The sequence below is a fragment of the Flavobacterium sp. YJ01 genome, assembly GCF_029320955.1.
Classification (GTDB): Bacteria; Bacteroidota; Bacteroidia; order Flavobacteriales; family Flavobacteriaceae; genus Flavobacterium.
Genome location: NZ_CP119757.1, coordinates 4,383,033 through 4,440,703, shown reverse-complemented (window position 1 = coordinate 4,440,703; position 57,671 = coordinate 4,383,033). Strand labels below are relative to the sequence as shown.

Annotated in this window: 51 protein-coding genes (2 of these 51 cut by a window edge); 28 read left to right on the top strand and 23 right to left on the bottom strand. The window is 32.3% G+C overall.

The window, feature by feature from the left end; genetic code table 11:
• On the top strand, nucleotides 1–441 hold the 3' end of the coding sequence (locus tag P0R33_RS19405) for a long-chain fatty acid--CoA ligase (RefSeq protein WP_276172815.1). The gene continues 1,338 nt to the left of window position 1, outside the view; only the last 441 of its 1,779 coding nucleotides appear in the window; the start codon falls outside the window, past its left edge; its stop codon occupies nucleotides 439–441.
• Between the two features lie 114 nt (nucleotides 442–555).
• Here the strand turns inward: P0R33_RS19405 and P0R33_RS19400 are convergent, their stop codons facing one another.
• The 7 genes from P0R33_RS19400 to P0R33_RS19370 all read right to left on the bottom strand — a co-directional run bounded on the left by P0R33_RS19400 (nucleotide 556) and on the right by P0R33_RS19370 (nucleotide 12,021).
• On the bottom strand, nucleotides 556–1,044 hold the full coding sequence (locus P0R33_RS19400; RefSeq protein WP_276172814.1) for a hypothetical protein: 489 nt from the start codon (nucleotides 1,042–1,044) through the stop codon (nucleotides 556–558).
• A gap of 1,195 nt (nucleotides 1,045–2,239) precedes the next feature.
• Nucleotides 2,240–2,509: a hypothetical protein gene (locus P0R33_RS19395; RefSeq protein WP_276172813.1), complete on the bottom strand. Its 270-nt coding sequence runs from the start codon at nucleotides 2,507–2,509 to the stop codon at nucleotides 2,240–2,242.
• Between the two features lie 280 nt (nucleotides 2,510–2,789).
• A complete protein-coding gene (locus P0R33_RS19390; RefSeq protein ID WP_276172812.1) occupies nucleotides 2,790–4,787 on the bottom strand; it encodes a UvrD-helicase domain-containing protein in 1,998 nt (665 codons plus the stop codon).
• Complete coding sequence (locus P0R33_RS19385) at nucleotides 4,772–6,850, bottom strand: AAA family ATPase (RefSeq protein WP_276172811.1); 2,079 nt, start codon at nucleotides 6,848–6,850, stop codon at nucleotides 4,772–4,774. The genes P0R33_RS19390 and P0R33_RS19385 overlap by 16 nt, the downstream gene beginning before the upstream one ends.
• Nucleotides 6,851–7,088: 238 nt before the next feature.
• Nucleotides 7,089–7,886: a TatD family hydrolase gene (locus tag P0R33_RS19380; RefSeq protein WP_276172810.1), complete on the bottom strand. Its 798-nt coding sequence runs from the start codon at nucleotides 7,884–7,886 to the stop codon at nucleotides 7,089–7,091.
• A 303-nt stretch (nucleotides 7,887–8,189) separates the two neighbouring features.
• Entirely contained in the window at nucleotides 8,190–9,611 is a 1,422-nt protein-coding gene (locus P0R33_RS19375; protein WP_276172809.1) for an RtcB family protein, read from the bottom strand.
• A gap of 892 nt (nucleotides 9,612–10,503) precedes the next feature.
• Nucleotides 10,504–12,021 carry a TROVE domain-containing protein gene (locus P0R33_RS19370; RefSeq protein WP_276172808.1) on the bottom strand — a complete coding sequence of 506 codons (1,518 nt, stop codon included), beginning with the start codon at nucleotides 12,019–12,021 and terminating at the stop codon, nucleotides 10,504–10,506.
• Nucleotides 12,022–12,143: 122 nt separating this feature from the next.
• On the opposite strand from P0R33_RS19370, the gene P0R33_RS19365 reads away from it, so the two are divergent.
• The 8 genes from P0R33_RS19365 to P0R33_RS19330 all read left to right on the top strand — a co-directional run bounded on the left by P0R33_RS19365 (nucleotide 12,144) and on the right by P0R33_RS19330 (nucleotide 22,199).
• Nucleotides 12,144–12,758, top strand: coding sequence for a hypothetical protein (locus tag P0R33_RS19365; RefSeq protein WP_276172807.1), 615 nt, complete (start codon nucleotides 12,144–12,146; stop codon nucleotides 12,756–12,758).
• A 315-nt stretch (nucleotides 12,759–13,073) separates the two neighbouring features.
• On the top strand, nucleotides 13,074–14,111 hold the full coding sequence (locus P0R33_RS19360; protein ID WP_276172806.1) for a WYL domain-containing protein: 1,038 nt from the start codon (nucleotides 13,074–13,076) through the stop codon (nucleotides 14,109–14,111).
• Between the two features lie 221 nt (nucleotides 14,112–14,332).
• Nucleotides 14,333–14,791, top strand: a complete 459-nt coding sequence (locus P0R33_RS19355) for a MarR family transcriptional regulator (RefSeq protein ID WP_274253820.1) — start codon at nucleotides 14,333–14,335, stop codon at nucleotides 14,789–14,791.
• 46 nt (nucleotides 14,792–14,837) lie between these two features.
• Nucleotides 14,838–17,228, top strand: coding sequence for a 3-hydroxyacyl-CoA dehydrogenase/enoyl-CoA hydratase family protein (locus tag P0R33_RS19350; protein WP_276172805.1), 2,391 nt, complete (start codon nucleotides 14,838–14,840; stop codon nucleotides 17,226–17,228).
• A gap of 92 nt (nucleotides 17,229–17,320) precedes the next feature.
• Complete coding sequence (locus P0R33_RS19345) at nucleotides 17,321–18,502, top strand: acetyl-CoA C-acyltransferase (RefSeq protein WP_198856475.1); 1,182 nt, start codon at nucleotides 17,321–17,323, stop codon at nucleotides 18,500–18,502.
• Between the two features lie 158 nt (nucleotides 18,503–18,660).
• Nucleotides 18,661–19,011, top strand: a complete 351-nt coding sequence (locus tag P0R33_RS19340; RefSeq protein WP_276172804.1) for a four helix bundle protein — start codon at nucleotides 18,661–18,663, stop codon at nucleotides 19,009–19,011.
• 56 nt (nucleotides 19,012–19,067) lie between these two features.
• Complete coding sequence (locus P0R33_RS19335; protein ID WP_276172803.1) at nucleotides 19,068–20,873, top strand: acyl-CoA dehydrogenase family protein; 1,806 nt, start codon at nucleotides 19,068–19,070, stop codon at nucleotides 20,871–20,873.
• Between the two features lie 231 nt (nucleotides 20,874–21,104).
• Nucleotides 21,105–22,199, top strand: coding sequence for a glycoside hydrolase family 18 protein (locus tag P0R33_RS19330; protein WP_276172802.1), 1,095 nt, complete (start codon nucleotides 21,105–21,107; stop codon nucleotides 22,197–22,199).
• A 74-nt stretch (nucleotides 22,200–22,273) separates the two neighbouring features.
• Here P0R33_RS19330 and P0R33_RS19325 read toward each other — a convergent pair whose 3' ends face one another.
• The 3 genes from P0R33_RS19325 to P0R33_RS19315 form a co-directional block, all read right to left on the bottom strand.
• Nucleotides 22,274–22,759: a hypothetical protein gene (locus P0R33_RS19325; protein ID WP_276172801.1), complete on the bottom strand. Its 486-nt coding sequence runs from the start codon at nucleotides 22,757–22,759 to the stop codon at nucleotides 22,274–22,276.
• A 106-nt stretch (nucleotides 22,760–22,865) separates the two neighbouring features.
• Nucleotides 22,866–23,381 carry a DUF4251 domain-containing protein gene (locus tag P0R33_RS19320; protein WP_276172800.1) on the bottom strand — a complete coding sequence of 172 codons (516 nt, stop codon included), beginning with the start codon at nucleotides 23,379–23,381 and terminating at the stop codon, nucleotides 22,866–22,868.
• Between the two features lie 23 nt (nucleotides 23,382–23,404).
• On the bottom strand, nucleotides 23,405–23,845 hold the full coding sequence (locus P0R33_RS19315) for an META domain-containing protein (RefSeq protein WP_276172799.1): 441 nt from the start codon (nucleotides 23,843–23,845) through the stop codon (nucleotides 23,405–23,407).
• A 214-nt stretch (nucleotides 23,846–24,059) separates the two neighbouring features.
• On the opposite strand from P0R33_RS19315, the gene P0R33_RS19310 reads away from it, so the two are divergent.
• Nucleotides 24,060–24,587, top strand: coding sequence for a superoxide dismutase family protein (locus P0R33_RS19310; protein WP_276172798.1), 528 nt, complete (start codon nucleotides 24,060–24,062; stop codon nucleotides 24,585–24,587).
• A gap of 109 nt (nucleotides 24,588–24,696) precedes the next feature.
• On the top strand, nucleotides 24,697–25,899 hold the full coding sequence (locus tag P0R33_RS19305; protein ID WP_276172797.1) for an LETM1-related biofilm-associated protein: 1,203 nt from the start codon (nucleotides 24,697–24,699) through the stop codon (nucleotides 25,897–25,899).
• Between the two features lie 43 nt (nucleotides 25,900–25,942).
• Here the strand turns inward: P0R33_RS19305 and can are convergent, their stop codons facing one another.
• From can to P0R33_RS19285, 4 genes are all read right to left on the bottom strand, one after another.
• A complete protein-coding gene (gene can / locus P0R33_RS19300; protein ID WP_184160776.1) occupies nucleotides 25,943–26,578 on the bottom strand; it encodes a carbonate dehydratase in 636 nt (211 codons plus the stop codon).
• Between the two features lie 112 nt (nucleotides 26,579–26,690).
• On the bottom strand, nucleotides 26,691–28,337 hold the full coding sequence (locus tag P0R33_RS19295; RefSeq protein WP_276172796.1) for a SulP family inorganic anion transporter: 1,647 nt from the start codon (nucleotides 28,335–28,337) through the stop codon (nucleotides 26,691–26,693).
• 84 nt (nucleotides 28,338–28,421) lie between these two features.
• Nucleotides 28,422–28,703 (bottom strand): hypothetical protein, encoded by a 282-nt coding sequence (locus P0R33_RS19290; RefSeq protein ID WP_276172795.1) that lies wholly within the window; start codon nucleotides 28,701–28,703, stop codon nucleotides 28,422–28,424.
• A 122-nt stretch (nucleotides 28,704–28,825) separates the two neighbouring features.
• Entirely contained in the window at nucleotides 28,826–29,305 is a 480-nt protein-coding gene (locus P0R33_RS19285; RefSeq protein WP_276172794.1) for a Dps family protein, read from the bottom strand.
• 106 nt (nucleotides 29,306–29,411) lie between these two features.
• On the opposite strand from P0R33_RS19285, the gene P0R33_RS19280 reads away from it, so the two are divergent.
• Nucleotides 29,412–30,356, top strand: a complete 945-nt coding sequence (locus P0R33_RS19280) for a LysR substrate-binding domain-containing protein (protein ID WP_276172793.1) — start codon at nucleotides 29,412–29,414, stop codon at nucleotides 30,354–30,356.
• Nucleotides 30,357–30,385: 29 nt separating this feature from the next.
• Here P0R33_RS19280 and P0R33_RS19275 read toward each other — a convergent pair whose 3' ends face one another.
• On the bottom strand, nucleotides 30,386–30,583 hold the full coding sequence (locus P0R33_RS19275; protein ID WP_276172792.1) for a hypothetical protein: 198 nt from the start codon (nucleotides 30,581–30,583) through the stop codon (nucleotides 30,386–30,388).
• A gap of 168 nt (nucleotides 30,584–30,751) precedes the next feature.
• Nucleotides 30,752–31,414, bottom strand: a complete 663-nt coding sequence (gene mnmD / locus P0R33_RS19270; RefSeq protein WP_276172791.1) for a tRNA (5-methylaminomethyl-2-thiouridine)(34)-methyltransferase MnmD — start codon at nucleotides 31,412–31,414, stop codon at nucleotides 30,752–30,754.
• Between the two features lie 307 nt (nucleotides 31,415–31,721).
• On the opposite strand from mnmD, the gene P0R33_RS19265 reads away from it, so the two are divergent.
• On the top strand, nucleotides 31,722–32,792 hold the full coding sequence (locus tag P0R33_RS19265) for a branched-chain amino acid aminotransferase (RefSeq protein WP_276172790.1): 1,071 nt from the start codon (nucleotides 31,722–31,724) through the stop codon (nucleotides 32,790–32,792).
• A gap of 317 nt (nucleotides 32,793–33,109) precedes the next feature.
• Here P0R33_RS19265 and P0R33_RS19260 read toward each other — a convergent pair whose 3' ends face one another.
• Nucleotides 33,110–33,490, bottom strand: coding sequence for a nucleoside triphosphate pyrophosphohydrolase family protein (locus P0R33_RS19260; protein WP_276172789.1), 381 nt, complete (start codon nucleotides 33,488–33,490; stop codon nucleotides 33,110–33,112).
• A gap of 135 nt (nucleotides 33,491–33,625) precedes the next feature.
• On the opposite strand from P0R33_RS19260, the gene P0R33_RS19255 reads away from it, so the two are divergent.
• The 5 genes from P0R33_RS19255 to P0R33_RS19235 all read left to right on the top strand — a co-directional run bounded on the left by P0R33_RS19255 (nucleotide 33,626) and on the right by P0R33_RS19235 (nucleotide 36,695).
• Complete coding sequence (locus P0R33_RS19255) at nucleotides 33,626–33,814, top strand: hypothetical protein (RefSeq protein ID WP_109194411.1); 189 nt, start codon at nucleotides 33,626–33,628, stop codon at nucleotides 33,812–33,814.
• Between the two features lie 128 nt (nucleotides 33,815–33,942).
• Nucleotides 33,943–35,133, top strand: coding sequence for a transcriptional regulator (locus tag P0R33_RS19250; protein ID WP_276172788.1), 1,191 nt, complete (start codon nucleotides 33,943–33,945; stop codon nucleotides 35,131–35,133).
• Between the two features lie 75 nt (nucleotides 35,134–35,208).
• Nucleotides 35,209–35,751: a sigma-70 family RNA polymerase sigma factor gene (locus P0R33_RS19245; RefSeq protein ID WP_276172787.1), complete on the top strand. Its 543-nt coding sequence runs from the start codon at nucleotides 35,209–35,211 to the stop codon at nucleotides 35,749–35,751.
• Between the two features lie 33 nt (nucleotides 35,752–35,784).
• Nucleotides 35,785–36,204 (top strand): hypothetical protein, encoded by a 420-nt coding sequence (locus P0R33_RS19240; protein ID WP_276172786.1) that lies wholly within the window; start codon nucleotides 35,785–35,787, stop codon nucleotides 36,202–36,204.
• Between the two features lie 32 nt (nucleotides 36,205–36,236).
• Nucleotides 36,237–36,695, top strand: a complete 459-nt coding sequence (locus P0R33_RS19235; RefSeq protein ID WP_276172784.1) for a sensor of ECF-type sigma factor — start codon at nucleotides 36,237–36,239, stop codon at nucleotides 36,693–36,695.
• A 75-nt stretch (nucleotides 36,696–36,770) separates the two neighbouring features.
• Here the strand turns inward: P0R33_RS19235 and P0R33_RS19230 are convergent, their stop codons facing one another.
• Nucleotides 36,771–37,832: an oxidoreductase gene (locus tag P0R33_RS19230; protein ID WP_276172783.1), complete on the bottom strand. Its 1,062-nt coding sequence runs from the start codon at nucleotides 37,830–37,832 to the stop codon at nucleotides 36,771–36,773.
• 242 nt (nucleotides 37,833–38,074) lie between these two features.
• Between P0R33_RS19230 and P0R33_RS19225 the strand changes: the two genes are divergently transcribed.
• The 3 genes from P0R33_RS19225 (at nucleotide 38,075) to P0R33_RS19215 (ending at nucleotide 42,870) form a co-directional block, all read left to right on the top strand.
• Entirely contained in the window at nucleotides 38,075–39,412 is a 1,338-nt protein-coding gene (locus P0R33_RS19225; protein ID WP_276172782.1) for a hypothetical protein, read from the top strand.
• A 128-nt stretch (nucleotides 39,413–39,540) separates the two neighbouring features.
• Nucleotides 39,541–41,520 carry a KUP/HAK/KT family potassium transporter gene (locus P0R33_RS19220; protein ID WP_229349711.1) on the top strand — a complete coding sequence of 660 codons (1,980 nt, stop codon included), beginning with the start codon at nucleotides 39,541–39,543 and terminating at the stop codon, nucleotides 41,518–41,520.
• A 135-nt stretch (nucleotides 41,521–41,655) separates the two neighbouring features.
• Nucleotides 41,656–42,870: a methyltransferase domain-containing protein gene (locus tag P0R33_RS19215; protein ID WP_276172781.1), complete on the top strand. Its 1,215-nt coding sequence runs from the start codon at nucleotides 41,656–41,658 to the stop codon at nucleotides 42,868–42,870.
• Nucleotides 42,871–43,060: 190 nt separating this feature from the next.
• On the opposite strand, the gene P0R33_RS19210 is transcribed toward P0R33_RS19215, so the two are convergent.
• On the bottom strand, nucleotides 43,061–44,104 hold the full coding sequence (locus P0R33_RS19210; protein WP_276172780.1) for an AMP-binding protein: 1,044 nt from the start codon (nucleotides 44,102–44,104) through the stop codon (nucleotides 43,061–43,063).
• Entirely contained in the window at nucleotides 44,085–45,041 is a 957-nt protein-coding gene (locus P0R33_RS19205; RefSeq protein WP_276172779.1) for a CPBP family intramembrane glutamic endopeptidase, read from the bottom strand. Before P0R33_RS19205 ends, P0R33_RS19210 begins: the two co-directional genes overlap by 20 nt.
• 115 nt (nucleotides 45,042–45,156) lie before the next feature.
• On the opposite strand from P0R33_RS19205, the gene arsC reads away from it, so the two are divergent.
• Nucleotides 45,157–45,501 (top strand): arsenate reductase (glutaredoxin), encoded by a 345-nt coding sequence (arsC, locus tag P0R33_RS19200; RefSeq protein ID WP_276172778.1) that lies wholly within the window; start codon nucleotides 45,157–45,159, stop codon nucleotides 45,499–45,501.
• 90 nt (nucleotides 45,502–45,591) lie between these two features.
• On the top strand, nucleotides 45,592–48,093 hold the full coding sequence (locus P0R33_RS19195) for a TonB-dependent receptor (protein WP_276172777.1): 2,502 nt from the start codon (nucleotides 45,592–45,594) through the stop codon (nucleotides 48,091–48,093).
• A gap of 168 nt (nucleotides 48,094–48,261) precedes the next feature.
• Here the strand turns inward: P0R33_RS19195 and P0R33_RS19190 are convergent, their stop codons facing one another.
• From P0R33_RS19190 to P0R33_RS19180, 3 genes are all read right to left on the bottom strand, one after another.
• Nucleotides 48,262–49,737, bottom strand: a complete 1,476-nt coding sequence (locus P0R33_RS19190; RefSeq protein WP_276172776.1) for a PepSY-associated TM helix domain-containing protein — start codon at nucleotides 49,735–49,737, stop codon at nucleotides 48,262–48,264.
• A 74-nt stretch (nucleotides 49,738–49,811) separates the two neighbouring features.
• Nucleotides 49,812–51,044 (bottom strand): DUF4374 domain-containing protein, encoded by a 1,233-nt coding sequence (locus tag P0R33_RS19185; protein WP_276172774.1) that lies wholly within the window; start codon nucleotides 51,042–51,044, stop codon nucleotides 49,812–49,814.
• Nucleotides 51,045–51,069: 25 nt separating this feature from the next.
• On the bottom strand, nucleotides 51,070–53,460 hold the full coding sequence (locus P0R33_RS19180) for a TonB-dependent receptor (RefSeq protein WP_276172773.1): 2,391 nt from the start codon (nucleotides 53,458–53,460) through the stop codon (nucleotides 51,070–51,072).
• Nucleotides 53,461–53,567: 107 nt separating this feature from the next.
• Here P0R33_RS19180 and P0R33_RS19175 point away from each other — a divergent pair, with 107 nt between their 5' ends.
• The 5 genes from P0R33_RS19175 to P0R33_RS19155 form a co-directional block, all read left to right on the top strand.
• Nucleotides 53,568–54,599, top strand: coding sequence for an AraC family transcriptional regulator (locus tag P0R33_RS19175; RefSeq protein WP_276172772.1), 1,032 nt, complete (start codon nucleotides 53,568–53,570; stop codon nucleotides 54,597–54,599).
• A 498-nt stretch (nucleotides 54,600–55,097) separates the two neighbouring features.
• Nucleotides 55,098–55,412 carry a hypothetical protein gene (locus P0R33_RS19170; protein ID WP_276172771.1) on the top strand — a complete coding sequence of 105 codons (315 nt, stop codon included), beginning with the start codon at nucleotides 55,098–55,100 and terminating at the stop codon, nucleotides 55,410–55,412.
• A 23-nt stretch (nucleotides 55,413–55,435) separates the two neighbouring features.
• Nucleotides 55,436–55,996 (top strand): 2'-5' RNA ligase family protein, encoded by a 561-nt coding sequence (locus tag P0R33_RS19165; protein WP_276172770.1) that lies wholly within the window; start codon nucleotides 55,436–55,438, stop codon nucleotides 55,994–55,996.
• Between the two features lie 164 nt (nucleotides 55,997–56,160).
• Nucleotides 56,161–57,084, top strand: coding sequence for an AraC family transcriptional regulator (locus tag P0R33_RS19160; RefSeq protein WP_276172769.1), 924 nt, complete (start codon nucleotides 56,161–56,163; stop codon nucleotides 57,082–57,084).
• A 286-nt stretch (nucleotides 57,085–57,370) separates the two neighbouring features.
• Nucleotides 57,371–57,671, top strand: partial view of an SDR family NAD(P)-dependent oxidoreductase gene (locus P0R33_RS19155; protein ID WP_276172768.1) — the 5' portion only. It continues 425 nt past the right edge of the window; only the first 301 of its 726 coding nucleotides appear in the window; it begins with the start codon at nucleotides 57,371–57,373; its stop codon lies off the right edge, out of view.

Below are 57,671 nucleotides of genomic sequence, written 5' to 3'. Positions count from 1 at the left end.
TTGAAAATTACAGATCGTAAGAAAGAAATGTTCAAAACTTCTGGAGGTAAATATATCGCGCCTCAAATGATCGAAAATGCGATGAAACAATCTCGTTTTATCGAGCAGATTATGGTAATTGGTGAAGGAGAAAAAATGCCAGCAGCTTTTATTCAACCCAATTTTGAATTTGTAAAAGAATGGGCTAAAATCCATAGAATTACTTTAGGCAGTACAGATAAAGAAATCAGTGAAAATAAAGACGTTATCAAACGTATTGATGAAGAAGTAGAAAGCATCAACAAGAAATTTGGACATTGGGAACAAATCAAACGTTTTGAGCTTACGCCAGATGTTTGGTCTATCGATGGCGGACAGCTTACTCCTACCTTGAAATTAAAGCGTAAAATTATTAAAGAGATTTACAAAGATCTTTACGCAAAAATCTACGGGAACAATTAATAAATCAAAATAATATAACCAAAAGAAAGCGGCTGTCAATAGACAGCCGTTTTTAATTTACGAGTATATCACTCAATGACAAATGTCATTCTCACTATTTTAATGTTTTGTTTTCTAGAAGAAAAAGTTTTTAAAATCTCGAAAGAAACTTCTTTTCTTAGACTTTTTTTCAGCCTTTTTCTTTTTCTCAAAAACAGCTTTAGTTTTCTCAATCCGTTTAAACGGTTTTATTTCTTCCGTTTTAGAGATTTCGTAAAACTTTTTGAAAGGTCTCGGATGAAAGTCAACCAAAATTGCTGCCATGTTAATAGCGTCAATGTTTGACGGATCTGTTTCACCTTTAAGGAATGTTTCGATAGGTCTAAACTTATCTTTTTTCTCCTTAAACTTATTTTTTTTATTATGATCAAAATCTAAGCCCAAAAGGTTACTGAAAACATACAGATCCTCTTTTGTTGGGTTATTTTCGAAAATCAACCAGCACAAATCACGAAGTTTTCCACGAGAAGGTTTGTACAAATAATCAAAGTATTTCCCTTCTTTTTCGATTTCGTATTTTTTTCTAATTGCGGTTTTATATTGTTGTAATGTATTGTTTTGCATGGTGTTTTTGGTTTTGTAATTCTTGGGATCTCAGGAAATCGAAGGCTTTTCTAAGAAATCCAATATCACATCAATTCAAAAGCACCATTGCTTTACCAGAGAAATATCTCTAAATGATATATATAATTTTCCTAAAATTCACCTTTCCATTCCATAGGTTAATAAGCTCCAAATCCATCTCGCTACTCGAGGCAAATGGCGGCTCACTAAATTCCACTTTATCTGTTTGACCACTATCGTCTGACCTAAGTCCTATTTTTTGATTCATCCTTAAATTTTTATTGTTTTTATTAAGCTTCTGAGGTACTAAGATGCTGAGACACTAAGTTTTTTTAACCTCTGTCCCTTTGCTCCTTTGAACCTTTGTCCCTAAGACAAAAAAAAGCACCCGATCAAAGGTGCTTCATTACAAATACGATATCACTATCCTATTGCCTATATTGATGCACCGACATGTAAAAGCATTCACGGTCCGAAGCCGCGGCTACTAATCCTGGGTTGTGTATGTATAATTTAAAACTCATTTTATTTATTTTTTATATTGTTATTGCAATTGTCATTGCGATTGTTATTGTAATTGTTTCAATTTTGTCTGGCAAAGATATGATAGAAAAATTCATATTTCCAAATATTTTTTAAGATTAATTTTCTGACTATCAATTAGTTAATTCTAAAATAAAGACAAAGAAATTCCTGTCCGCAAACTGGTGCAGATCTCGTTTTGTATCAAATGACTGTTACTCATTAGATTACTTTCCAAGACTATATTTCTCTATTTTTATTAATCATTAAACTTTTTGGTTAAATATTTTTTTAGTTTTTTTCGATTAGTATGTCATTTCGACGAAGGAGAAATCTTCGCAAGTAACTCCGCAACGAAAATCCAATCTTTGTCGAGCTTCTCGTGGAGATTTCTCCTTCGTCGAAATGACAAACAAAAACAAAAAAAAGCGTCCCGAAATTAGGACGCTTTTATATTTTATGTTGAGTTGAACTCTAAAATCTACATTTCAATTTCATAAAAATACATATTGCATCCAAACATCTCAACTGGAGAATCTCCTGCCGATTGTTCAAAATTTTTGCTTACTGAAAGTATCATATGTATTTTTCTGTTTATTAATTACAGATACAAATGTAGTATATTTTATATTAATTTAACAAAATATACTCAAAATATATTTTTTATAACAAATTAACTGTTATTGAGACAAGCCTTCTGAATCTGCTTCTCTGAAAATGGCGATAACGTTTCTGCCAGATTTCGGCTGGTTCTTAAACAGCTCAGTATTTTTTGCCTTAAATTGATATCGTCGCCAAACTCTGTATGCATTAAAAGCTCGAAGATTTCCTGCAAATACAGGGGCTGTTCTTTGTAATCTCCCTCAAACAATTCGTCTGAAAGGAAATTAATTACGGATGGCACTACATCACGATGTGTTGGTTTTTGATTTTCTTTTGTCATTTTTCTGAAAATATTAAACGCACGAAACCCTCATCTTCGGTTGTGACAAAACATTCTTATCGAATGAGATTAGGGCTATCACTAGCACCTTCAACGTGAATGAGGGATTCGCTTATTATTAACTTATATTAAGTTTTCAGGATATAATCCTAGATTTATTTTGACAGAACAAATATAAGTCTTTATTTCAAAAAGAAAGAAATAACTTACTTTTTAATTTTTTAAAATTTTATTTTGATTTTAGGTTGAAAACAAAGATAGAAATTATTAATTCTGATATTTAAGATACCAAATCATCAATGTTAAATATATTCTTTTCTCCAAACCAAATTTTAGCCTGCTCTATTACTTCTTCACTATATTCATCATTATAAAAAACAATTAAATCATCCATCGCTCTAGTACAGCAAACATAAAATAGCTTTTGCGTTCTCTCAATTATAGATTCTTTATCAACCGTTTTTTCAAAAAGTGCTTTATAATTTAATTTTGTATTGGCACTTTTATCAAGAAAAACTAAAACATTATTAAATTCTGCACCTTTTATACCGTGCTGAGTAGAATAAACTGTTTCATTTTCAACATATTTATATAAACATTCGACTTCTTTAAAATTAACTTTTTTTACACGTTCAAATAGAAACTTATTTTTATCTAAAAAATGTTTAGTCCTCTCATCAATCTGACATAACATAAGCTCATCTGCTTTTCTTATCACTGTTTCTATACTTTCTTCTTTAACTAAATGAAGATCTCTTAATTTTTTATTTAATTCAGCTTTGTCTATCCCTCTATTAATTTTAAAATCACTTTTATTTATTAAGGCATAATAATTTTTACTTTCATATAGTGATATTATTTCCTGTATTCTTATTAAATATCTTATCAAATAATCTCTTTCATCATTTCTTTTGTTTGATTCTTCATTCTTACTTTTCTTTTTTCCAATTAATTTATCTTTACTTAAATAAATACTTTTTAATTCTTCAAAATTCATGCTTTTTGCAAAATTAAATATTGCTACATTAGCAGATAAAAAATCATAAATTCCTTCCGTAGGTAATATCTCTTTAATTTCAGAATATTTTCTGTTAAGTATGTTAATAGCCTTAAGATAGCTTAAAGTAGATTCGTTATTTAGAATATTTTTTAATTCATCTAGGCCTTTTTCAAACTCTAATCCTTCGTCTATTCTTTTTAGTAAAGTATTAATAACTTCAATAAATGACATATCTGTTAAATCATCTTTTATTGAATTCTTTGCAACATATTTTTTTATTCTTTCGACATACCCTCCACTTCCTACAATTTTGTCTTTATCGTATATATCAATTAAACTAGCAAAACCAGCCTCACTTGCAATAAGTGAGTGAGACAAAAAAAGAAGTTTGGTGTTTTTTGAATCTTTAAAATTCCAATTTTTACAGAACTTTGCTTTTATAATATTATAAGCATCTTTATTTGCTTTTTTAGTGAATACAAATTTTGTATTCCCTTGTTTGATAGCTCCATCTTTATTATTTGGCGCATATGGATTTATTTCTGCATTTTGCTCTAATGGATCTAATCTAATATTGTTAGCTAAATCAATTACACTTTGTGGATTTCTACGATTAACTTTTTTTGGTACTTCAATAATTAGAGGAATATCAACTCTCTTATCTTCAATATATTCTGACAAATTATCCCCATCTTGATAAATTGATTGCATCCTATCTCCAAAAAGTCCAATCACATTCCTTTTACTTGTTTTATTTAAATGGTTAAAGAATATCTCAATTACAGGCTTATAAGTATCTTGATACTCATCGATAAAAATATAATCGTATTTATCTTTTATAATTTTAGACAATAGAGGATATGTTATAAATAAATGTTCTGCTATAACAAGTACATCTTCATGTTTGATAATACCTTTTTTAAAGTTCCGATATTCACGATAATCTATTCTTTCAATTTCATCAAAATTTAAACCATCATCTGGATTTAATTCTATAAGCGATTTTTTCAAGTTAATTTGATATGGACTAATATTCATCCACAAAAAATCATGAATTGTTGAGATCACTAAATTATCATAATTCGTACGTTCCTGAATTTCGTCAGCAGCAACATTCGTAAATGTTATACATGCTATACTAACTTTAGGATTGTCTTTATATAGTTTATTTAATAATTCAATTAAGGTATGAGTTTTTCCACTACCTGCACCACCACTTAAAAGAAAATGATTTCCTGATTCGATAGCATTAAATATATCATCTATTTCTGTAGCCATAATAATCCTTCTTTTATATATAATGGAATTTCCCAAGTAGTATAATTCTCAGCAGAACTATAATAAATAATATCCAATGCAAAATGCGTTTTTTTATCAATACAATGTTCAGCTAAATCGTATGCATCTTTAATCGCATCGCCTTTTAAATCGAAATGTTTAATATTTTTCAATCCCTTAAAAACAGATTTATTATCCGAAATAAATTTTCTGTTTAAATTTATGAATGCATCTTCAAAACTTTTTGCATGATAACTGTTTTCACGGTGTTGAAAAGCAATACATAATGAATTCTTTTTTAAATAAAAATTCTCTTCAGATGTTTTCAATTCACTAAATGAGTTTCCTTTTAAAAAATGTTTGATTGCATTATTTAAACTACCACTAGCCTCTGGATCATCAACCCTACATAATTTATTTTCAAATATGGGCTCATTTTTTTTATTGAACTCACCTGTTTTTACTTTCTTGCATGTATCAAAATCCGTAATAATCAAATATTTAACACCTATAAAGTCAATGAATTTTTCAAAAATATGAGAATAAGCTCCAACTTCAATAATTGAAATATTTTGCGATAATAATGGTAAATCAAATTTGTTTTCGTTGTCCAATTTTACCATCATAACGGGCAATAACAATCTTTCTGTATCTCCTTCAATTAAAACCGCTTTATCAGCAAAGAATAATTCTGCTCTATTTAAAGTCAAATAATGCTTTAAAAATTCATATTGGTTTGTTTCTTTTGAGTACTCGTTCTTTAAATCTTTTAAATTTTTGCATATAACTTTATTTTCGCTTGCAATTTTATAGAAGTATTTTACCGTATCAAAATCGCTTTCTGCTGTAATGTGTGAAGAATGAGTAGTTACTATTCCTTGAAGGTTAAATTGTGATCTATCCGAAACTCTACTGCCATCTGAATCAAGACCTTTCTTTTCATTCTCTAAAATTTTTGATATATTTTTTATAAAAATGTGTTGCATTTGAGGATGCATATGTGCTTCTGGTTCCTCTATGAATAATAAATTTATATCTGCTGGAATTTGATTATCCAATTTTTCATTTTCTCTTCTAAACTTTTTACACTTGAGTTCTATCTCAAAAATCATCGCAAATAGATTCATGTATCCTAAGCCGTGATAATCTTCGGGCAATTGAAAATTTGATTGGTCATAAAAAACAGACGTGTTTTCTTTTAAAATGTTTTTACTCTGTAATGATGATAATATTTTAATTGAAGATTCTCCAGGCATTTTTCCTCCGAAAAGTTCTACCTTTTTAATGACATCTTTAAAGACAGATGGATATATTTTATTTAATTTCTCATCAGTACTTCCTAATTCTTTATTAAGTCTATTTATAGTTTCTTGTTCTTGTTGACTATTTTCGATACTTTCATAATAATCTGAAGATAGTTTTGATAATGTCTTATCTGGTCTATTACTATCAGAATTATTGACATCTCGTTTTGCCTTTATACTTTGAAAATTTATAATTTTTGAAATTATATTCTTATCTTTAATTACTTGAGAACTTATAACTTCATCTCCATCAAATATGAAGGATTTAATCTCCATTTTGAAAAATCTTTTATTATCTGTTTTTCTTAGAAAATCAGTAATATTTTTTTTAGTGTTTTCTGATTTATAAAGTCCATATTCTCGAATTAGATTGCTGTAGCTATCTGGATTTAAATAATATTCAAAACCTAGAATGACCTTGTTTTCATCTTCAAGATTTAAAATAAGAGATGATATATTTTTCAGACTATCTTCTTTGTCGTAAAAAATTTCAAAAAATAATTGAATTTTAAAATCAAAATCATTACCAATATTAATTACATTTCTTTTTTCAAGTTTTTCAAGTTTTTTTATTTGATCTATATGAAAATCGTTAATAGAAAAAGTACTCTTGTCTGTTAAGAACTTTTCTAAAACTGACAAAAGAGAAGTTTTCCCTGTGTTATTTTTTCCAATTATTAATGAAAGATTATTTTCGAGATCTAATTTAAAATCTTTTAATAATCTGAAATTCTTAATGCGTATTTTCCTTATTTCCATAATTTTTTATTTTGTGGTCATCTTAACTTGCCAATTTACATTTCCTTATTAATTGTATTATTTCAGATAAAAAGTTAATTTTCAAAATTGGCTATTATTTCATTGAATTCTTTACGGTTTTCCATAATCATTATAATTTAAAATATTCTTTGCCTCCAAATATATATAAACAAAAAGCCCTCAAACCAAGTACAAACCCCTGATTTAAAAGCCAACAAATGATCTTTATAATTAAGACCTAAATCCCAAAAAAGTTTTTAGAATTCCTAGTCGTTTCCTCCACCACTTTAGCCAAAGTAATTCCTTTAAACTGTGCAATAGTTCCGGCAACATACGGCAGAAAAGCAGGTTCGCAACGGCGTTCGTGGTATTTCTTCAAAAGGCTGTTCGGGACATTTTTAGGAAGCATAAACGGCGCATCGGTTTCAATCATCATTCGGTCGAGCGGTACGTACTCAATGACTTCTTTTAAATGACTGAAACGTTTGGCATCTGAAATCGCTCCCGTAAAACCCAGATAAAATCCGTTATCGAGATAGGTTTTGGCTTCTTGCAACGTTCCCGTAAAACAATGCACAACGGCTTTGGGCAATTGCGGTAAATAGTCTTTGGTAATATTCATAAAAGAATTAAAAGCGCTTCTTTCGTGCAAAAACAAAGGTTTCTGTACTTCAATCGCCAATTCTAATTGGGCTTTGTAACATTCTTCCTGTTTGTTTCGGGGCGAAAAGTCACGATCAAAATCGAGTCCGCATTCGCCAACCGAAACGACATGTTTCTGCTTTAATAAATTTCGCAGTTTTAAAATGCTTTTTTCATCAAAACTCTTCGCATCATGCGGATGTATTCCCGCCGTCGAATATAATATTTCCGGATATTGTTTGGCGATTTCTAATGAAGTTTCGCTGTTTCTTACGCTAGTTCCCGTAAGTATCATTTGCGATACATCGGCGTCGAGCGCGTCTTGTACGACATCGTCTATGTCGTTTTGGAATTGTTTGTTGGTTAGATTGATTCCTATGTCTATGTAATTCATATTTTGTAAAGTTGCTAAGGTTCTGAGAGGCTAAGATGCTAAGTTTTTTTTCTCTTTGGAACCTTTAATTTTTTTTTAAGTTGCTAAATTTTTCTTTTTAATCTCGCAAAGTCGCTGAGTCGCAAAGTTTTTTCGTACTGTTTGTCATTTCGACCGAAGGGAGAAATCGCACTAGAAACTCTGCAAAGAATGTCGCCAATCTTTGTCGAATCCCGCGTGTGATTTCTCCTCCGTCGAAATGACATAAAATGCGGAAAAACCTTTGCACCTTTGTTTCTCTGTCACTTTGAACCTCTAAAAAAACTAATCTTCTCGACTCCCATCATCCGCCATTCTCACTAATTTTGGCGTAAACTTCGCTATAACATCTACTAAATCCTGTTGCGCTTCCATCACCTGATTGATATCTTTATACGCCATTGGAGCTTCGTCTAGACCTGCACCGATAAGCGTAACGCCATGATCTCTCAGGATCGATTTCATTTCGGTTTGTGTGATGTTTTTTATGGCTTGGGTTCTGCTCATTTGTCTTCCTGCTCCATGCGAAGCCGAATTGATGGCGTTCTCCTCGCCTTTTCCTCTCACCAAAAATCCAGGTGCGGTCATACTTCCCGGAATGATTCCCATAACGCCTTTTCCGGCTGGAGTTGCTCCTTTTCTATGTACGATCACTTCTTCGCCGTTCCAGATTTCTTTCCAGGCAAAATTATGGTGGTTTTCGACTTTGGCTAAAATCGTCGCACCCAAAGCGCGTTCCATTTTGTTATGGATAATCTCGTGACAAGCCGAAGCGTAGTCTCCCGCCAAATTCATCGCCAACCAATATTCTTGTCCTAATTGCGAATTCATATCCAAATACGCTAAGTTTTTTGCCACTTCTGGAAGTTTACATTCGTCTTTGGCGATTTTAGTATAATGTCCAGCGATTGTGGCACCCATTCCGCGTGAACCCGAATGCGTTAACAAAGCGACGTATTTTCCTTTTGGAATATTTAAAACCACATCGTCTTTGGCAAATTCCATGATTCCGAATTCCACAAAGTGATTTCCACCACCCGAAGATCCTAATTGCGACCAAGCTTTATCTTTCAAATTCTTCACAAACGGATTCATATTAAATGTATCGTTCTCCAAAACCGCATGATCTGATTTGTACTGACCGTGAAATCCGTGACCTGCTCCAAAAATGGAATTGGCAATTAATTCTCTTTTGAATTTAGCTTCGTTTTCAAAGTAAAAATCTTCTGGAATATCATAAACTGACAACGCCATTCTACACCCAATATCAACCCCAACTCCATACGGAATAATGGCATTTTTTGTGGCTAAAACTCCTCCAATTGGTAATCCGTAACCTTGGTGCGCGTCTGGCATTAAAGCTCCCGCAACCGTAACCGGCAATTTCATGGCAACTTCCATTTGTTTTCTGGCTCCGTCTTCGATATGATCTAATCCGTAAGCCGAATATGCATTTGGATTCTGATTTAAAGCAATGAAATCTTCTGGTTTTTCATTCGATTTTTCGATTAAAGCCACAGCCAGTTTGCTGAAGATTTTATCGTCTATATAATTTTCCGGAGTTTCTAGGACGTTTTTGAAATTTGTAATCATTTCGTCTCTTGTAAATCCGTTTCTTTTGCTATTTATTTTTAAGGCAATCCCAATTATTTTTCCTTCTGGAAATCCTAATTCTAATATATCTGTTCCGCTTATTTGTGTTTTCATTTTTTTGTTTTTTAAGGGACAAAGGTTCAAAGTGACAAAGTCGCAAAGGTTTTTTGCCAAGCGAAGACATATTTCTCGCAAAGTCGCTAAGACGCAAAGTTTTTATTTAAAAGGATCAACATACAGTTTGTCATTTCGACGTAAGGAGAAATCTTCACAAGTAACTCCGCAATCAAAATCACTAATCTTTGTAGAGCCTCTCGTGGAGATTTCTCCTTCGTCGAAATGACAAATAATACGTTTTTTCAACATCCTTTTTTTAATTCATAATTTTAAAAGAGGTAACATTTAGGAATGGTTTAAATTTCTTTGGAACGAAGGAACCATTTCCTGACGACACTCTTTTTTTTTAAGAGCAATAATTGATAAGTGACTTTAGGATTCGAACCTAATAAATCAACCGACGAAGTAACACTTATACACGGCATCTTATTTTTTGAAAAAGTAATAATTGATGAGAGTATTTTGAAACCTTTACGAAGTAGCTCTCACACACGACATTTTTCAGTTTTTAAAAAGAAGTAAAAAGCAATAAGAGAAACGGGGCTTGTCTTGCCAGAGTCGAACTGGATAACCTTGCTGATTTTACAACTTCGCTATTCCTCCCCAAATTTGAGACGAAGTAACTCTTATTTACGACATTCTTTTTTTTATTTTTTAAACAAGGCAACAAACGATAAGTGAAATTTACGTGCTCTACCACTGAGCTACACTTCCTTTTATATTTTTTTTCTTGCGGAAGTGACGGGACTCGAACCCGTGACAACGTCGTTAACAGCGAAGTAACACTTATCTACGACACTTGTTTTTTATTCTTATTTTCAATGAACTTATTTCTTTTACAAATTTTCAAATCATACTGCGCAATTATTTTGCGCAGTAGATTTAAAATTTACAATTCTATTCGATTGATGTAATTTAATGCGCTGTTTTTATCGTCTAAAGCATTCAAAACATCAAACACTTTATCTGACCAACCGGCTATTAAATATACATCGTTTTTTTCGATGTTAATTGGCGCCTGACCGTAACCAGCCAAATCAAACAAATACAATTTTGCATTTGGAGCGATCTTTTTGTATCGGCTCCAGGAGTTTGCAAATGAGTCTTTTGCGTACGCATTATTCCACATTTGAACATCTGTAAACAACATTACTTTGTCTACAATTTCTTTTCGGCCAATTAAATCTTCCAAAACCAAATGACCGTTTGTAGCGTAACCCACTTCACCTTCGCGTTTGTAATATTCATTAACGTTGGCCAATATGCTTCGCTTTGGCATATTGATTATTTTCCAACGATCACCAAACATACCGCTAACCACATTTTTACAACGCCTTTGCATTAACATACCCAACATCAAACCAATATCGTAAAGCAATACTTTACTTTTTGCTGAAATTGGCTGTTGCATCGAACCCGAAACGTCACACGCAATTACAATAGATGTATTCAAATCAAAACCTTTTATGTTTTGTGAACTTGCCGTAACAGCATCTTCCAAAGCATCTAAAACCATTGAAGTATATTTGAAATTCAAATCTTTCACTTCACGATACGCTGCTAAAAATCGGAATGGCAATTGTTTTGAGTTTGCGACTGCTTTTTCGTTAGAAAGGTAATCGCATACTTTTTGCATATGAAAACCCGAAACATTCGCTTCTAAGATATTTCGTAAGTTACGCAACAAAGCCATGTAACCTACTTTACCGCTATCAATCAATTCTTCCCATTTTTGGGTGAATGCTTTTTGTTTTTCAAATTCGTTATAAAACTTTATTTGACCTAATTGCGACAACTCAGTTTCCCAAGTATATGGCGTTTGCAAAGTGTTACTCACAACTTTATTAAAAATGGTTTGTTGCGCTTCGTCTTTTGCTTTTGGATGAACCAAAAACAACGCATCTTTTAATTTTACAGCACCATCACGATTGTATTTTGCGAATTGGTATTCGTCAAATTTATTGAATGAAACCGCTAAACCTTTTTGGATTTGCTTTGATAAACGATTTAATTTCTTAACGCCATTTCGTTCGTTTGCCATTTGGTAATACGCTAACAATTCTGTTATTTCGTCTGCACGTTGTATAACATTAATTATCATTTTACTGATTAAAGAATCGCCAGAATAAATCTTAGCCAATTCTACAACCAAAACTAATGGCACAGAACGCATATGCATTTCGTTACGGGCATAAACTGCCAATTTTGCAACAAATACCGGATTGCATTTTTTAATCAAGTTTTTGATTCGCTCTAAACGAGTTGTATCTTTTTCATAAAATGAAGCACTCAAACTTGTTGTTACGACTGCTGTGTACAATTCGTATTCTGATGTTAAAGAAAAAGCTGGTGCGTTTTCGTGATTAACTATATTGTTTTTCTCTTTTGCTAAAAAATTGAATTTCATAATTTCTGGTTTTTAAAATTAGACAATGATTATTGTTTTATTTCTTGAACAAAGATTTCAAAACCACTACGCAATTATTTTGCGCAGTAAAAAAAGAATTTTAAATTTGAGTAAAAAACAACATGAATTTAGAGAAAATCTATTCTGATTTGCTTTCGAATATTGGCTTTTCAGCGAATGAAATTCAGCAAAACTGGAAGGATCTAGAAAATACATATTCAACAAAATCAAGGCATTATCATAATCTCATGCATTTAGAAGAAATGATTGACAGTTTTGAAACGTATCGTGATCAACTTCAAAACTCGAATGAAATATTATTTTCTATTTTTTATCATGATTTTGTTTATTCGGCTTCTAAAAAAGATAACGAACTCAAAAGTGCTGAGTTTGCTTTGGCTATTTTACCTGAAAATGTCAATCTAAATAAACAATTAGTGTTTGATACAATCTGCGCCACACAGCAACATCACCAAAATGAAATTGAAGATATTAATTGGTTAATCGATTTTGATTTGAAAATTCTCGGTAAAGATTGGAACGATTATAAAATCTATTTTGAACAAATTAGAAAAGAATATAGCATCTATCCCGATTTTCTATACAAACCTGGACGTGCAAAAGCTTTGAAACATTTTCTGGAGAATGAGTTTATTTTTCAGACTGAGGAATTTCGGAATTTATATGAGGAGAAAGGGAGAATTAATATTGAAAAGGAAATTTCAATATTAACATAAAGTATGTCTGTAGAGACGCACTGCAGTGCGTCTACGCAAAGTAATTCGACACCAATATAACGAAATAATTAAACATGTCGGGTTTTGCTATGCGTTGTGGCTAATCGTTGCGGAGACGCACTGCTGTGCGCCTCTACGGTGCGTCTCTACGGAAAATTGGAACGAAAATAAAATCATTGAAAACGAGATTTCATTATTAACGTAAATGCGTGAGGGATTGAAGTGGAGCTCTTTTTTAAGGCGATTTTTCTTCGCCTTAAAAAAAGCGGGAACGTAAAGCCCGGCCCGGAGGGACACGCCCAAAATCATAAAAACATGTCACAAAACAAAAACGCCTTAATCCGATACAAAACCATCGATAAATGCCTTCAGAACAAATATAGACAATGGACATTAGAAGATTTAATCGAAGAATGTTCTGGAGCTTTATCTGAATACGAAGGACGCCAAAACCCAATTAGCAAGCGAACTATTCAAATGGATATTCAGTTGATGCGAAGTGAGAAATTGGGTTATAATGCGCCAATCGTGGTTTACGATAAAAAGTATTATAAATATGAAGACGAAGATTTTTCGATAACCGATATTCCGCTAACGGAAACAGATATGAATGTTTTGACTGAAACCGTTTCGATGTTGAAGCAATTTAAAGATTTCTCTTTATTTAATGATGTTTCGGATATTCTACAACGTTTGGAAGATAAAATCTACGCCGAAAAATCACATACCAAACCAGTTATTTATCTGGACAAAAATGAAAACTTAAAAGGACTTCATTATTTAGATGAAATATATCAGGCGATTATCAAGAAAATGGTTCTAATTATTACTTATAAATCTTTTAAATCCAGAGAAGAAACAAAATTTCATTTTCATCCTTTTATATTAAAGGAATTTAATAATCGTTGGTTTTTGGTCGGAAAGAAAAAAGCTTCTCAGCCGATTACAAATTTAGCTTTAGACAGAATTATTTCTATTGATTACGATTTTAATCTTCCCTATTTAGAAGAAGATTTTGATTCCGATGATTATTATAAAGATATAATTGGCGTTACCGTTAATTCAGGATTAAAAGCTAGAAGAATCGAATTATGGGTTGACGCTTCGAATGCACCTTATGTACTTACAAAACCTTTGCATACTTCTCAGCGATTAATCAAGGAAAATGAAGACAGAAGTGTCATTATACATATATATGTAATTCCAAATTACGAAATGGAACGGCTTTTATTAGGTTTTGGAAGCTGTGTTGAAATTTTAAGACCAGAAGGTCTGAGAAATCGTATGAAAAAGATACTTCAAGACGCCATTTCGCGCTATGATTCTGAAAAACCAACTGAAATAAATGCATAATTTTTTACAGAATACAGAATTAAATGCGTTTTAAAAACTAAAAAAGGATTTTTACAGCATTAAAAATGTTAAAATCTAAAAAAAGAATAGTATATTACACTTAAAATAAACAACCAAAACCCTCTAAATCAGGGATATTTTATAACTAACCAAAAAATTATTAAAAAATTATATGCATGCATAGTATTTTTTAATTATATTTGAAATCGATATAGTTAACTATGAAAGACAAAACGATAGATTATATTTTGAGAGCGACATGGCAGGCTGTTTCAAGAATGTATAACGAAGAAGCTGCTAAATATGACGCAACAATGGCAACAGGATTTGCTCTTTTAAGTATGGACAAGGAAGAAGGAACTCCGTCAACGGCTCTTGGCCCAAGAATGGGAATGGAAGCCACCAGCTTAACAAGAACCTTGAAATCTATGGAAGAAAAAGGTTTAATTGTTCGCAAAAAGAACCCAAGCGACGGCAGAGGTGTTTTGATTTATCTAACCGATTTTGGAAAAGAAAAAAGAGATTTATCTAAAAATACAGTTCTAAAGTTTAATGAAACCGTTAGAAAACATGTTTCGGAAGAAAAACTGAATCATTTTATTGAAGTTTCAGAAATCATCAATGAACTGATTCACGATAAAAACATATTTAATCAAACAGAAAACACAGAAGAAAAGTAATCAATTTTGATTGTCCTGATTCTGTAAAAAACAAATAATAACAAATATGAAACGCACAATTAAAAAAGTTGCTGTAATTGGATCCGGAATTATGGGTTCAGGTATAGCTTGTCATTTTGCTAACATTGGTGTCGAAGTTTTACTTCTGGACATTGTACCGCGTGAACTGACCGAAGCTGAAGCTAAAAAAGGATTAACACTTGAAAGTAAAGCCGTTCGCAACCGTGTGGTAAACGAACATTTGGCGAATTCATTAAAATCAAAACCATCTCCTATTTACAGTCAGAAATTCGCAAACCGAATTACAACTGGAAATACGACAGATGATATGGCTAAAATTGCTAATGTTGACTGGATTATCGAGGTTGTTGTTGAGCGTTTAGACATTAAGAAATTAGTTTTTGAACAAATCGAGAAATTCCGTAAACCGGGAACTTTGGTTACTTCTAATACTTCTGGTATTCCAATTCACTTTATGAGTGAAGGAAGAAGCGAAGATTTCCAACAGCACTTCTGCGGAACTCACTTTTTTAACCCTGCGCGTTACTTAAAATTATTTGAAATTATTCCTGGTCCAAAAACTTCTACTGAAGTATTGGATTTCTTAAACGAATACGGATCTAAATTCTTAGGAAAAACTTCGGTTGTTGCTAAAGATACTCCGGCGTTTATTGGAAACAGAATTGGTATTTACGGAATCCAAAGTTTATTCCACTTGGTAAAAGAAATGGGATTAACAATTGAAGAAGTTGATAAATTGACTGGTCCAGTAATTGGTCGTCCAAAATCGGCTACTTTCCGTACTGTTGACGTTGTTGGATTGGATACTTTGGTACACGTTGCCAACGGTATTTACGAAAACTGCCCGAACGACGAGCAACACGAATTGTTCAAACTTCCTGATTTCATCAACAAAATGATGGAAAATAATTGGTTAGGAAGCAAAACTGGACAAGGTTTTTATAAAAAAGTAGATAAAGATATTCTTTCTTTAGACTTAGATACATTAGAATACCGCGCTGCGAAAAAAGCAAATTTTGCTACGCTTGAACTAACAAAAACTATCGATAAACCAATCAATCGTTTTAAAGTTTTAGTAAAAGGAACAGACAAAGCGGGAGAATTCTACCGTAAGAGTTTCGCTGGAATGTTTGCTTATGTGTCAAACAGAGTTCCTGAAATCTCAGACGAATTATACAAAATTGACGATGCCATGAAAGCTGGTTTTGGATGGGAAAATGGTCCATTCGAAATCTGGGATGCAATTGGTGTTGCCAAAGGAATTGAAATCATGAAAGCCGAAGGTTTAGAACCTGCTGCATGGGTTACTGAAATGCTGGCTTCTGGAAGCGATAGTTTCTATTCTGTAAAAGAAGGAGCGACTTATTTCTATAACATTCCGACAAAATCACAAGTAAAAGTTCCTGGACAAGATTCATTCATTATCCTAAACAACATCCGCGAAAGCAAAAAAGTTTGGAGCAACAGTGGAGCAATTATTCAGGATTTAGGAGATGGAATCTTAAACTTAGAATTCCAATCTAAAATGAATACAATTGGTGGTGACGTTCTACAAGCTATCAATAAAGCAATCGACTTATCTGAAAAAGAATATCAAGGTTTAGTTATTGGTAACCAAGCAGCGAATTTCTCTGTTGGAGCTAATATCGGAATGATTTTCATGATGGCGGTTGAGCAGGAATATGACGAATTGAACATGGCGATCAAATTGTTCCAAGATACTATGATGCGTGTTCGTTACTCTTCTATTCCAGTTGTAGTAGCGCCTCACGGAATGACTTTTGGAGGTGGATGCGAAATGAGTTTACATGCTGATAAAGTAGTTGCTGCCGCAGAAACGTACATGGGATTAGTTGAGTTTGGTGTTGGAGTTATCCCTGGTGGTGGTGGTTCTAAAGAAATGACTTTAAGAGCTTCAGATTTATTTCGCAAAAACGACGTGGAATTGAATGTTCTTCAAGAGTATTTCTTGACAATCGCAATGGCTAAAGTTTCGACTTCTGGTTACGAAGCTTTTGATACTGGACTTCTTCAACATGGTAAAGACATTATCGTAGTAAACAAAGATCGTCAGATTGCTGAAGCTAAAAAACATGCTTTGTTAATGGCGGAAGCTGGTTATACGCAGCCCATCAGAAGAAACGATATTAAAGTTCTAGGAAAACAAGCTTTGGGTATGTTCTTAGTTGGAACAGATCAAATGCAGGCTGGAAAATACATTTCTGAGCACGACAAGAAAATTGCTAACAAACTGGCTTATGTAATGGCTGGTGGTGATTTATCTGAAGCAACTTTAGTATCTGAACAATATTTATTAGATATCGAACGTGAAGCTTTCTTATCTCTTTGTACAGAGAGAAAAACTTTAGAAAGAATTCAATATATGTTAACTAAAGGAAAACCACTTCGTAATTAGAAAATAGAACAAAGAGAATAGAATATAGATTTGAGACTTCGTAAAGTCTATTTTCTATACTCTATCTTCTATACTCTTAAAAAACAAAACAAATGAAAACAGCATATATAGTAAAAGCATATAGAACAGCAGTTGGAAAAGCTCCAAAAGGTGTTTTTAGATTTAAAAGACCTGATGAATTAGCTGCAGAAACCATTCAGTTTATGATGGACGAACTGCCTAATTTCGATAAAAAACGTATCGACGACGTTATGGTAGGAAATGCCATGCCGGAAGCAGAACAAGGTCTTAACGTTGGACGTTTGATCTCTTTAATGGGATTAAAAGTAGAAGATGTTCCTGGTGTTACAGTTAACCGTTACTGCGCATCTGGATTAGAAACTATCGGAATGGCGACGGCTAAAATCCAATCAGGAATGGCAGATTGTATCATTGCAGGTGGAGCTGAAAGTATGAGTTATATTCCGATGGGAGGTTACAAACCAACTCCGGATTATAAAGTTGCTGCTGCAGGTCACGAAGATTACTACTGGGGAATGGGTTTAACTGCTGAAGCGGTTGCCAATCAATACAAAATCTCTAGAGAAGATCAAGATGAGTTTGCTTACAACTCTCATATGAAAGCCTTAAAAGCACAAGCAGAAGGAAAATTCGACAAACAAATCGTTCCGATTACTGTTGAGCAGACTTTCATCAATGAAAATGGTAAAAAAGAAACTAAATCATACGTTGTAAACAAAGACGAAGGACCAAGAGCAGGAACTTCTAAAGAGGCTTTGGCAGGTTTAAAACCAGTTTTCGCTGCTGACGGAAGTGTAACTGCTGGTAACTCTTCTCAAATGAGTGACGGTGCAGCTTTTGTTTTAATCATGAGCGAAGAAATGGTAAAAGAATTAAACCTTGAACCAATCGCAAGATTAGTAAACTTTGCTTCTTCTGGTGTTGAGCCAAGAATTATGGGTATTGGTCCGGTAAAAGCAATTCCGAAAGCCTTAAAACAAGCGGGATTAACATTAAACGATATTGAGTTAATTGAGTTAAACGAGGCCTTTGCTTCACAAGCTTTAGCAGTAACCCGCGAACTAAACATAAACCCAGAAATCGTAAACGTAAACGGTGGAGCTATCGCTTTAGGTCACCCTCTAGGATGTACAGGAGCTAAACTTTCTGTTCAGTTATTTGATGAAATGAAACGTAGAGGTAATAAATACGGAATCGTTTCGATGTGTGTGGGGACTGGACAAGGTTCTGCAGGGGTTTACGAGGTTCTTTAAAAAAGAGAATAGAATATAGAATAAAGAAAATAGATGTTTTTCTTTGAGAATATATAGAGAGTGACTTTTTTGGAGTTATAAAATGTTTCAAAAAACAAAATAAATATAGTATTAATCTTACTTTTTTATTTTAATTTCTTAAATTGACTCAAAAAAAAATGAGACACAATTATAAAAACTTAAAGATTTGGAAGATTGGAATTTCAATTGCTAATGAAATTTCAGATGTATTAATAGAATTTCCAAAACACGAACGATACGATTTGAGTTCTCAAATAAGCAGATGTTCGGTTTCGATGCCTAGTAATATTGCCGAAGGATCTTCAAGAACTGATAAGTCTTTTAGTCATTTTTTAGACATTTCTCTTGGTTCTTCATTCGAACTAGTTACACAATTATTGATTGCTAAACATAGAAAATATATAAACGAGATACAATTTAACCAATTAGAAATTAAAATAGAAGAATTCCAAAGAATGACAATGAGTTTTCAAAACGGACTAAAGTAAAAGTCTATTTTCTATACTCTATTTTCTATTTTCTTTCATAAAAAACAAAAGACAAAATGGCAGATACAATCGAAAAAAACGTGACTCGTGGTGGTCAGTTTTTAGTTAAAGAAACAAAATGCGAGGACATCTTCACACCAGAAGATTTCTCGGAAGAGCAGTTAATGATGCGTGAATCTGTAAAAGAGTTCGTTGACAAAGAATTATGGGCGCATAAAGATCGTTTTGAGAAAAAAGATTACGCTTACACAGAAGCTTCTATGCGTAAAGCAGGTGAACTTGGACTTCTTGGAGTTGCAGTTCCGGAAGAATACGGCGGATTAGGAATGGGATTTGTTTCTACAATGTTGGTTTGTGACTACATTTCTGGAGCAACGGGTTCGTTCTCAACTGCTTTTGGTGCTCATACAGGAATTGGAACTATGCCAATTACACTTTACGGTACAGAAGAACAAAAGAAAAAATACGTTCCAAAATTGGCTTCTGGAGAATGGTTTGGTGCTTATTGCTTAACTGAGCCAGGCGCAGGATCTGATGCTAACTCAGGAAAAACTAAAGCAGTTTTATCTGAAGACGGAAAATACTACTCTATCACAGGTCAAAAAATGTGGATTTCGAATGCAGGTTTCTGCAGCGTTTTCATCGTTTTTGCTCGTATTGGAGATGATAAAAATATTACAGGTTTCATCGTAGAAAACGATCCTTCAAACGGAATTTCTATGAATGAAGAAGAGCATAAATTAGGAATTCGTGCTTCTTCTACTCGTCAGGTTTTCTTCAACGAAACAAAAGTGCCGGTTGAAAACATGTTATCTGAAAGAGGAAACGGTTTCAAAATAGCTATGAATGCTCTTAACGTTGGACGTATTAAATTGGCTGCTGCTTGTTTAGATGCTCAAAGAAGAGTTACTTCTGGAGCTGTAAAATATGCTAACGAAAGAATTCAGTTTAATACTTCTATTTCATCTTTTGGAGCAATCCGTTCTAAATTAGCTGAAATGGCAACTAACGCTTACGCTGGAGAAAGTGCTTCTTACCGTGCTGCAAAAGACATCGAAGACAGAATCGCTGCTCGTGAAGCAGAAGGAACAAGTCACCAAGAAGCTGAATTAAAAGGTGTTGAAGAATATGCTATCGAGTGTTCTATCTTGAAAGTAGCGGTTTCTGAGGACGTTCAAAACTGTTCTGACGAAGGTATTCAGGTTTTTGGTGGAATGGGATTCTCTGAAGATACTCCAATGGAGAGTGCTTGGAGAGATGCTCGTATCGCTCGTATCTACGAAGGAACAAACGAAATCAACAGAATGCTTTCTGTAGGTATGTTGATCAAAAAAGCAATGAAAGGACACGTTGATTTACTTGGACCAGCAATGAAAGTTCAGGAAGAATTAATGGGAATTCCATCTTTTGATACGCCTGATTTCTCTGAATTATTTGCAGAAGAAAAAGTAATCGTAGCGAACTTGAAAAAAGTGTTTTTAATGGTTGCCGGAAGCGCTGTTCAAAAATACGGCCCGGATTTAGATTCTCACCAACAATTATTGATGGCTGCTGCCGATATCTTAATTGAAATCTATATGGCTGAAAGTACTATTCTTAGAACTGAGAAATTAGCAAAAACTCAAGGAGAAGAAAAAGTTCAGGAGCAAATCGCTATGGCTAAATTATACTTATACAAAGCGGTTGATATCGTAAACTTAAGAGGAAAAGAAGGAATCGCTTCTTTCTCTGAAGGAGACGAACAACGTATGATGTTAATGGGACTTAAACGTTTCACTAAATATACTAACCTGCCAAATGTTGTGGCACTTAGAGAAAAAATTGCAGAAAAATTAGTAGCAGAAAATTCATACTGCTTCTAATATAAAGATAGTTTTTAGCTTTTAATTTGTTATAAACCCGCACAAGTCCGAAACTGTGCGGGTTTATTTTTTATTTTTAAAGACGAAAGATTTTAACTACAAGACGCAAGTTTTTTGCACTAATTTGCAAAATATTCGTTAAAATTGTTATTCCCCTTAAGATGACATAGCAAAATATCAAATTTATTGCAGTACTTTTAGCTTTCTAAAAAACACTAAAAAACCAGAAAAATGAAACAAACTACTCTAATTGCTTTATTTTTAATCTGCTTTGGTATCTCCAATACTTTTGCTCAAAAAAATAAAAAAATGGATATTATTGCCTACTACACAGGCGATTCTAAACTTATTGATGAATACGAAGTTGGTAAATTAAATCAAATCATTTTCAGTTTCTGTCATTTAAAAGATGGAAAATTGACCGTTGATTCTCCAAAAGATTCAATTACTATGAAACATTTAGTTTCTTTAAAGGCTAAAAATCCACAATTAAAAATTATTGTATCTCTTGGAGGTTGGGGCGGATGTGAACCTTGTTCTGCTGCTTTTTCAACTGCTGAAGGGCGCTTGAAATTTGCAAAATCAGTAAAAGAATTAAGTGATTCCTATAAAGTTGACGGATTAGATTTAGATTGGGAATATCCTGCAATTGAAGGACTTCCTGGTCACTTATATCAAGCTGTTGATAAACCAAACTTTACAGAATTGGTTAAAATATTACGTACAACTTTAGGTAAAAAATATGAACTAAGTTTTGCTGCTGGTGGTTTCCAAAAATATCTAGATGAATCTATCGATTGGAAAGCGGTCACTCCATTGGTAAACCGTATTAACATCATGAGTTATGATTTAGTAAATGGATATTCAAAAATAACAGGTCATCACACTCCATTATACAGCACAAATCCGAAAGAAGAATCTACAGATAGAGCTGTCGAATTTTTATTGAAAGCAGGAGTTCCTGCTGAAAAACTAGTAATTGGAGGGGCATTTTATACAAGACAATGGAAAAATGTAGAAAATATCAATAACGGATTGTATCAAGCTGGAGAACATTTTGAAGGTGTTGATTTTAAAAACTATGCTAAAACTTACACAGAAGCTAACGGATGGAAATATTTCTGGGATGATAAAGCTAAAGCGCCATATTGGTACAATGCAACAACAAAAACTTTTGCAACATCAGATGATTTAAAATCCATTAAGGCAAAAGCTGAATATGTAAAAACTAAAAAATTAGGCGGAATTATGTTTTGGGAACTTACTTTAGACAGTTTCCGAGATGGAATGGTAAATGAAATTTACAAAGTAAAAACAGAAAAATAATTTTGTTTAACATACAAAAAAAGGCAGTTGATTTTCTAAACAACTGCCTTTTTCTGTTTTATATAATGCTAATTTTATTGAACTTTTGATTTGTCTAATTCTCCAATAAAAGGAATAGCTTCTAAAATTTCACTGCGAATAATGGTCTGCAAATAAACTTCTAACTGAATAAATTTTGCTGCATTAATTGATCCAATTGCTTTTTTTGCTTTTGAATACGTTTTGCAATATAGTTTTTCGTAAGCAATATGATTTTTCAAAGTTCCTTTTGCCAATTCATCTGCTTTTGCATCTGTCAGAGTTTCGTAATTTGCAGCATAATCATTTATCAATTTAAATTTGGTTTGGCCTAATGCTTTTCGTTGTGTTTCATAATCATCATATACTTTAGAAAAAGCAGTAGCTTGAACATCAGACAAATTCATGTATTGTTTCACTAGTTCACTTTTAGATTTTCCATAAACACTTTGCACTACTTCCAAATCTTCTGTAAAAGAAGATTGCGCATATGATGAAAACGAGGCAATTGCCAAAATAAGAATAAGACTTAATTTTTTCATAATTAAAATTTGTTTTGGGTTGTTTTTAAAAATTTATATACTTCAAAAAATATTGATTTTTAACACATTAAAACATATTTAATAGGATGAGATTGGGGTAAGTTCTTTATTTTTTTTCCTTATCTTTTGGAGCACGAATAATTCCATCGTAACTAATAGGAGCTCTATTATTACTGTTGATAGATAATGTTGCCGATCCGTTATAAAAAATTCGAAACATCAGATCGTAAGTATCGTTGTCACCTTTTACAGTTGCCTGAAAATTAATGTTTTTCGATTTTTTTCCGACCTTAATATTTTCTGGTTTACCTTCAAACTTCATTCCGCCATCACCATTGTATGCCACATTAAAAGCACGTCCAAAAAATGGTAAATCACAAGAAGTACTATCAATATTAAATTTTAAAAAATAGGAATAATCATTTAAAATAATTAATCTACCGCCTTGCGGTGTAACTTTTTGAGCTTCAAAAACAAAAGTCTTAGCATCAATTAATTCTTCAATTTCCTTCTGTTTTTCCTGAGCTTGTTCTGCCTTAAGTTCTTTTTTCGTTTTTTGCTGTGCAAAAGTTGGAAAACTTAATAGACATATTAGTAATAAAATAGGTAGTCTAACTGACATAAAAAATATAAATTAAAGTAGAATTATTTTTCTTTTTTGCTAAATCGCATCATGGCAATATCACCAGAAATAAAATTTAAAGTTTTTCCGTCATCGGTAATATCAAAAGAGGTTATCTTTTGAAGTGTAGTCATGTAGACTTGTTCTCCTTGATTATCTAGACACATCATTTTTGTAACTGCCATTGGCTGAGTAAAATCAATCTTATTGTCTGTTATAATCAATTTTCCTGTGTAAGAATTACAGCTATTATTTCCTGAAACTCTATTTTCTTTTGTATCAAAATTTATTGTTGGCTTTTTGTTTGGATATAAACCATCGAATGTAATTCGTGGTCCAGTAATATAGTTCAGTTCCCAAGTACCATCGAGTTGTGAAGCGGCATTATTTTTTTTATTTTTAGAAGCAGTACAAGCAAGCAACATTACACTAAAAAAAACGAGAGTAAGAATCTTTTTCATCATAACCTTAAATATTAAATATGAACGAATTAGAGAAGTTTGGCTTCTGAAAAAATGCTTTGAAACCATAACGAATTTAAGCAATATTTTTCGGTTTTGTGCTCAATCGATATTAAATTATAACGTATAGTTTGACTTTTTTTTAACTTTTAGAGTTAAAGTATTCCGTTATTTTATGTTAAATTTACTTAATCTTTAATTAAAAATGCCCGTATATATGAAAAAATTAATCGTTTCTTTCGCTATAATTACAGCTTTAATCATTGGCTGTAAGACTAATAACAAATCAAATGACGCAAAAACTTTAACTGTTGCATTAGAACCAAAAAGCAATAGCAAAGTTGGCGGAACAGCTGTTTTTACTGAAAAAAATGGTAAAGTTACTGTTGTTGCAAAAATGACCGGTTTAGAACCAGGAGTTCACGCTATCCATATTCATGAAAAAGCTGATTGTAGTTCTGCCGACGGAAGTTCTGCTGGAGGACACTGGAATCCAACTTTTAAAAAACATGGAAAATGGGGAGTTGGAGAATACCATAAAGGAGATATCGGAAACTTTACTGCAGATGCAAAAGGTAACGGATCGATTACACTTACTACAGATGAATGGTGCATCGGATGCGGAGACAGCAACAAAGACATTCTAGGAAAAGGCCTAATTGTACACGCAGGAACAGATGATTTTACCACTCAACCAACTGGAAATGCGGGAGGAAGAGTAGCTTGTGCAGGAATTATCAAATAAGAAAAATCATAATAACCGCTATATTTTCACAAAAAATAGCGGTTATTTCATTTAAAATTAATTCTAAAACAAGAAAAAGACATAGCTTTGCATCAGCAAAATTAAGTCAATGATTAACCCATCAGCACCAGGCTGGATCGATAAGTTTTTTAGTGAACAGAAGTTTTCAGAAGCAATTCCTTTTGAAACTGTAGATTCATTTTACTATAAAGTAAGAGAAACAGGATTTATATATGGTCATATTATTGCTATAGATTCACAGATTCCGATTCCGATAAAAGGTTGGTTTAAAACCGAAATTTCTAAAACAGCGTTACTCAATACGCTTTATCATGTTTTTTGTTTAGAAAAAAGAAATTCGGAACCTAAAAATTTTATTTCAGAAGTTTTAAAGTTTTATAAACAGATGAATCCAGAAGGGTTTAATTTGTTTAAAATCTTATTGCCTAAAGATACCCCTTCCCTATCTCTAGAAAATATAATTGATCAAAGAGTTCAGACAAACGATAGCATTATCAGTAAAAACTTTTCGCATTTAGTAACCAATGCTTTATTATTTATTGATGTTTTGGCTTTTAGACAATATTTAGAACACGGTCAAATTCCAGAAAAATATCTAAAACGCATTGAAGAAACCGTTCTTGGAATTGTTGGCTTGGCTTTGAAAACCAAAACTGTAAAATCGCAACATGATGATTTATTGATCAAACTTTTCGAAGCTTCAATACGCTATTCAAAATTCTCAAAAGTAACTGTAGAAACTTTAGAAACTTTGAATCTTGATTATTTTAAAAATAAATTAGAACAATATTACTTGATCGACATGGCCGGTATGGCATTATGGAGCGATGGTGTTGTCGAAAATGAAGAATCGTATTTCTTATACGCTTTAGGTTCTACAATGGGAGTTTCTGACAATTTTGTAACTCAGAGTATGGACACAACCAATACTTTTATTACAACACATAGAAAGAAGATTCCTTATTTTAATTATTCAAATCCTGTAAAACATTTTTACGACCAAATGACGCATAGCGTTATAAAGCTGATTGTTAGAAATAAAAACAGATTGGTTAGAGAAATTATGCAGAGCAAAGAGCTTGTAGTATTGCTTGCTTATTCTACAACAAGAGATTTGGATGCGAAGGAAAAGAAGAAAGTCAAAAAACAGCTTTTAGATATTTGCAAAACCATCCCATCGTTGACTATCTTTTTACTTCCTGGAGGAAGTTTGCTATTGCCGATATTAATTAAGTTTATTCCAACAATGCTGCCATCGGCATTTAATGAGAATCTTGACGAAAACGAATAAAAAAAAATCGCCCTTTTATGAGGGCGATTTTTTTATCTATTTATTAAAGATCTAATTGATAAACTTCATCAAGTTCGTCATTCGAAGCGATATTTACATCTAAGTCAGTTACAAAACCTGAATTTAATCCGTAAACCCAACCGTGAAGCATTAAATCTTGTCCATTTTTCCAAGCATTCTGAACAATTGACGTTTTTGCTAAGTTGTAAACCTGTTCTTTAGTATTGATTTCAACAAAAGCATTAAAACGCTCTTCCTCGTTTTCAATTGAATTCAAATATTTGTCATGCAAACGATATTCGTCTTTAATATGACGAAGCCAGTTGTCAATAATTCCAACAGATTGATGTCCCATTGCAGCTTTAACACCACCGCATCCGTAATGTCCGCACACGATAATATGTTTAATTTTCAAAACATTTACAGCATAATCCAGAACACTTAACATATTCATATCAGAGTGAACAACCATATTCGCAATGTTTCTGTGCACAAAAACTTCACCTGGTTTTGCACCAACAATTTCGTTTGCAGGAACACGGCTATCAGAACATCCAATCCATAATAATGGTGGCTGTTGTCCTTTTGCCAAATCAGCAAAATAATTCGGATCTTTTGCTAATGAAGTTTCAACCCACTTTTTATTGTTTTCTAGCAACTGCTCATAAAATTTTCTCATTTTTTTTATTTTTTGTGGTAATTTCTAAGTTATAATAGTCTCAAAAAATGAACTTGATGTAAAGTTACCTAAATTTTGACATTTTTTTGATCTCAAAAGCACCTAAATTTTATTATTCTCCTCTAACAACTTCTTTCTTAACTACTTCTCTTTTCGCTACATCATAATAATGTTCAATAGTAACATGATTATTATTTTCAGGTGTATTTTCTAGTTCGTAAGCTTCTTTAAAACCTTTAAGCTTTACTTTTATGTTTTCATCAATTGCTCTAGTCCCCTTGAATTCCCGTATTAAATCCAAAACATCGTGCGCAATATATTCCGTATCATGAGCATTTATAATTACTTTAGAATTTTCAGGAATTTCATTCAAAGTTTGTTTGATTGCTGCTTTATTTAAAAATGAAACTTCTTGCGCCAAATCAATATGAATAATATCTCCGTCTTCATATTCTTCTTTTTTGAAGATATAAGCTCTCTTAAGATTTCCTCTCAAAACAAAAATAATACTGATGATAATTCCCAACGCAACACCTTTTAGCAAATCTGTCGCAACGACAAAGACCAAAGTTGCAATAAAAGGGACAAACTGGTATTTCCCCTTTTTCCAGAAATGCATAAAAGTTGCTGGTTTTGCTAATTTATATCCGACCAAGATTAGAACAGTTGCCAAAGTTGCCAATGGAATTTTGTTTAAAATCATCGGAATAGATAAAACACTTATTAATAAAAGTACACCATGAATAATGGTAGACATTTTTGATTTTGCTCCTGCATTATTATTTGCTGACGAACGCACTACAACAGATGTCATCGGAAGACCTCCTAAAAGTGAACTTACAACATTTCCAATTCCTTGAGCTTTAAGCTCTACATTGGTGTTAGTATATCGTTTCTGAACGTCCATTCTATCAGAAGCTTCAATACACAAAAGTGTTTCAATAGAAGCCACAATTGCAATTGTGAGAGCCACAACCCAAACCTGCGGATTGGTAACCGATGCAAAGTTTGGCATTATAATAATGGATTTGAAATCATCAAAAGATTTTGGAACTGGCAAAGAAACCAAATGTTCTTTTCCAATTGCCAAAGAACTTCCTGTTGATACAAATATCTCGTTTAAAACTACTCCCGCAATAACAGCAATTAAAGCACCTGGAACTAGTTTTATTCTTTTTAGAAAAGAAACTCTTTCCCAACAAAGCAAAATTGTTAGCGAAACTAAAGTTACTACAACAGCTCCTAGTTGAATATGATTTAAAACATCAAACAGAAATGAAAAAGAATTACTTCCGTCATTTTGTACAAAAGCTTGATCTCCCTCATAATCTGCATCATAACCAAATGCATGAGGAATTTGTTTCAGAATAATAATAATTCCAATACCTGCCAGCATACCTTCAATCACATTTGTCGGAAAATAATTTGATATACTTCCGGCTCTTAAGAATCCTAATGCTAATTGAATTAATCCAGCGATAAAAACAGACATTAAAAATACATCGAAAGCTCCTAAATCAGTAATTGCGGTTAAAACAATAGCAGTTAACCCTGCAGCTGGACCTGATACACTAATGTGCGACTGGCTTAGATATCCTACTACGATACCACCAATAACACCAGCGATAATTCCAGAAAATAATGGCGCTCCTGAAGCCATTGCAATACCTAAACACAACGGAAGAGCTACCAAAAAAACCACTAAACCTGAAGCAAAATCAGATTTAAGGTTGGCAAAAAGATTGATTTTTTTTGTCATAATACAATACTAAAAAAATTATTCATTAAAGATTTCCCTCATCTCAGAATGAAATGTGGTTAAAGATCAAAATAATCGGAAGTATTATACTAAATTGGGAGGTGGAGCAAATATGCTCGGAGAAATATTGTCAAGTTTTACAATATTTTCAGAAATGATTGTTTTTTTCTCGATGCAAACCGGAATTAAAACTTCATGCTCTAAAACTGTTGGATGAACTACATTTTTAAGTTCTTTATGTACTTCTTCTTCAGCAATACTAAAAGACACAACCGCACCATTCCCTTTCTTTAACGCCTGAACAATTGTCGGGGTAGATAAGAAGGCAATAAATATGAATAATAATATGCGGGCTACGAATTTCATCAAAACAAAAATAGCGTTAAACAAATAAAATCAAAGAGATTTTTATAGAAATTTAACATAAACAGAAAAGCAGAATGCAATTTTTACCGCATTCTGCTTTTATTTCATTAAAAAACAACAAGTTAAAGCGTTTCTTCTAACCAAGCATTCATCATCCAGATTGTTTTTTCTTGCTCAGAAATGAAGTCGCTCATCATTGAATTGGTTCCTTCATCGTTAATTTCGTCTGATTTGTTTAATATTTCTCTTTCAATTTTTAATAAATCTGACAAAGAATGAACAATTAATTGAACCGCTTTTTCATCATTAGAAATATTCTTTCCAACGATTAATTTATTGTTTTTGATATAATCTTCAAAAGTATGCAAAGGTGTTCCTCCAATTGTCAAAACTCTTTCGGCTATCATATCTATTTTTAATTGAGCATCTGTATATAATTCTTCGAATTTTACATGTAAATCAAAAAAACGCTTTCCGCGAATGTTCCAATGAATTCCTCTCAAATTTTGATAATACACTTGAAAGTTGGATAAAAGCACATTTAATTCTTTTACTAATAATTCTGATTCTTTTATAGGTAATCCTAAAATATTTGTCTTCATAATCTCTTTTTTACACTAATTTACTACAAAATTAAAGTAAGTTTCATAAAATAAATATAAATAAAAATTATATTTTCTTATTTTTGCATCACAAATTACTATCAACATGACTATAACTCAATTACAATATGTGTTAGCAGTTGCCGAACACAAAAACTTCACACTTGCCGCCGAAAAATGCTTTGTAACTCAGCCAACCTTAAGTATGCAAATACAAAAGATTGAAGAAGAACTTAATATCTTAATATTTGACAGAAGCAAAAAACCTATTCAGCTTACTGATATTGGTCAGAAAATAGTAAATCAAGCTAAGAATATCGTAAACGAAGCCGATCGTATCAAAGATATTGTAGAACAACAGAAAGGTTTTATTGGAGGAGAATTTCGTTTAGGAATAATTCCGACGATTATGCCGACACTTTTGCCTATGTTTTTAAATAATTTCATTAAAAAATATCCAAAAGTTAAACTTTTAATTGAAGAATTAAATACAGAAGAAATTATTGTTAAGCTTAAAAACGGACATTTAGATGCCGCAATTGCAGCAACGCCTTTGGAAGATGAGAAGATTAAAGAAATCGTTTTGTATTTTGAACCGTTTGTAGCCTACATTCCAGAACAACATGCCATTTTTGGAAAACAAGAAATTGAAGTTTCTGATTTAAATCTGAATGAAATCCTGCTTTTACAAGACGGACATTGTTTTAGAGATGGAATTTTAAATCTTTGCAAAAGCGTTTCAGATGCCGATCAAAGTAATTTCCAGATTCAAAGCGGTAGTTTTGAAACCCTGATTAAATTAGCCGACGAAGGCTTGGGCACAACATTACTTCCGTACTTGCACACCTTAGACTTAAAAGAATCCGATAAACTGAAACTTCGAAACTTTAAGGAACCTAAACCTGCTCGCGAGGTAAGTTTAATTTACCCAAAAAGCGAATTAAAGATGCAAATCATTGACGCAATTCGATCTACAATTGCTGGCGTTGTAAAAGGCGCAATTGTTTTTCAGAATGTTCAAATCATAAGTCCGCTGCAAAAGAAAGCGTAATAAAAAAGGAGCCAAATTGGCTCCTTTTTTTATGCTTTAATAAGTAGTAGACTTTGTTTTAATTCTGGCTTTTCGATTACAAAACTTAATAACCATTCTTGTAATTGTTCCATTTCATAAGGTAACAGTGTCTTGATAGCTTTTTCTAGCTCTTTGCAGAAAAGTATCGGATCGAAACTAACTCTCTCAAGTATTGATTTCGTGTAATCAAACATCATTTTTGACATAATAAAATAAGATTTTCGGGGGTTATCTATTTTTTTAAACTCGAGCCAAATTTAAACAATTAACCAACATAAATTCCATTTTTAACTAATTATTTTAAAAACTTTAGCAACGAATACGTTTTCTTAAAACATATAAATCAATATAGAATCGTTCTAAACAACTCGTTTCTAAAGGTTTTTAAAGGCTCTAAACATTTCTCGTTTACCAGGAGGTCCAGCTAATTTTTCCACGGTAAATCCTACAGCAATCATGCTTCTTTTAACAACTCCGCGAGCTGCATAAGTAACCAAAACTCCATTAGGCTTTAAACTATTGTACATTTTCTGAAAAATTTCTGTACTCCAAAGCTCCGGTTGCACTCTATATCCGAAGGCATCAAAGTAAATCAAATCAAATGTTTCAAAATCGTCAATTTCATCAAAAAATTGTTTCCTTTTGGTTAACGAGAACTGATCGCAAATTTCTACTTTTTCATTCCAAACTGATTTATGCATTTTTTCAAAAATGTTACTAAATTCCAATGCTTCTAATTCTTCTGCATAATTCATTTCTAAAATTTCATCTGCATCAACAGGATAAGCTTCTACTCCAACATAATCTATTTTCTGATTTTTTCGAATGGCTTCCAAAAAAGTAATAAATGCATTTAAACCAGTTCCAAAACCAATTTCTAATATACTTATAGGATTTTCAAATAATGAAAGTCCATTTTTTATAAATACGTGTTTTGCTTCTTGAATTGCTCCGTGTTTAGAATGATAACATTCGTCCCATTCTGGCAAACGAATTGTAGTTGAACCATCTAACGTTTTAATTATTTCTCTTTTCACTTTTTTAGAAATTTACAATAGCTTTTTATTGATTTTCAAGCCGTTTTAATATTCAAATTTAGTCAAAACTAATGCGTAAAGCCTTAAAAATCGATACTTTTTTCATAAATTCTTTATAAAAATCAACTAAATATTTGAGTTTATTATAGGATAAATAAATCTCAGTCAAAACCATTAAATAATGAATTTTCACTAAGCTTTTTACATATTTTTACTTAATTTTGCATTCAATAAATTCTATTTTCCATGATATCATTACTTTAGATTTCCTATAGTGAAAGATATCTCACAAAAAACTTACAGAACTATGAGTACAACTCAAACAAGCAAAATTGAAATCATAAAAGCTACTTCTACAAAAATAAACGAAGTAGATTTTGAAAACTTAAGTTTTGGCGCTGTATTTACAGACCATTTATTCGAATGCGATTTTAAAGACGGACAATGGCAAAATCCTGTCATTAAGCCTTATGCTCCTATTCTAATGGATCCATCTTCAAAAGTCTTCCACTACGGACAAGCTATTTTTGAAGGAATGAAAGCTTATAAAGATGACAATAATGATGTTTGGTTGTTTAGACCAGATGAAAACTTCATCCGTTTTAATAAATCTGCTGTAAGAATGGCGATGCCAGAAGTTCCTGAGTCTATTTTTATGGATGGTTTAAATGAATTATTGAAATTAGACAAAGACTGGATTCAAAGAGGAAACGGAGCAAGTATGTACATTCGTCCTTTTATGATTGCTACAGGACCTGGAGTAATTGCAAATCCTTCTGACGAATATAAATTTATGATTTTACTTTCTCCTGCAAAAGCATATTACGGAGGCGAAGTAAAAGTAATTATCGCTGAACATTTCAGTAGAGCTGCAAATGGTGGTATCGGTGCTGCAAAAGCTGCCGGAAACTACGCTGCACAATTTTACCCGACTAACTTGGCAAACAAAGATGGTTTCCAACAAGTTATTTGGACTGACGATGCAACGCATACAAAATTAGAAGAAGCCGGTACAATGAACGTTTTCTTCAGAATTAACGATACTTTATTAACAGCTCCAACAAGCGAAAGAATTTTAGATGGTGTTACCAGAAAAAGTTTAATTGCAATGGCTGAAAAAGAAGGATTAAAAGTTGATGTCCGTCCAGTAATTGTTTCAGAATTAGTAGAAGCAGCTAAAAACGGATCTTTGAAAGAAATCTTCGGCGCAGGAACTGCTGCCGTAATTAGTGTTATTAAAGGATTCTCATATAAAGACGAATATTATGAAATGACTCCAATTGAGAATTCATATGCTTCATTCTTAAAAGAAAAACTAACAAATCTTCAAAACAAACTTTCTGAAGACACTTTTGGATGGACAGTTAAAGTTCAATAATCTAAAAACATACAAAAAAGAAACCCGATAAATTTAGTTTTATCGGTTTTTTTATTTGGCTTTATTATAAAATTTTATCGTGAAGATAAGATATAAACTCAATCTTGTCATTTCGACGAAGGAGACCCGAGCGATAGCGAATAGGCGAAGCAAATCTTCGTAAGTAGCTCGACAAAGATTATCGATTTGCTATGTGGAGTTTCTTGCGAAGATTTCTCCTTCGTCGAAATGACAAAAATAACGTAAAGCTTTGCGGACTTTGTTTTTTTATAAGAACTACAGAAAAAAAACTTAGCGTTCTTTGCGTTTAATCTTCTTTACAACAATTTAGAAAAATCAGGTTTAAAATAATTTGGACCTTTCATTACTTTTCCGTCTTCTCTATAAATTGGTTTTCCGTCTTCACCAAGTTTACTCATATTACTACGCTGAATTTCATCAAAAACAGCTTCAATTTTATCCTGAAGTCCGTGTTCAATAATTGTTCCGCACAAAATATACATCATATCGCCAAGCGCATCAGCAATTTCAACTAAATCATTATTCTGAACCGCTTCGTAATATTCCTCATTTTCTTCCTTCATTAAGTTATAACGAAGTAATTTTTTTTCTGCTCCTACATCAGCAACTGGAGTTGCGCTATGGCCAATTTTAAAAGCAGTGTGAAATTCTGTTACGGCGTCGAGTTGTTTTTTCATATTATAGTTTTCCTTTTTTTTGCTAATATAAGTGACTTTAGGATAAATTCGAAAATTTATTCCATGAAATGAAAAGCCAATTTAGCAGCAAATCGTATACAATTCTCTAAATTTGTCAAAAATAATTTTAAAACTATGTTTAGTCAAGGACAAATACTATTTGGAGTGTGTTTTTTTATTGCATTTGTAATCATAATGATTTTTGCTTATCGAAAAGATTTAGCACTGCACAAAATCTTTTACAAAGGAAATTACAAAGTACTTCTTGTTTTTTTACTCTTTATTGCTATTTTGTTTTTGATTAAAATATTCTTTAAAAGATAAGTTTTTTTGAAACTTAAAAAATTTCGTTTTTAAACAAAAAATTAATCATCATAATAAAACCTAATAATTAGCGGTTATTAGTAAGACTGACAATAAATTTATAACTTTACGAACCAAACAATCTACCAATGAAAATTCTTAAGTATTTATTTCTTTTTGCGTTATTAAGCTTTGTTGCTCTTACTGTTTTTGTTGCTACTCAAAAGGGAAATTTTTCTGTAGAAAGAAGTAAAGTTATCAATTCGCCTCGCGCAACAGTTTACAATTATCTTAATGATTTTAGAAATTACGAAGATTTTGAATCTTGGTCGGTTGAAGATCCTTCTATAAAAATGACTTTTGCTAATAAGACAAGCGGAAATGGCGCTTCATTTTATTGGGATGGCGCTGATGGAAAAGGAAATGCAATTACACTTAAAACAAAAGAAGGCGAAAGCATTGCTCAAAAAATGCAATATGACGGTACAGAGGCCGATGTAAGCTGGACTTTGAAAGATACTTTAAACGGAAAAACAAAAGTTACTTGGCGAGCAAAAGGTACAATGAGTTTTCTATTTAAAATCTATACTTCTTTGCATGGAGGTTCTGATAAAGTTATCGGAACTATTTATGAAAAAAGCTTGGTAAATATTGACAAAAATCTAGACTACGAAACTAAAACTTATGCAGTTAAAGTGGATGGCGTAGTGAAGAAAACAGAAACACCTTATATTCGTCAGACTTTTACAAGTGAAATTTCAAAAGTAAACAAGAATGCTAGAATTGTTATTCCGAAATTGATTCAGTTTAGCGAGGCAAATGGCTTATCTGAAAGCGGAAAACCTTTTATTATTTATCATACTTACGATACTAAAACAGGTTTAGCAAAGATTTCAATCTGCTTACCAATCAATAAAGAAATTTCTATTAGCTCTGGAAGCGATATTTTATCAGGAAAATTAAATGGTTTTGATGCTGTAAAAACGACACTTAACGGGGATTACTCGCATCGAAATGAAGCTATTACAAAAACAACGGCTTACATCAATAATCAAAAAATAATTCCAGACTTAAGCTGGTCACATTTAGAAATTTGGACACTAAGCAAATTAGATGTAAAAGCATCATCTAAATTGGTTACAGAAATCTATTTTCCAATAAAACCAAAAGTAGTTCCTGTTGTAGCAGAACCTGTTTACGCACCGCAAACATCGAGCGAAACACAAGGAGAAACTCCAACAAGCGAACCTCGTACAGAACCACGAAAAGAGCCTGTTAAAAAGAAACCAGCTCCTGCACCAACTCCTGCTCCTACGCAAGAAGAAGACTCTGAATTCTAAATTTCAAAAGTTTTTTTTAACCTTTTGTTTCAAATTCAGTCTAATGTATATTAAGAAGGTTTACAACAAAAAAGTTTGATAGACGAGAAGGAATTTATAAAACAATTATTAAACCCTCAAACGCAAAATACAGCGTTTCAAAAACTCTTGTCTGATTATCAGCGTCCGCTGTATTCTCATATTCGAAATATTGTTTTGAATCATGATGATGTAGATGATGTCTTGCAGAATACTTTTATAAAAGTCTTTCAATATCTTAAAAACTTTAAAGGAGAAAGTAAACTTTTTTCCTGGATGTATCGTATTGCCACAAATGAAGCTTTGACTTTTCTGTCTCAAAAAGCAAAATTGAGCGGTATCTCGTCTGAAGATCTTCAAAATAAGACAATTGACAATCTAAAAGCTGATCTTTATTTTGATGGAGATGAAATTCAAATCAAACTTCAAAAAGCAATCGTAACGCTTCCAGAAAAACAGCAATTGGTTTTCAAAATGAAATATTTTGAAGAATTAAAATACGAAGAAATAGCCGAAATCTTAGGAACTTCGGTAGGTGCCTTAAAAGCATCTTATCATCACGCAGTAAAAAAAATTGAATTATATGTTACTTCAAATTAAACCTTTGGTAACTAAAACTATCTTATAGATATTATGAAAGCATTTAAATTAGAAAACGAACCAAAAATAAAATCTGGATTTAAAACTCCAGAAAATTATTTTGATGATTTTTCAGAGAAAGTCTTACAGCAAGTAAATCAAAAAGAAGTTAAGGTAATTCCTTTTTACAAACGCAAAAAAAAACTTTCTCTGGCGGCAGCGGCGTTAATTGGTTTTGCTTTAATGATTCCGATTGTAAACAATTACAGAGCAACATCAAATGAACTTGATGAAGCCACATTAGAAACGTATTTATCTTATCAATCTAATTTGAGCCAGTACGATTTAATTCAAAAGTTAGATGATAGCGACATCGAAAAACTAAACAATGATATAACTCTGGAAGATGAAACTTTAGAAGACATTTTATCCACAAGTCCGAATATAGAACATCTGATTTCAGAACAAAATTAAAACTCAACTTAACTCAACAACTTAACTTAGCAATGAAAATAAAAAACATTTTACCGCTACTGCTCTTTCTGACAAGTATTTCCTTTTTTGCACAAAACGGAAAAATTGATGAAAAACGTGAAAAGATCAAAGCTTTTAAAGTTTCATTTTTAACGACAGAATTGGAATTAACTTCTACAGAAGCTGAAAAATTTTGGCCAATTTATAATGCTTACGACGACAAACAATTCGAATTAAGGCATTTTAAAATGAAAACTTATCTGAAAAAATTAAACGATGACAATCTTAAAAATCTTTCAGAAAAAGAAGCTGCAACTTTATTATCTCAAATTGAAACCACAGATAAAGAATTGTATCAGCTAAGGGAAAAATTTATGAGTAATGTGAAAAAAGTACTTTCTGCAAAGAAAATTTTATTACTTAAAAAATCTGAAGATGATTTTAGCCGAAAATTATTGCAGCAATATCGTGACAAAGCCAATAAAGATTAAGCGATAAATAAAGAAACAACAGCGATAAGAACCCTATATAATAATACTTACTTTATTATTTAGGGTTCTTATTTTTTATTTAAAATTAAGTTTAACCACTTTATTGTGACCAGCTGCGATTGCAGTATTTCTATTTACAAAACGAATCGTAAAAAGTGTCGAATCTGTAGAAAGTTGCATCCAATTTTCACCTCCATTTTGAGAATATTGTATCCCTTCAGAACCAACACAAACAATTTCTCTTCCGTTTCCTCCAGGAACATATTGTACACAAGATGCGTAACCAAAGCCCATATTCTGCCCAATCAATTCCCAAGTTTTTCCGCCATCTTTTGTAAAGGCTTTATTATCCACTTTTTTATTTGGATAATCATAATCGCCACCTGCAATAAAACCTTGTTTAGAATCATAGAAATCAGCTGTAAAAATTCCGGTCATTTGTTTTCCTTGAACAATTGGAGTTTCTACCACTTTCCATGTTTTTGCTTTGTCTGGAGAATAAAAAACACGGGCTTTTTTTCCACCTGAAACTAGCCAAGTATCATTTCCTTTAATTACAATATTGGTGTTACTTGCTGCAAAAGCCGCTTCACCGGTTGTATTTGTTGGCAATTTATCTGACAGTAGTTTTGTCCAAGTTTCTCCTCCATCACGTGTAACAATTATAGAGAAAGTATCTTCTGTTGGATCGCCGATCGCTATTCCTTCTTTGTCATTCCAGAATTGCATGCTATCGTAAAAAACTTTGGGGTTAATTTCTTTGTAAACCAATTTTACTTTATTGTCTTTTTTAGAAACTGCATAAAGCAACGCAGGATTTGCTACACTAAGTAAAAAAACATCTTTTGAGGTTTGAGCAATACTTCTAAACTCCAAATTTAAAGTATCACGATAAATGTGTTCTTCAAATTTTTCTTTTTTAGTTAAATCATAATAACCAAAACGAGAATTATCTGCACCGTACCAAACTTTATTTTTATCAATCAAAATTGCTCTGATGCTAATCCTATCTTTAAAAAGAGTATCTACTGTCATTGATGTAAAACCACTACTATAAGGAAGTTCGGTTTTATGAGTAAATGTTCTAAAAGACATCAATAAAATAAAAATACCACAAAATAAAGCTAGTTTTTTCATAGGAAATCAAAATTTGGTTAACGCTAAAATACGATTATTTATAAAATTTCAAATAGGTTTATTTTCTTTTTCAAAAAAATAAAATTTACACACTATTTTATTCTTAAACAGAATAAAAAACAGAAACATATATTCAATAAATTGATTTTCAGCTGTTTAAAAACAAGATTGTTATACAAAAGATTTATGGCACAGTAATTGGATATTCACTTATAGAAAAAATAATTTAATATAATTTAGTCATGAAAACGAAATTACTTTTAATAGCGATGATAGCCTTAGTTTTTGGTTCTTGTGCAGCACAAAATCAAACTACCGTATACGCAAAGAACTCAGATATAAGCGATAATTTAGATTTAAGAGCAGTCGCTTCGATGTTTGGAGAATCTGCTAATCTTCAAGATTTTGAAAGAAGATTAAATGATCCAAAATATCAAATTTCTAACCTTGACCTTAATGGCGATGATGAAGTAGATTATCTTCGTGTAATCGAGAGTGTAGAAGACAGAACTCACGTAGTAATTATACAAGCTGTTTTAGACCGTGACGTTTATCAAGACGTTGCCACTATTGATGTTGAAAGAGATAATTACAACAAAGTTAGTGTTCAAATTGTAGGTAACTCTTACCTGTATGGAGCAAATTACATTTATGAGCCTGTTTATAGTGTTGCACCGGTAATTTATACTTCATTTTGGGTAAACAATTACAGACCATATTACTCAACTTGGTATTGGGGTTATTACCCTACATATTACACAGCTTGGGCGCCATATCCAGTTTACAGATACAGAAACAATGTAAATGTATGTATAAACGTTCACAACAGCTACAACTATGTAAATGTGAGAAGAAGTTACAGAGCTCCAGTTATCTATGAAACAAGACGAACTTATGGCTACGAAAGAATGCGTCCAAACTATAGTTTTGCTCAAAGACATTCTAATGCTACAAACAGATACGAATTAGATCAAAGACGTGTAGCCAGCAGAGAATCTAATAGAAATAGTTATAATACTAATAGAGGAAGTAGTGCAAGACCAATATCTTCTGACAATAGAACAACTAACAGAAATTATGCTGAAAACAGAAATTCGACTAGTAGAACTTCTGTAGATAGAAATTACAATTCTAGCAATAGAACTGCAAACAAAAGTACAGAAACAACCATAAACAGAGACTATTCAAACAGAGGAAACAATTCTGCAAGAGTTGAAAATACTTCAAGAACAGAATCTAGAAATAACAATTCAGGAGTAACTTCAAGAGGAAATTCAGAAAATAGAGGCTCTAATCGTGAAATGTCTTCTCAAAGATCAGAGAATAGAAATTATTCTCAAAATAGAGGAAACACAACACAATCTGCTCCAGTTCAAAGAGCTGAAATGCCAAGAAGCAATTCTGAAAACAGATCTAGTTCTAACAGAGAATATTCTGCTAGACCAGCACAAACTCAACAACGTTCTGAAGCTCCAAGAGCAAGTCAGGAAACTTCTAGAGTAAGCCAAGAATCTAGAGGAGGACAACCACAAAGAGAGAGTGGCTCTAACAATAGAGGCGGCGGCGGAAGAAGAGGTTAATTTTATTAAAAACCATAATTAAGAAAAGCACAATTTTACGATTGTGCTTTTTTTTATCTTTTTAATTTTAATTGCTGCTAATTTGTTTTAAAACAGTAAATTTGCAACCGTCTTTTATAAAAATATACATGAGCGCATCGCATAAAAACTTACATAGTAAGTTGTCTATTGGGGGTTTATTGATTACTTTAGGGATTATTTATGGAGATATTGGTACCTCTCCTTTATATGTAATGAAAGCCATTTTGGGCGATCACACCATTAATGCCGATATTGTTTTAGGAGGTATTTCTTGTGTTTTTTGGACTTTGACATTACAAACTACAATTAAATATGTACTTATTACCTTAAGCGCAGACAACCACGGTGAGGGAGGAATTTTTGCACTTTATGCATTAGTCAAAAAAACAAAAATTCAGTGGCTTATTGTTCCCGCCATTATTGGAGGTAGTGCCTTGCTCGCCGACGGAATTATTACTCCACCTATCTCGATTTCATCTGCTGTAGAGGGAATTAGGGCATTTTATCCAACAATGCAAACACAAACTATTGTTTACATTGTAATCAGTATTTTATTTGTTTTATTTACAATTCAGCAATTCGGAACTAAATTGGTTGGTAAATTCTTTGCGCCAATGATGTTAATCTGGTTTGCCATGCTTGGAACTTTAGGTACAATTCAAGTGCTTAATTATCCAGAAGTTATCAAAGCGATTAATCCATATTACGCTTATCATTTATTATCTATACATCCTGATGGTTTCTTCGTTCTAGGATTTGTATTTTTATGTACAACTGGAGCTGAAGCGTTATATTCTGACATGGGACACTGTGGTAGAAAAAACATCAGAATTAGCTGGATGTTTGTAAAAACGACTTTAGTTTTAAACTACTTTGGACAAGCGGCTTATTTAATTCACCATGAAGGAAGCACTTTACAGCAATTAGGCGGAGAAAATGGAAATCCATTTTACTTAATAATGCCACATTGGTTTTTACCATTCGGAATTGTAGTTGCAACTTTAGCAGCCGTTATCGCTTCTCAAGCACTTATTAGTGGTTCGTTTACTTTGATAAACGAGGCAATGCGTCTTAATTTCTGGCCTAAAGTAAAAATTAAATATCCTACAGAAGTAAAAGGTCAATTATACATTCCGTCAATCAACTGGCTATTGTTTTTTGGTTGTGTTGGAATTGTATTACACTTCGAAAAATCAGGAAATATGGAACATGCGTATGGTCTTGCGATTATTCTGTGCATGATCATGACGACGATTCTGTTAAACTACTACTTAATTATGAAGCGTGTAAAACTGTACTTTATGGTACCGCTTATCACCATTTATTTATTAATTGAGTTTAGTTTCCTTTTTGCTAATATTACCAAATTTGCAGAAGGTGGTTATGTAACCTTAATCATTGCAAGTATGTTGATATCTGTAATGACAATCTGGTATTTAGCTAAAAAAATCAACAAAAACTACACGAAAGTGGTTAAGGTTGATGACTATAAACAAGTTTTAGTAGAATTGAGCCAAGATTTATCTATTCCGAAATACGCAACGCATTTGGTTTATATGACGAATGCGAATCGTGTTGATGAATTAGAGGAAAAAATCATTTATTCTATTCTTCAAAAACGTCCAAAAAGAGCTGATATTTATTGGTTTGTTCACGTTAATATTTTGACTGAACCTTATAAAACACAATATAAAGTAACTGAAATTGCTAAAGACGATATTTATAGAATTGACTTTAATTTAGGTTTTAGAGAACCAACCAAAATCAATTTGATGTTTAGAGAAGTTATCAAAGACATGGTAAAACGCGGAGAAGTTGATATTACCAGCCGTTACGAATCTTTAAACAAAAACAATATTATTGGAGACTTTAAATTTGTATTGTCTGAGAAATTCTTATCAAACGACAATGATTTAAGATGGCATGAAAACATTATCATGAATTCTTATTTCTTCATCAAAAAACTGAGTTTGTCTGAAGAAAGAGCTTTCGGTTTAGACAGTAGCTCTGTTAAAATAGAGAAATTCCCAATGGTGCTTCATGCTCCAGAAAATATTGGATTAACGCGTATTATTTCAAAAGAATAAAATGCTTAACAATAAGTTCAAAAAACACTCTAAATTGGAGTGTTTTTTTCATTTAATGAAAGTCTAAATAAGATTCAGTATTAAAAATTTAACTTTCAATCAATTAATAGTACCTTTGCAACTCAAAATATAGAAATGAGATTACACAGAAATTTAGTTTATACTACCATTGACTCTTTGAATGCTATTTTCAACGAAGGAGAATATGCTGATAAAGTGGTAGCTAGAGCATTAAAAAAAGACAAACGTTGGGGAAGTTCTGACAGGAAGTTTGTTGCTGAAACGATATACGAAATTGTTCGTTGGAAACGATTGTACGCTGAAATTGCCGAAGTAAAAGAACCTTACGATAGAGATAACCTTTGGAGAATGTTTGCCGTTTGGGCAGTTCTGCGCGGTTACCCAATTCCAGATTGGAGACAATTGGAAGGAACACCAGAAAGAAAAATAAAAGGCCGTTTTGACGAATTATCTAAAAAAAGAGCTCTAAAAGAATCTATTCCTGATTGGATGGATGAATTAGGAGTAAAAGAATTAGGTGAAAAAGTTTGGTCGAAAGAAATTGCGGCACAAAATCAGCCAGCAAAAGTTATTCTTAGAACTAACACTTTGAAAGGAACTAAAGAAAGCCTTAGAAACACTTTGATGGATTTAAATATTGAAACAGAATATTTAAAAGATCAACCTGAAGCACTAGTTTTAAAAGAAAGAGCAAATGTATTTTTGACTGATGCTTTTAAACAAGGACTTTTTGAAGTTCAGGATGCTAACTCACAATTAGTTGCTGGATTTTTGGATGTTAAACCAGGAATGCGAGTTGTAGATACTTGCGCTGGAGCGGGGGGAAAAACATTGCACATGGCTTCTTTAATGGAAAATAAAGGACAGCTAATTGCAATGGATTTGTACGAAAGTAAATTGAAACAATTGAAATTAAGAGCAAAAAGAAATGGCGCTTTTAATATTGAATACCGCATTATTGACAGTACAAAAGTGATCAAAAAATTGCACGAAAAAGCAGATCGTGTTTTGATTGACGCACCTTGTAGCGGATTAGGAGTTTTAAAAAGAAATCCAGATTCTAAATGGAAATTACAGCCTGAATTTATAGATAACATTCGTAAAGTTCAGAGTGAGGTTTTAGAAAGTTATTCTAAAATTGTAAAACCAGGCGGAAAATTAGTTTACGCAACTTGTTCTGTTTTACCATCAGAAAATCAAGAGCAAGTAGAGAAATTCTTAAAAACAGAAATCGGACAGCAATTTACTTTTGTTGAAGATCGTAAAATGCTTGCGTCTGAATCTGGCTTTGACGGATTCTATATGGCTTTACTGGAACGTAAAAAATAGGAAATTCCAATATTTAAATTCCAAATTCTAACCTTGGAATTGCTTAATATTTAAAATCCCAAATTTCAATCTGAGTTATTGAAATTTGGGATTTTTTATTTTCATTTTTTTTCTACTCTTCAAACAATTATTCTCACTGTTTTGTCATTTCTACGTAAGGAGAAATGACAAGATTGCGAAAACTTGGTCTTTAATCTTGTAAAGTAGGTTTTCTTAATAATTTTCCGTTTTCGTTTTCTTTAAATTTAGAAACAAAAACTATTTCTTTTGGTTTTTCATATTTACCAAGAACATCAAAAAAATCTGCTGGAAATTCTTGTTTTTCTCCTTCAATAACCAAAACTAATTTTTCTCCTAAAGTAGTGTCTGGAAGTCCAGTTACAAAAAACCTGCTATTTATTTTCCCTGTTAATTTAGCTTCAATCTGCTCAGGAATCAGCTTCACTCCTCCACTATTAATTACATTGTCAATTCTTCCTAAAAAAATAAATTGTTGATCATTTAATAATTCTACCAAATCATTCGTTACAATCGCTTCATCAGAAATTGTTGCAACATTGATAACCAAACATCCGCGGTCGTCTTGCGATATTTTTACATTTGGTAGAATTGAAAAAACAGAATCTCCTAAACGCTTTGCCGCAATATGCGTAATCGTTTCTGTCATTCCGTAGGTTTCATAAATCTCTGTTTTTAGAGGTAAAAGTTTTTCTTCTAAAGAAGAATCCATTTTAGCTCCACCAATAATCAATTTACGAACTTTTGAAAGTCCATTAATTGAATTTTGAACTTGAAGCGGAACCATCGCAACAAAATCGTATGTTGTTGTATTTAGTTCAAGCGGATGAAGACTCGGAGAAACAACTTCTAGTTCTAATCCTAAAATTAAACTTCGCACCAACATCATTTTTCCTGCGATAAATTGTGTAGGAAGGCACAATAAAGCTTTATCGCCAGGTTTTAAATCGAAAAAATCGCCCGTTGCAAGTGCAGACTGAATCATTGCTTTTTTTTCTAATCTTACCAATTTTGGAAGTCCGGTAGTTCCCGAAGTTGTCATTTCGATATAATTCTTTTTATCAAACCAATCTAAAAAGAATTCACCAATGGAACGCTCGTAAGCATCACCTTCTTTAACATAACTATAGGCAGCACGGCATAAATCTTTTGCATTTAAATGATAACCGTTTAGCTTAAAATAATTATGAACGTTGTTATGAGTTAAGTTTTGCATACTTTTTATTTTTTACTTCTACATTTTTAATCTCGTCTGTTAATTTTTCTTTCCAATTTGTCCAACCATATTTTTTGCTAAAAATGAAAAGTAAAATTGGATATATGATTACAACCGGTAGAATCACGTCTATTCCTGCCGATGGTTCTGAAAGATCTCTAAATATCGAATATGTCTGAAAAACGGTCCAATCTGAGGTCACTAAAAGAGCTCCAACAAGATTATTTGCCGCATGAAATCCTAATGCCAATTCCATTCCTTCATCCATCAAAGTGATAACCCCTAAAAACAATCCTGTTCCTATATAATATATCATTACAATATTTCCCATTTTAACTACTTCAGGATTAAACCAATGCATTGAGCCAAAAATAACCGAAGTCATAATAAGAGGAAACCATCTATTTCTAGCCAAATTTGCAAATCCTTGCATTAAATATCCTCTAAAAACATATTCTTCTGTACTGGTTTGTATCGGAATTAATATAGAACCTAAAACAACTAAAATTAGAAACGGAACTAATTTAAAACTTAAAACAAATTTTTCTGGAGAGCTTAGATAAACGATTGAAAAACTAACCAGCGAAATAAAAGTCCACAAAAAGAAAGAAAACCAAATTCGTTTCCAGTCTATTTTTGGTCTTGCCGTAGTTATTGATAATACTGTCTGATGATGAATATATTTAACTACAAAGTAAATTCCTGCAAAGGCAAAAACGAACGAAATCATTACAAGAAAGAGCGTCGTATTAGACTCAAACATTTTCATAACATCATCATTTGTTGTTGGAAATGCCTTACCTTGGCTAAAAGCTTTATAAAATACTGCGGCAGTAAGCGGAATTTGCCCTACAAAAGATGCTGCTATAATAAAAAGAGATCCTACGAGATATTTCCAAAATTTATTTTCAGGCTTAATTCCTTGTTCTAAAAACATAAATTTAAAATTTAAAAAAATGAGAATTCAAATTCCATAAGTAAATCTTACTTTTGGCTTTGCAAAACTACCTCTTTTTTGCCTTACAAATATTTGAACCCTTAAATATAACAAAATGATACAAATTTATCATAATCCGAGATGCGGAAAATCAAGAAACTGTCTTGCTTTTATCGAACAATCTAAACAAGAATTTGAAATTATTCCTTACTTGACAGAAACGCCAAGTGCTGATGAACTAAAAAAACTGTTGAAACAACTTAATTTAGAGCCAATTCAGTTGGTTAGAACCAAAGAAAAAATCTGGATCGAAAACTTTAAAGGAAAAACTTTAAACGAAGAACAAATTATAAATGCGATGGTCGAAAATCCAATTTTAATAGAAAGACCTATTGTTGTAAAAGACGGAAAAGCTATAATTGGCAGAGATCCAGATCTTGTTGCTTCTTTTTTAGATTGATTCTAAAATACTTCATTAACATTTTTTTGTGATTTCTTTCTTTAAACCAAAAACTACATTTGCCGTCTAAAGAGAAAAGAAAAACCAAAAATGAAGAAAATCAAATTTGCTGTACTGCTAGTATTCTTGTTTACAAGCATGTACAATTACTCACAACAAGGACCTGGCGGCAACAAAGTAAAAGTCAGCGGAAAAGTTTTAGAAAAAGTAAGCAAACAACCTCTAGAATATGCAACTATTTCTATTACAGCTCCTAATGATACTAAAGTTATTGCAGGCGGTATTACAAATCCAAAAGGAGAATTTGAAGTTACTGTAGCACCTGGAACTTACGATATAAAAGTTGAATTTATCTCTTTTAAATCAACTGAAATTAAACAAAGAAGCATTCAAGGCGACACTAATTTAGGTATTGTTAATTTATCTGAAGATGCTGCCCAACTTAACGAAGTTGTGGTTCGAGCTGAAAAATCGACAGTCGAAATAAAATTAGACAAAAAAGTTTACAACGTTGGTCAAGATATGATTGTAAAAGGCGGAAGCGTTAGCGACGTTTTAGACAATGTTCCTTCTGTTTCTGTTGATACTGAAGGAAATGTTAGTTTAAGAGGAAGCGATAACATTCGTATTTTAATTGACGGAAGACCTTCGCAAGCTATTAATATGGCAGAAGCTTTAAGACAACTTCCTGCTGATGCTATTGATAAAGTAGAAGTTATTACCAATCCATCTGCGCGTTATGATGCTGAAGGAGGTTCTGGAATTATCAATATTGTTCTTAAAAAAGGTAAAAATCAAGGTTTTAATGGAACTTTAATTGCCTCTACAGGTTTACCAGAAACTTATGGTTTAAGTGCCAATGTGAATTATAAAACCGAAAAATTAAATTATTTCACAACTGCTGGATACAATTATAGAACAAATGAAGGAGCTGGTAAAACAAACTCTGAGTATTTGAATGCAGATGGAACTACAAAAAACTTCTTAGATGAAACACGTGATACTAAACGTGTTAGAAACGGATTCAATGGAAGAGCTGGAGTTGAATGGACACTTACACCGACAACTTTCTGGACAAATGCAATTAATTACCAAAATAATACTGGTGATGATCGTGATTTGATTAATTATTACAATTACGATGCAAATCGAGCTTTTACAGGAACGTCTTATCGTTTAAATAACGCTGATACAGGAAGTGAAAATGTTGAATTTACTTCGAACTTAATTAAAAATTTCAACGACAAAGGACATAAACTTACAGCTGATCTTTCTATTTCGAGAAATACAGATGATAGCAATAGTACTATTACGGCTTCTCCAAATTTTAATACAACTTTAAACGATCAAGTACAAAAGCAAGTTTTAGCACAAGTTGACTATGTGTTGCCTCTTGGAAAAGGTGGACAGTTTGAAGCAGGTTACAAAGGAAGTTTTGGAGATTTGAATAACATCTACAATGTTAGCACTCTTGATTCGAATGGTCAGAATGTGACCGATCCTAATTTATCTAATACTTTAGAATACAAAGAAAACATCAATGCGCTTTATACGCAATATGGTTTTAAAGTAAATAAATTTTCTTATTTGTTTGGTTTAAGATGGGAAGATACCAACATCCAAGTTAACTTATTAGATAATAGTGATTTCAACACTAAAAAATACAACAATTTATTTCCAAGCGCTTTTGTTAGCTACGAAATTTCAGATCAAAGTAATTTCTCTGCAAGTTATAGCAAGCGTTTATCGAGACCAAGAGGACGTTTCATGAATCCTGCCGTAAACTATGCGAGTAATATCAATATCTTTCAAGGAAATCCTGATTTAGATCCTTCTTTGACGGATAAATATGATATTGGATATATCAAAAGATGGAGTAAAGTAACTTTTAATACTTCGGCTTATTTTGAAAACACAAAAGACGTTTTCAGTTTTGTAAGATCTCCTACTGGTGATGTTGTAACTCCAGACGGTGAAGTGGTAACTCCTGCGCCAGGTGAAGTAGTTGATGGTACGCCAGTAATTAAAAGTTCTCCGATCAACTTAGGAAGAGAACAAAAATTTGGTTTTGAATTTACATTCAATTACACGCCTTACAAATGGTGGAAATTGAACAGTAACTTTAACTTCTTTAATGTAAAAACTACTGGAGAAAACAGTTATACAGATACACAAGGAAATGTGGTTGTTCAGAATTTAGATAATCAGGCGAACTCTTGGTTTGCAAGAATAAACTCTAAAGTAACCTTACCTTACAAAATTGATTGGCAATTGACTGGAATGTACAATGGAGAGCAAAAAACAGCTCAAGGTAAAAACTTAGGTCAATTCGGAATGAACACTGCTTTTAGTAAAGATGTAATGAAAGACAAAGCAACAATTGCATTTAATATTAGCGATGTTTTTAATTCTAGAAAAATGAGATCTTACACATACTTAGACAATGTAAATTCTTATAGTGAATTCCAATTCCGTAAACGCCAGTTCAATTTATCGTTTACTTACCGTTTTAATAAACCAAAAGGTGAAAGAGATAAAAACATGCCTAAAAACAATGACGGCGGCGGAGAAGGCGGAGAATTTCCAGGATAATCGCATTTAAACTTTAATATTAAAATTCCAAATTCCAATTTTAAAAATTGGAATTTGGAATTTTTTTTATATCATATTCATAAAATCAAAAAGGCAAAGCTTGCTCAGCTTTGCCTTTGATCAAAAAAAAAAAAAACAAAAAAGAATTAAAAACCAGTTTTACTATTTTTAAGCAGTAACTTCTTGTTCTGCTGTATTTTTCAATTTAGGAACAGGAATTGCTTTAGCTGCCACTTTTGGTTTTGAGGCGGGCTTCTTTTTACCCCATTTCTGTTTACCCCACCAAATTATAAATCCAGTGATAGGAAGAGTTGCAGAAATTAAGCTGGCAAAAAATGCAATAATTTTTCCTGTTAGTCCAAGAACACTTCCAACGTGAATATCATAATTCATACGTCTGATTTTGTCTGGAATATTTGCCTCTACATATTTCCCTGAGAAAGGAGTTTTAATTGAAATCTCTTTCAAAGACTGCTGATCGTAACTGTAACGATCCATATTGTAATAGGTGTTTTTTTGCTTGTAAACAAAAGCACCAATTGGATCCGAAGGTTTTCCGGGAATGTTAACTAAAATTCCAGAAGCTTGCGGATTTTCTTTTCTTAATTTTAATAATACCTTGTCGGCAGTTGTAATATTAAATGCTACAACATTTGTAGTATCTGATTTTGGAGATTCACGGTTTTCTGTCAATGGTTTTCCGCCAGAAGTTACCCAATATAATGATTTACTCCACCATCCAAAACTCCAAACTAAACCAGTTACGGCAATAAAAAACAAGAATATACAGCTGTAAAAACCGAACACATTATGCATATCATAATTTACACGTTTAAAGCTGGCATCCCATTTAATTTTAAAACTTTTATCAATAATTGATTTTATCCATTTTGTTGGCCACCATAAAACGATACCCGAAATTAATAAAACCACAAAAATTAGAACAGCAACACCTACAATTGGTCTTCCGATATCATAAGGAAGCCACAAAGCACGATGTCCGTTTAATATCCATCTGAAAAAATCTGGCGAATCTCCTCTAGAAAAAGTTTTTACGTTTAATATTTCTCCCGTGTACGGATTCATATAAACGCTAATAAAAGTTCCAGATCTTCTACCGCCTTTACGCTTTTCATCTTTTCCTTTTCCTTTTTCTTTTTCTCTAGGTTTACCTTGAGTTTTTAGATCAGATTTTGCTTTTTCGCCTTCATTTTTAGCGAAATCTTTTTTTCTTTCTCCTCTTTTATGTTCCGCTTTTTTGTTTTCGCCCTTTTCTCCTCGACCGCCTCTTTCACCATCTTCTTTTTTCTCTACAAAATAGCCTACAATTGCCGCTTCGTCTTTTTCTCCGAAAGTAACACTTGTAGCTTTTTTATCTTTCATTTTTTTATCTGCAATTGAAACCAATTGAGAAGGCAACAAAAATGCTTTTTCCTGAGGTTTTACAAAACGCCAGTCTTCGATAAAATCTTTTATTTCGTGCTCAAAAACATAAATACAGCCCGTAAGGCTGACAATAACTACAATGATTCCAGACGCTAAACCAAGCCACAAATGCAGCCAAGCCATAACGCGCTTAAAAAGTGATTTTTTACTTTTTTTCTTATTGTTTGGGGTTGGTTTTGATTTTAAAAAAGAAAACATATTTTGTGATAGATAAATAGGATAAATAAAAAAACCGTAAGTCCTCAAAATGAGAACTTACGGTAAAAAAAATATTAGTATTTTAATTTCTGAATTGCAGTAATTTGTCCGCCTTCCACTTTCATACCTTTTGTAGCAACAGCAGTTGTACCGTTGATAGAGTAAATCCAGTTTCCGTCAGGAGTATTGATACCTACAATTGCAGAGCTTCCATCTTCTGAAGTGATGTTGTAACGGCTAGTTACAGAAGTTAAAGTTGCTGGAGCATTTGTTACCCAAGTAAATGTTTGGTTGTAAACATCTGCGATAGCCATTTTAACTGCACCATTGTTTTTTCCAACATTTCCGTACATTAACAATAAGAATTTACCTTTTGAAATGTAGCTTGTAGAAGAGATTTTGTAGCCACCCGATTTTTCTTGAACATTGAAGAAATACGTTTTATCAAATTCTGTTGTTCCTTTTTTAATTCTAACAACCGCTGAAGGTTTTGTAGAAGTTAAAACTGCATTACTTGTCGCGATAGCTCCAGAGAAACCGTAAGCATCTCCATTTTCATCTTGGAATAATCCGTTTGTAAAATAAGCTCCTAAATAACTTGTACGGTTATCTTTGATTACTTTTTCTAATTTAAGTTCTGGATAGTTGTAAACCGCAACCCAAGTACTATCTGGATTTACAGTTCCGAAGTTATCAACTCCATCTCCTTTAATACTCATGTAAGGCATATACACTTTGTCTCCAACTTGAGTTGCCCAAGTAAAGAAAGCTCTTTCTCCGTTTTTAGCCAATACTTTAGTGTCTTGTTGCGCTTCACCAGTAATAAGCGATTTTTCAGCATCAATCTTGTACATTGAAGCGATAGAAGCGCCACTTCTTGGAACTTTAATTGTTAAGATATCTTTGTTTACAGCAGCAAATACGTGTACTGTTTCTGCTTGAAAATCAGATTTTTTAACTAGTTTTCCTTCTGCATTTAAGTTATAAGTTGTTACAGCTCCAGGGTTTCCTTGTCCGTAAAGCAAACTGAAGAAGTTATTTTGTGCCGTAATGTAGTAACGGTATGTTCCGTCTTGCTCTAAACCATTTCCAGTTGTTGTGATAGAACCTGTAGAAACATCGTCTGCAGTCAATAAATAATCTGCAATTCCTGCAGCTCCTGTAGTTGCAGTAATTATATATTTAGTTTTTCCTGTATCAGATCCTCCGCCAGATTCTCCTCCTGAATTATCAGAATCACTGCTGCAAGAAAAAGCTGTAAAAGCTAAAACAGCTGATAATAACGCTAATGTGGTACTTTTTTTCATTGTATTATAGTATTTATATTAAAATTTATTTATTTGATTTACTGAAATAATATCTCAATTTGATATAAAAAGCTCTACTTGGTTTTTGCAAAGAGAAATTGTCGTAAAGCTTATTATCTAAGAAATTTTTACACTCAAAAGCAATGTTGTATTTTCCGTTTGCCATCGTGTAAACAGCATTTAAATCGTGGCTAAACTGCTGAGGGATTTCCAATTTGCTGTCTTTGCTTCCCATACTTGGCCATGATAAATAGTAGGTATGAACATAAAGCAGGTTATAACCAACTGATAAATTGTTTCCTTTTTTCCATAAGTTATTAAAGAACATTGTGGCATCGGCATTTCCAAAAAGAAAAGGCATGTTTGGAATTCTGTCTTTATAAAATGGAGATACATAATTTTGATTTGGCTCATATTCGGTCATATTTCGAATATTCTGATACGTTGTATTAACACCAGCTGTAAAACGATTTCCGTAAGAATATCTAATTTCTCCATCAATACCATAATTTGTCACTTTTCCTTGGTTGACATTGGTAGTCATGGTTTGATTATTATTTAAAGTCGGACGAATGAAATCTGTTGCATTTCTATGTAAAAGATTGACATCAAACGATAATGCATTTTTTTCGTTAAAACTGGTCTGATAACTTGCTCCAATATTAAAATTGTTACTTGTTTCAGGTCTTAAAGAAAGATTTCCTTCTAAATTATCGTTTACATTTCCGAAGATTTCTTCTGGACTCGGAAGTCTGTATGTTTTTTCATAAGACGCTTTTACCTGAAGATTACGTTTTAAATAGTAGCTTGTTGCACCACCATATCCTGTTGTAGAAGTATTATCAACATATTTTTGATAAGCAATATCACCAGCATTTCCAGAAGGATTATAACTTCTTGAATAAGTAGTTTTTAACGAGTAATCTTTAATAAATACAGAAGTACTCCACTTTGTGTTGAAATCTAATTTATATCCTAATCCTAAAACATTTTTCTGTGTTTTCTTAGGCTGTTTATAAACCAAAGATTCTGGAACCAACTCATCACTTTCTTTACGGTCAAAGGTATTGAACGTGTTATTAAGCATGAAAGAGTGTCTTTCGTTTAATGTATAAGTCGCATTGGCAGTTGCCACTCCATTGTTGTTGTAGAATTTACGTAAAGTACGGCTTCTCTCTCCTCCTGTTCCAGCATATTCTTTATAATCGCCAAACCAGTTATATCTTCTAAAAACTGTATCTATATTTTGCTCGTATCCAAAATTGTAATTTCCGGTAACATTTACATTTAAGCCTTTTGTAAATAAATCTTTTACTTGATATTTAATTGTAGGCATCACAATGCTTCCTTTTCTATAAATCTTACCAAATACACTCACCATTCTGGCACCTGTCTGAATATCTGCTTGGTTTTCGCCACCTGTAAAACCAATCATCAATTTATCAGCGTATTTTTTTCCAGTAACACCGATATTAAAAATTACAGTTTCGTTGCGGTATTTATCATGAAAACGTCTTACTCTTTGATTTGGAAAATAAGCTCCCGTATTCAAATCGGCTACGTCGACATTTACCCAATAATTGTTATCTGAATAATTCTGAAAAGCATTAATCTCTGTTGTGAAACCACTTTTTGCCGTATATCCAGCATTAAGACTTGAACGATGCGTATTAAATGATCCAAAAGAATAAGAAGCGTCGATATAAGTTCTAGGCTTACTGCTTGTAACAATATTGATAGCTCCACCTAAAGCATCTCCACCTAACCAAATTGGCACAACTCCTTTGTAAACTTCTACTCGATCTGCAAGATTGACTGGAATATTATTCATTTGAAAAGAAGAACCAAAATTATCCATTGGCACTCCATCAATAAAAACTTTAATCTGATTACCTGCGAATCCATTGATTGAAAGTTCTGATCTAGAACCAACTCCACCAGATTCCCTATTACGAACTCCAGAAACACGATCTAGAGCATGAGATAAATCTAAAGTTGAATTATGTAGTTTTTTAGCATCAATTGCGGTTACGCTGTAAGCTTGTTTATTTACTTTCTCAGTTTGTGTTCTTCCGAGAACGGTAACACTTTCTAATTCTTGCGATTCGGTTTCCATTTTAACTGGAATATTCAAATTACCTGAAATTTCGATTTGCTTTTTATAAACTGCAAAACCGATCGCAGAAATTTTTAAAGTGTGTTTTCCTGTTGGTACATTTTTAAAATTATAATTTCCATTTTCATCTGAAATTACACTTAAACCCGTTTTTTCGATAATAATTGTTGCGTAAGGAATTGTTTGACCAGAATTTTCAACAACCTGTCCAGACACTGTAAAACCTTGATTTTGCTGGGAAAACGAGAAGAACGTGATAAGAAGAAATAAACTGGAAAATAATTTTTTTTGAGTTGACATATCTTTAATTAGACTAATTATAAATAACTTTGCTGCAAAAGTACCATCAACGTCTTAAAAAAAGATAGGGAAAAACGGATTATTATTTTGTAAAAACGGATTAAATTTTGAAAATCGAAGCCACACTTTTAACACCAGAAACCCCAATAATAAAAATTAAAATTGGAGATAAATATTACCCCAAAAGCACTTTAACAGAAGAAAACATCAATATTGAAAACAGTGATGCAGAAAAAATCATCAGTCGGCATTTAATAACCGAAGGTCTGGTTTTATTGGATACTCAGATGTATTTCTCGACTTCTAAAACCGTTATTTTTGAAATTGATGAAGAATCTGTTGTCATGAATTTTATTTACAGCAGTAATGTAGAAACTAAAATTGAAGATTTAGAAGGAGAAAAATACTCTAAAGAAAATACACACAATATTTTTTACACAGACAATTTTAAAGCATCTTTTACTATTCCGCCTTTTACGCAAATTAATTATTTATCCATAATTCTTTCTAAAGAGTTTTATTACAATATAATTAATGAAGATTGGCAGCTTCATGAAAAATTCTCAAGAAACATTTTAAATAAAAAATCAAGTTATTTAACTTCGAAATATCTTCCTTTTACACCTGCAATACAATGGGTTACGCACGAAATAAAAAACTGTACAAGACAAGGCGCTCTCAAACGGATTTACATAGAAAGCAAGATTAAAGAGCTTTTAATTTATCAGCTTGAAACCCTAAATACTAAACCTTCAGTACAAGAAAATATTGACGAGGAAGATTACACAAAATTATTAGAAGCAAAAAAAATACTAGACAACGATTATCGAAACACACCTACTCTACCCGAACTTTCAAGACTAATTTCGTTAAACGAGTTCAAATTAAAAAAAGGATTTAAAGCCTGTTTTGGCACAACTGTCAAAAGCTATATCATAAAGCTCAGAATGGAACAAGCCAAAGAGTTATTTCAAAATAAAAAGGCAACAGTAAGCGAAGTAGCTTATAAATGCGGTTACAAAGATGTTTCTCATTTTTCGGCTGCTTTCAAAAGCTATTATGGGTTTTCGCCTCAAAAATTCAAACTTAATACCAACTTCCTGCAATTCTGGCTAATCGGACTTTCACTTTTATTCTAAAAAAAAAAGGGTTTTAAAATTTCGTCCGTCGACTTAATCTTAAAACCCTTAAAAATTCGACATTAATGTATATTGCAAACTTATACAATTACCCACGATCAAATGAATATGTCTGAATCAATTCTAAAAAAATGTTTCTCCAAAAACAGTATAAAAATTTAAAATGACATCCAAAAAGGCAAAGAATGCCACGGTTTTTAAATTTTTACAGGACAAAATTATAAGCAGAAAAAGATATTACCTTACGGTTTTCCTCATCTTTATGTTAAAAAATCACATGATAAAAGTTAATCAATTGCTGTACAAAACATTACACCAACAACTTTAACAAAACTTTAGAGAAAGTGTAATCGGTGAATTCTGATAAAACACAATAGGATCAAAAAAATAAACGCTTTTCTTGTTCTAGATTAAGTTTGATTAGATCAATCCTTTCTATTTTTGTTCTGATGATTTTAACTTAGAAATGTTGTATCTTTTTCACTTAAACTGGATATTATGAAAACTCTAGAATTTTTATTGCTCGGAAAAAACGAAGCTATTTTGGCCATTTTACTACGTCTTGTCAATGCAGATGAAAACTGGAATGCAGTTGCTTTTAACAATGAAAAAGAAGCCCAGAATTACTTTGAAAATAATAAGATAGACATTGTTCTTTTGAGTTCTGGTATCGAAGATCATATTGAAAAAGAGTTCACTTCTTTTTGCATAAAAAATCAGCCAGATGTTGAAGTAATTGAACATTTTGGCGGCGGAAGCGGTTTATTGAAATCCGAAATTTTACACCGCTTACATTTGAAAGGAAAGCTTTAAATTTGTAATTCAAAGTCCTAAAAATGGAAAAAACGTATTCGGTTGTATTTTATTCTAAAACGGTTGTTGAACCAGTTAAAAAACTAAAAGATTTTTTAAAAAGCAAAATAGATTGGTACAACAGCTGCAATTCTGAAGCACATATTACAATTTGCGAATTTATTATTGATGAATCTCAACTTGACACTATCAAACAAAAGCTTTCTAAAATTGCTGATACTTTTACGCCCTTTGAAGTTTCTTTAGATCACTTTGATTCTTTCCCAAATGCCGGAGCTTTTTTTATTGGTGTAAACAAGGATTCTACAAATAATCTTGTTCCAATTATGAAAAAAATTCATGAAACTTTAAAATCTCTAAAACTAAAAAAAAGTGATAATCCGCATATGTCAATTGGAAGGCGATTGACTCCCGAAAATCTTAAAATAGCTTCTGAACTTTTTACCACAATCCATCTTCAATTTGACTGTAATGAAATTGTTTTAAGAGAATTTGATCCAATAAAAAAACAGTTTTTTGTAATTGATGCAATTCCTTTTGGCAATAATCCTGAACCTGAATTTGTACAGGGAAGTTTGTTTTAACCGCAAAGAGCGCAAAGATATACGCAAAGTTCGCAAAGATTTTACACAAAGGTTTGCGAACTTTGCGTTTTCTATAGGCTTCTAAATCAAAAAACCTTGCTTTCTTTGCGGTTAAACTCACAAAGCTTATTTTTTTGTATATTTGATTTTTACAATTCACAAATATGAAATCTCTAGATTCATTTTACAAAGACATAACAGAAGGCTCAACCGTTGAACCTAATTCTTTACTGCCAAATGATATTCAGAAAGAAATCGGGCATTTTAATGTTTTTGATATAAAAGAACTTCTGGAACGTCTAAAAGGAAAACCCGGAATGCCTTATGATAGAAGAGCTTATTATAAAATAAGTTTAATTCGAGGTCACAATAAAGCCGAATATGCAGATAAAATAATCGAAATAGAAAAACAAGGATTACTGTTTGCAACACCAAAAATTCCGTACAATTATTTGCCGCAAGACACCAATCAATCTGGGCAGTTTTGTGTTTTTACAAGCGAATTTTTATCTAAAAATAAAAGTGGAATTGATTTGGATGAACTTCCAATTTTCGCTTCAGATGGTTACCCTATTTTTCAATTATCAGATCAAGAAGTTGAGGAAATTGCTTTGATTTTCAATAAAATACAAAGAGAAATTAACTCTGATTATATTTATAAATATGATTTAATTCGAAATTATGTTGCTGAATTAATTCACTTTGGACAAAAATTACAACCTATAACCGCTTTATATTCTAAACACAATTCGGCAGCGCGAGTTTCTTCTTTATTTGCAGAATTATTAGAAAGACAATTTCCAATAGAATCTCCAAATCAAAGATTAGAGCTGAGAACTGCCAAAGATTTCGCGGAAAGATTATCGGTTCACGTAAATCATTTAAATAAAGTTTTAAAGGAAAATACCGGAAAAACCACAACCGAATTAATCAGCACAAGATTAACAAACGAAGCCAAAATTCTTTTAAAACAGACCGATTGGAATATTTCTGAAATCGCATATTCTCTTGGTTTCGAAGAATTAGCGCATTTTTCTAATTTCTTTAAAAAGCAAACTTCTTTTACACCGATTGCTTTTAGGAGTTAGATATTTTAGATTGCAGATTGCAGATTTTAGATTACTACACAAAGTTTGTCTTCCTGAGCGAAGTCGAAGGATCTCATGCTAAATCCATACAGTACGTTCTACTTTGCGTGTCCTTCCACTTATCTCGGGAGGACATAAAATGAGAATCAAGGCAATGCTGTTTTTATTGATATTGTAATTGATATTTAATTCTGATTTGAATTTCGCAAACATCGGTTTGATATTTACAACTTCCCGTTTCTACTTCCATCCTACCTTTGTCTTATCAATTTAAAAGATCGAAAAGATGAATTTATCAAACAATAAAATTTTAATAACTGGAGGTGCAAGTGGTATCGGACTTGGACTTACCGAACGATTTATTCAGGAAAATAATACCGTAATTATCTGCGGAAGAAGAGAAACTGTTTTAAATGACGTTAAAGCAAAATTTCCTTCAGTAATTACAAAAGTATGCGACCTTTCTAAAGAAGAAGACCGCACTGCGCTTTATGAATGGATTGCAGCAAATCATCCTGATTTAAATGCTTTAGTAAACAATGCAGGAATTCAAAACTGGATTTCAGTAAGTGATGAAAATTTCTACG

Bases quoted from the DNA above. Each gene is read 5' to 3' on its own strand.
- P0R33_RS19400 (WP_276172814.1), bottom strand. From the start codon at position 1,044: ATGCAAAACAATACATTACAACAATATAAAACCGCAATTAGAAAAAAA.
- P0R33_RS19395 (WP_276172813.1), bottom strand. From the start codon at position 2,509: ATGACAAAAGAAAATCAAAAACCAACACATCGTGATGTAGTGCCATCC.
- P0R33_RS19390 (WP_276172812.1), bottom strand. From the start codon at position 4,787: ATGGCTACAGAAATAGATGATATATTTAATGCTATCGAATCAGGAAAT.
- P0R33_RS19385 (WP_276172811.1), bottom strand. From the start codon at position 6,850: ATGGAAATAAGGAAAATACGCATTAAGAATTTCAGATTATTAAAAGAT.
- P0R33_RS19380 (WP_276172810.1), bottom strand. From the start codon at position 7,886: ATGAATTACATAGACATAGGAATCAATCTAACCAACAAACAATTCCAA.
- P0R33_RS19375 (WP_276172809.1), bottom strand. From the start codon at position 9,611: ATGAAAACACAAATAAGCGGAACAGATATATTAGAATTAGGATTTCCA.
- P0R33_RS19370 (WP_276172808.1), bottom strand. From the start codon at position 12,021: ATGAAATTCAATTTTTTAGCAAAAGAGAAAAACAATATAGTTAATCAC.
- P0R33_RS19365 (WP_276172807.1), top strand. From the start codon at position 12,144: ATGAATTTAGAGAAAATCTATTCTGATTTGCTTTCGAATATTGGCTTT.
- P0R33_RS19360 (WP_276172806.1), top strand. From the start codon at position 13,074: ATGTCACAAAACAAAAACGCCTTAATCCGATACAAAACCATCGATAAA.
- P0R33_RS19355 (WP_274253820.1), top strand. From the start codon at position 14,333: ATGAAAGACAAAACGATAGATTATATTTTGAGAGCGACATGGCAGGCT.
- P0R33_RS19350 (WP_276172805.1), top strand. From the start codon at position 14,838: ATGAAACGCACAATTAAAAAAGTTGCTGTAATTGGATCCGGAATTATG.
- P0R33_RS19345 (WP_198856475.1), top strand. From the start codon at position 17,321: ATGAAAACAGCATATATAGTAAAAGCATATAGAACAGCAGTTGGAAAA.
- P0R33_RS19340 (WP_276172804.1), top strand. From the start codon at position 18,661: ATGAGACACAATTATAAAAACTTAAAGATTTGGAAGATTGGAATTTCA.
- P0R33_RS19335 (WP_276172803.1), top strand. From the start codon at position 19,068: ATGGCAGATACAATCGAAAAAAACGTGACTCGTGGTGGTCAGTTTTTA.
- P0R33_RS19330 (WP_276172802.1), top strand. From the start codon at position 21,105: ATGAAACAAACTACTCTAATTGCTTTATTTTTAATCTGCTTTGGTATC.
- P0R33_RS19325 (WP_276172801.1), bottom strand. From the start codon at position 22,759: ATGAAAAAATTAAGTCTTATTCTTATTTTGGCAATTGCCTCGTTTTCA.
- P0R33_RS19320 (WP_276172800.1), bottom strand. From the start codon at position 23,381: ATGTCAGTTAGACTACCTATTTTATTACTAATATGTCTATTAAGTTTT.
- P0R33_RS19315 (WP_276172799.1), bottom strand. From the start codon at position 23,845: ATGATGAAAAAGATTCTTACTCTCGTTTTTTTTAGTGTAATGTTGCTT.
- P0R33_RS19310 (WP_276172798.1), top strand. From the start codon at position 24,060: ATGAAAAAATTAATCGTTTCTTTCGCTATAATTACAGCTTTAATCATT.
- P0R33_RS19305 (WP_276172797.1), top strand. From the start codon at position 24,697: ATGATTAACCCATCAGCACCAGGCTGGATCGATAAGTTTTTTAGTGAA.
- can (WP_184160776.1), bottom strand. From the start codon at position 26,578: ATGAGAAAATTTTATGAGCAGTTGCTAGAAAACAATAAAAAGTGGGTT.
- P0R33_RS19295 (WP_276172796.1), bottom strand. From the start codon at position 28,337: ATGACAAAAAAAATCAATCTTTTTGCCAACCTTAAATCTGATTTTGCT.
- P0R33_RS19290 (WP_276172795.1), bottom strand. From the start codon at position 28,703: ATGAAATTCGTAGCCCGCATATTATTATTCATATTTATTGCCTTCTTA.
- P0R33_RS19285 (WP_276172794.1), bottom strand. From the start codon at position 29,305: ATGAAGACAAATATTTTAGGATTACCTATAAAAGAATCAGAATTATTA.
- P0R33_RS19280 (WP_276172793.1), top strand. From the start codon at position 29,412: ATGACTATAACTCAATTACAATATGTGTTAGCAGTTGCCGAACACAAA.
- P0R33_RS19275 (WP_276172792.1), bottom strand. From the start codon at position 30,583: ATGTCAAAAATGATGTTTGATTACACGAAATCAATACTTGAGAGAGTT.
- P0R33_RS19265 (WP_276172790.1), top strand. From the start codon at position 31,722: ATGAGTACAACTCAAACAAGCAAAATTGAAATCATAAAAGCTACTTCT.
- P0R33_RS19260 (WP_276172789.1), bottom strand. From the start codon at position 33,490: ATGAAAAAACAACTCGACGCCGTAACAGAATTTCACACTGCTTTTAAA.
- P0R33_RS19255 (WP_109194411.1), top strand. From the start codon at position 33,626: ATGTTTAGTCAAGGACAAATACTATTTGGAGTGTGTTTTTTTATTGCA.
- P0R33_RS19250 (WP_276172788.1), top strand. From the start codon at position 33,943: ATGAAAATTCTTAAGTATTTATTTCTTTTTGCGTTATTAAGCTTTGTT.
- P0R33_RS19240 (WP_276172786.1), top strand. From the start codon at position 35,785: ATGAAAGCATTTAAATTAGAAAACGAACCAAAAATAAAATCTGGATTT.
- P0R33_RS19235 (WP_276172784.1), top strand. From the start codon at position 36,237: ATGAAAATAAAAAACATTTTACCGCTACTGCTCTTTCTGACAAGTATT.
- P0R33_RS19230 (WP_276172783.1), bottom strand. From the start codon at position 37,832: ATGAAAAAACTAGCTTTATTTTGTGGTATTTTTATTTTATTGATGTCT.
- P0R33_RS19225 (WP_276172782.1), top strand. From the start codon at position 38,075: ATGAAAACGAAATTACTTTTAATAGCGATGATAGCCTTAGTTTTTGGT.
- P0R33_RS19220 (WP_229349711.1), top strand. From the start codon at position 39,541: ATGAGCGCATCGCATAAAAACTTACATAGTAAGTTGTCTATTGGGGGT.
- P0R33_RS19215 (WP_276172781.1), top strand. From the start codon at position 41,656: ATGAGATTACACAGAAATTTAGTTTATACTACCATTGACTCTTTGAAT.
- P0R33_RS19210 (WP_276172780.1), bottom strand. From the start codon at position 44,104: ATGCAAAACTTAACTCATAACAACGTTCATAATTATTTTAAGCTAAAC.
- P0R33_RS19205 (WP_276172779.1), bottom strand. From the start codon at position 45,041: ATGTTTTTAGAACAAGGAATTAAGCCTGAAAATAAATTTTGGAAATAT.
- arsC (WP_276172778.1), top strand. From the start codon at position 45,157: ATGATACAAATTTATCATAATCCGAGATGCGGAAAATCAAGAAACTGT.
- P0R33_RS19195 (WP_276172777.1), top strand. From the start codon at position 45,592: ATGAAGAAAATCAAATTTGCTGTACTGCTAGTATTCTTGTTTACAAGC.
- P0R33_RS19190 (WP_276172776.1), bottom strand. From the start codon at position 49,737: ATGTTTTCTTTTTTAAAATCAAAACCAACCCCAAACAATAAGAAAAAA.
- P0R33_RS19185 (WP_276172774.1), bottom strand. From the start codon at position 51,044: ATGAAAAAAAGTACCACATTAGCGTTATTATCAGCTGTTTTAGCTTTT.
- P0R33_RS19180 (WP_276172773.1), bottom strand. From the start codon at position 53,460: ATGTCAACTCAAAAAAAATTATTTTCCAGTTTATTTCTTCTTATCACG.
- P0R33_RS19170 (WP_276172771.1), top strand. From the start codon at position 55,098: ATGAAAACTCTAGAATTTTTATTGCTCGGAAAAAACGAAGCTATTTTG.
- P0R33_RS19165 (WP_276172770.1), top strand. From the start codon at position 55,436: ATGGAAAAAACGTATTCGGTTGTATTTTATTCTAAAACGGTTGTTGAA.
- P0R33_RS19160 (WP_276172769.1), top strand. From the start codon at position 56,161: ATGAAATCTCTAGATTCATTTTACAAAGACATAACAGAAGGCTCAACC.